Here is a 57,671-nt window from a genome sequence, read left to right as displayed (position 1 = left end):
TGCCCTTGTAATTCACATCTCCTGAACCTACGATGCTGGCTTTCAGGATTCCATCGCAATAAACATTGGCATCTCCTGAACCGGCTATGGAAACCGTTACATCACGTGATTTCAGATCAAAGGCATCTATATCCCCAGATCCGGCAATATTGCAGTCGAAATCATCGCTGCTTCCAGAGAGGATAATGTCACCGGAACCGGCTATATTTGCGTGAAGTTCGCTCACCTCAAGGTCCAGGCTGATATTCCCGGATCCGGCCAGGCTGGTTTCGAATTCAGAAGCCTTAAGGGTTATTTCAGATCTCACATCACCAGATCCCGCAAGATTCAATTCTTCGATCTCTTCAACAGGTACTCTGATCACGATCGAATTTCCGTTGCTGGGTCGCAGATTATAACCGTCTTCGGTCTTGATTTTAAGTTTACTTCCATTGGTTTCCACTATGATATACTCCATCAGGTTGGCCTCTGCTTCCACCTCAATTTTGCCCTCGGAGCCGGAGGTTAGAAGTACATCGAAAGACCCGGCAACATTTATCTCGTCGTAGTCTGAGGTTTCCCTGACTTCTTTGGTCATTTCGCCATTCCCCTTAACGGTGTCGTTTCCCCACCATTGAGCCTGGGTGAGAGTAGTGATTAACATGGCGGTTAAAAAAATTACTTTTTTCATGATAGTCGATTTTTAATTGATGATTATTATTGTTTGCTCATTTTAATGCTTCCGTAATCAGAACTGATTCTCATGGTATTTTTACCCTTGCTGCCGTAGTAGCCTTTATAATATTTCTCAGATGATTTTTCCCGTACAATATCGTAATCGAAATCGGTATCTCCGCTGATTCCGGCATATTCTGTGTTGATTTCAAAATCAAAATGGTAGCCACTGTTGTAGCCGATTCTGATGCCGGTGTAATCAGTGCTGATCTGAACATTTCCTGCGTCAGCGGCCAATTCATCGATGCGTATGGAGCCGTAGTCAGAGCTGATGTTCAGGTCGCCGTGAACCGTTCCTATCTTGGTGGACAGGTAATCGGCTCTTCCTTCAATATTGTTGACCTCTTCCACCTTCATGCTTCCGTAATCGCAGGCATAGTTAAGGGTGTTAACCTTTTTTAGGGTACTGTTGGTATAGTCGGCGGCAATAGTAAGTCTTTCGGCTTCCTCCACTTCATAAGTGCTGTAGTCTGCCCTGATCTCACCACCTTTGATGTATCCAAAGGCTGATTTTGAGGTATAATCAAAACTGATCTCGTTGTCGGAATGGTTGAGTTCACCGATGTCGATTCTGCCATAGTCACAGCTGATCACCGCTTTCCCGTCTAGTTTGTCAAGGTTGATGCTCCCGTAGTCATTGCTGAGGTCAACGCGGTTGGTACGGGGAAGTTTTACAATGTAATTCACTTCCATACTCACATTGTTGTTTCCACCCCATGACCAGTTCCAGCTGCTTTTTTCAAATTTGGTTTTGGCACTGACCATTCCGGGATTATTCTCAAAGCTTACGCTTATTTCGTCCAGTTTTTTCTGGGCTTTACTCTCATTATCTGAGTTTGTTTTGATATGTACCTCTATAACCACCCGGTTTTCGTTCCAGCTGGTAAGATACAGATTTCCGTAACTGTTTTCGATCTCCAGGAGGGCATCAGGATTTACCTGGAATTCCTTGTTGATCTTCTTTTCTTTGGTGTATCGTCCCTGCCATTTAGGGTTCGATGCCAGTGCCAATAGTGGCAGGCAGATCAAAGTCAGGGTGGTATTAAATAATATTCGCTTCATCATTGTCGGATTTAAATTCTTTAATTTCTTCTATTCGGTCTAATACGTCTTGTAAAAGGTTGATTCGGGTTTCAAAATTGGTGATCATCGCATGGAGAATCTGTTTGCGGTTGCCTTCTTCCCTGAGCTCTTCCACCAGCAATTCATAATCTGATTCCAGCTTTTCCATCTGAAGCATGGTGTCATCTATCAACTTGCGGGTTTCCGGAGTGGCCGCGGCTTCTACCTTCTGCATCTCTTCTTCAATTACCGATGCGAAATAGAACTCGGTCTTCTGAAACTCTTCGGGCATTTGATCGTTTTGCTGCTGGGTGAAAAACAACGATGCTGCCACTGTCACTATAAGGGTAATCGCTGCAGCAACCGAAAGCACTTTCCACCAGCTGCTACCTTGTGAAGACCCATCAGCTTCAGAGTTTCTCTGAGCTTCCAGGCGTGCTGCGAACCGGTCTTGATGTCCGGCCCTGGGTTCTTCCAGGTCAAACTGATTCTGAAGTGAATCGAATAATTTTTCTATGTTATCTTTTTCTTTCATAATACGGCCTCGGCCAGTTTTTTTCTTAAACTCTCTTTTGCTCGCGAAACAGTGGTTCTGCAATTGGCATAGCTCAGTTCCAGGATCTCACCCATCTCCTCGTAATCGTATCCTTCGATCAGGTGAAGGGTTAAAGCAATGCGGTAATTGTCCTTCAGCATTTTCATGGTTTGCAACACTTTTTGAGCCTGTATGTCGGTAAACTCATGATCAGGGTCACTACCTGCATTGTCTTCAACCCTGTACATTACTGTGTCCAGAGCGATTTCATTTTTTTTCAGCTTTTGCCTGTAATGATAAATGCTGTCATTAACCACGATGCGTTTCAGCCAGGCTCCGAATGTTACCTCACCCCTGAAGGTGTCGATCTTCGTAAAAGCTTTCAAGAACGATTCCTGCATGATATCTTCAGCTTCAAAACTGTCTTTTACGATCCTCACAGCGGTATTGTACATCGCCTTGTAATAGCGATTATATAATTCCATCTGGGCATTTCGGTCTCCATTGCGACAGCCCTCGACAAGCGTATCGATATGTATTACAGGTTGGCTCAAAAAGTATTTCTTTATTATAAAGATGAATCATTTTTCCATTTGTTACACTTCAGCTGAAAAAAATTAGAAAATACTTGTTGAATCTCTTATATTCCTGTGGTTTTAAAGTGCCGGAGCCGGTTGCAGCCTGTTCGAACATTCAAATTGGCACAGCTATTGTCTTAAGAAAAGCGATACCCTTTGCACGGTTGCGTGGATTCGCATTGTTTAAAGCAAAACCTTATGAAATACAGGGTGTCAGCGAAATTGTAGAGAAAAAGAAAAATCTGTCCGGGTGACAGAATGACCTAAATGAAATTATGAGCAATTCAAAATTTATAAATATTGACAGTTTGTCATTGCAGAATATCGATGATGATGCCGATCTGATCCCTTTAATGACTCCGGAAGATGAGGAGGAGATAAACAGGGAGGAGCTGCCTAAAAGCCTTCCTATTTTACCTCTTCGTAATACGGTATTGTTTCCGGGTGTGGTAATTCCTATTACGGCGGGAAGAGATAAGTCTATCAAACTGATACAGGATGCAGCCAATGACACCAAGGTGATCGGGGTGGTGGCTCAGAAAGATGAAACCGTTGAAGATCCGGGAAGTGATGACCTTCATAAGATCGGAACGGTTGCCAAGATCCTGCGGGTGTTGAAAATGCCCGATGGAAATACCACAGTGATCATACAGGGAAAGAAACGCTTTGAGATCGAAGAGCTGACCACTGAAGATCCATATTTTAAGGCTGATATCAAGGATTTTCCTGAGGTGAAGCCTGAAGCTGGGAATGAAGAATTCGAAACCATCATCGATTCGGTAAAGGAACTTGCCCTGCAAATCATTAAAGACAGCCCGAATATTCCTTCAGAGGCTTCCTTTGCGATCAAGAATATCGAGAGCTCCTCATTTCTTATCAACTTCATCTCGGCCAACATGAATCTGGAGGTTGATGAAAAGCAGGAGCTGCTGGAGATCAGTCACCTGAAAGAACGGGCCCTGGCCACCCTCAAACACATGAATGTCGAATTTCAGAAGCTGGCACTTAGAAATGATATTCAGTCGAAGGTGAAATCAGATCTTGATCAGCAACAACGCGAGTACTTCCTGCATCAGCAGATGAAAACCATACAGGAAGAACTGGGTGGGGTTTCCTCTGAGACCGAGATACAGGAAATGCGGCAGCAGGCCAAAGAGAAGAAATGGAGTAAAAAGGTCGGAGAGCATTTCGAGAAGGAGTTGATGAAACTTCAGAGAATGAATCCCCAGGTGGCCGAATACTCCATTCAGAGAAATTACCTGGAGCTATTCCTGGAATTACCCTGGAATGAATTCTCCAAAGACCAGTTCGACCTGAAACGAGCTGAAAAAATACTCGATAGGGATCATTACGGACTGGAGGATGTTAAGCGCCGGATTATCGAATACCTGGCGGTTCTCAAGCTCAGGAACGATATGAAGTCACCTATACTGTGTCTTTACGGACCTCCCGGGGTTGGTAAAACCTCACTCGGGAAATCGGTAGCTGAAGCCCTGGGTCGTGAATACGTGCGTATGTCATTGGGTGGTCTGCGTGATGAGGCCGAAATTCGCGGTCACCGTAAAACCTATATAGGAGCTATGCCCGGCCGTATCATACAGTCGATTAAAAAAGCGGGTACATCAAACCCTGTTTTCATACTCGATGAGATCGATAAACTTTCTTCGAGCCATAGTGGTGATCCTTCATCTGCAATGCTGGAGGTGCTGGACCCGGAACAGAACAGTGAATTCTATGACAATTTCCTGGAGATGGGGTATGATCTGTCGAAAGTGATGTTCATCGCGACGGCTAATAATTTGTCGAGCATTCAACCTGCTTTGAGAGACCGTATGGAGGTTATCAACGTGAATGGGTATACCATTGAAGAGAAGGTTGAGATCGCTAAACGACACTTGTTGCCAAAGCAACTGGAGGAGCACGGTTTGAAAAAATCAGACTTAAAGGTAGGTAAGAAGGAACTGGAAAAGATCGTAGAAGGATATACCCGGGAATCCGGGGTGCGAGGCCTGGAAAAACAGATCGCAAAAATGGTTCGCTTCGCAGCTAAGTCCATCGCGATGGAAGAAGAGTATAACGTTAAGGTTACCTCCGATGATATTGAAAAGGTCCTGGGACCCGCCCGCCTTGAAAGAGATAAATATGAAAATAACGACATTGCCGGGGTGGTTACCGGTCTTGCATGGACCAGAGTCGGAGGTGATATCTTATTTATAGAGTCTATTTTATCCAAAGGAAAAGGAAGTCTTAATATTACGGGGAATCTGGGGCAGGTAATGAAAGAATCGGCGACCATTGCCATGGAGTACATCAAGTCTAATGCTGAACAACTCGGAATAGATCCTGAGGTATTTGGTAACTATAACGTACACATCCACGTACCGGAAGGAGCGACACCCAAAGACGGACCGAGTGCCGGTATCACCATGCTTACATCACTGGTTTCTCTCTTTACACAAAAGAAGGTGAAAAAGAGTATTGCGATGACCGGAGAGATCACGCTGAGGGGTAAGGTGCTCCCGGTGGGAGGTATTAAAGAGAAGATCCTTGCGGCTAAAAGAGCGCATATTAAAGAGATCATACTATGTGAACAGAACAAAAGAGATGTGGAAGAGATCAAGGCTGATTATCTGAAAGGATTGAAGTTTCATTATGTCACAGAAATGAGTGAGGTGATAGATATCGCCCTCACAAATCAAAAAGTTAAGAACGCCAAGAAACTATAATCCCTGATGCAGAAGATCACTATTGCCATTGACGGTCATTCATCTACCGGAAAGAGCACCATAGCCAGACAACTGGCCAAAGCCCTCGATTATATTTACGTTGACAGTGGAGCCATGTATCGCGCTGTCACTTTGTATGCCTTGCGAAATGGGATGTTTGAGAATGATACCCTTCAGGGGGAGAAACTAATCGCCGCCCTGCCGGAAATCACCCTTCGGTTCGGAAAGAATGACAGCCAGGGTAAGGCAGATATGTATCTGAACGGAGAAAATGTTGAAAAGTCGATACGTACTCTTGAGGTGTCAGGTAAGGTTAGTATTGTTGCTGCCATTGCAGAAGTTCGTAAAAAGCTGGTAGAGCAACAGCGTGAAATGGGCCGTGATAAAGGCGTGGTCATGGATGGCCGGGACATAGGAACCGTGGTGTTTCCCGATGCCGATCTGAAATTATTCATAACAGCATCGGCCGAAACCCGGGCCCAAAGAAGGTATAAGGAATTAATCGACAGAGGTGATCAGGTTTCTTTTGATGAGGTACTGGAAAATGTCAGGAAGCGTGACCATCTGGATTCGACACGAAAAGAATCTCCTTTGATCCGCGCAGAAGATGCCATCGCTATCGATAATAGTCATATGACCATCGAAGAACAGTTTGCCGCCATTATGGATCGGGCGAGAGCCTGTATCTCAGAAAAACAGGAATCAGGCAGTTAATCAGTGTTTTATGATATTTTAATCCCGACCTGTTGGCTTTTGCCCATGGGTCGGGGTTTTTGTTTATAATTGTTTGTGAATCAATTTATATAATTGTATTTTTGCACTCCTTTTTTAACAAGATCCGGAAGGGAAAAAGGGAAAAAATAAAACTGTAAATGTTAACTCCTTCTGTGTTTAGGTTGCTAATCTTCCGGTTAAATGCAGAATACAAATTTTTATCAGCACATGGCTGAAACTAAAGAAAACGCTGCGAATACTGCCCAGGAGGCAAAATCGCAGGAAGCAAAGAACGAAGTTAAAGAAACCGTATCTCAGGAAGAATTTCTGGAGAACTTCGACTGGCAGAAATACGAAGAAGGTATTGAGCAGGTTGAAGACAAGAAACTGAAGGAATTCGAATCTCTTGTTGAAGAGAACTTTGTAGATACAGCCGATGAGGAAGTGGTTGAAGGTACTGTTGTTCACCTTACCGACAGGGAGGCGATCATCGACATCAACGCGAAATCTGAAGGGGTTATTTCTTTGAACGAGTTCCGCTACAATCCTAACCTGAAGGTAGGAGACAAAGTAGAAGTACTGATCGACGTTCGTGAAGATAAAACCGGGCAGTTGGTGCTTTCTCACCGTAAGGCAAGAACCATCAAGGCCTGGGATCGTGTGAACGCGGCTTATGATAAAGGAGAGATCGTAAACGGATTTGTGAAGTGCAGAACTAAAGGAGGTATGATCGTTGACGTATTCGGAATCGAGGCCTTCCTTCCAGGATCACAGATCGATGTGAAACCAATTCGCGATTACGATGCGTATGTAGGTAAGACAATGGAATTCAAAGTGGTTAAAATCAACCATGAATTCAAAAACGTTGTTGTTTCTCACAAAGCGCTTATCGAAGCCGATATCGAAGAGCAGAAGAAAGAGATCATCGGACAGCTTGAAAAAGGTCAGGTACTTGAAGGTACTGTTAAGAACATCACTTCTTACGGTGTGTTCATCGACCTTGGAGGTGTTGACGGTCTTGTTCACATTACCGACCTTTCATGGTCACGTATCAACCACCCGAACGAGGTTGTTGAGCTTGATCAGAAACTGAACGTGGTTATTCTTGACTTCGATGATAACAAGTCACGTATCCAGTTGGGTCTGAAGCAACTTCAGAAGCATCCATGGGAAGCTCTTGGAGATGAGGTGAAAGTAGGAGATAAAGTGAAAGGTAAAGTTGTTGTGATCGCTGATTACGGTGCATTTATCGAAGTAGCTGAAGGAGTGGAAGGACTGATTCACGTATCAGAAATGTCATGGTCTACTCACCTGAGATCTGCACAGGATTTCGTAAATGTAGGTGATGAGGTTGAAGCAGTAGTGCTTACCCTTGATCGTGAAGATCGTAAGATGTCACTTGGTATCAAGCAACTTACTCCTGATCCGTGGACTGATATCACAGAGAAATATCCTGTGGGATCACGTCACAAAGGAATCGTTAGAAACTTCACCAACTTCGGTGTATTCGTTGAACTGGAAGAAGGTATCGACGGACTCATCTATATCTCTGACCTTAGCTGGACCAAGAAGATCAAGCATCCTTCTGAGTTCGTAAACGTAGGAGATGAGCTGGAGGTTGAAGTACTTGAGCTGGATGTGGATGGACGCAAACTGAGTCTTGGTCACAAACAGACCCAGGAGAACCCTTGGGATAAGTATGAAGAAGAATACGGTGAAGGTACGGTTCACACCGCTGCCATCGACGAGATCGTTGACAAAGGTGCGACCATCAAATTTAATGATGATATCACTGCATTTGTTCCTTCACGTCACCTTGAGAAAGAAGACGGTAAGAAACTGAAAAAAGGTGAAGAAGCAGACTTCAAGATCATTGAGTTCAACAAAGAATTCAAGAGAGTAGTAGCTTCTCATACCGCTATCTTCAGAGAAGAGGAGGAGAAGAATGTTAAGGCTGCTGCTAAGCGCGGTAAACAAGCGGAGAAAACAACGCTTGGTGATGCTAACGCTGAACTGCAGGCCCTTAAAGATAAGATGGAAGGTAAAGGAGAGTAATCTCAGAGACCTTTCTTTAAGACAAAAGCCTCCGGAATTTCCGGAGGCTTTTTTTGTTTTTGGGTTTTGCGGTTATGCGGTTATACGGTCATGCGGTAATACAGGGATGAAGAATTCAGATCAAGGTCGTTCAGAGGTCCTGGAAGCTTTCGGGAGCGAAGAATCTGCCAAGGTGATTCGATGTAGCCATCTGAAAACTGACCACTATGCGTTATAAATAACAGGTCAACCTTATTTAGGGATGTGCATACATTATCACTCACCACTCACGACTCACGACTCACGACTCACGACTCACGACTCACGACTCACCATTCCCTGATTAAACCTGTTTACTGCAAGGCTTCCTTATAGGTTTGCAGGCATCTTTCCCGGGCTTCTTTATGGTCTACCATGGGTTCAGGGTAATCGTCACTATCTATTTCTTTGACCCATTCTTTAATATATTCCCGGTCTTTGTCAAATTTTTTGATCTGGGTGGTAGGATTGAAAATCCTGAAATAAGGAGCAGCGTCAACTCCACTGCCCGCAACCCATTGCCAGTTGCCAACATTGCTTGACATTTCGTAATCCAGCAATTTTTCTGCGAAATATGCTTCACCCCATCTCCAGTCTATAAGTAAGTGCTTGCAAAGGAAACTTCCCGTAAGCATACGAATGCGGTTGTGCATATATCCCGATTCGTTCAATTGTCGCATTCCGGCATCGACCAGAGGATATCCCGTTCGGCCTTCACACCATTTTTTGAACTCCTCTTCATTATTGCGCCACTCAATACGGTCATACTTCTCTTTGAAACTGGTATCGGTAGTGTGTGGGTAATGCCATAATATCTGCATAAAAAATTCCCGCCATATCAGTTCGTTAAGAAAAGTATCGTTCTCAGCAGCAAGGGCCTTTTTATAGATCTTCCTGAGCCCTACAGTGCCAAAACGCAGGTGAGGTCCCAGCCTGGAGGTGCCTTCCTGAGCGGGATAATTACGGGTGTCTTCATAACTATCTATGGTGGTAGGAGTCACATCGTAATCAGGTACCTTCAATTCAGATCTTGTAAATCCCATATCGGAAAGATCGAGATTGGGCAATCTGCTGTGTTGAATATAATTATCTGTGTATTGGCTGGTGTAGAAAACTTCCAGGTCGTAATCTTTGAAATTTTCCTTCCACTTTTTCATGTAAGGGGTATAGACCACATAGGGGTCACCATCGTCTTTTACTACCTCGCTTTTTTCAAAAATCACCTGGTCTTTAAAGGTGCGAAACTCGATATATTCCTCCTCCAGCAGCTCACTGATCTTATCATCTCTCTTTTCAGCGTAAGGCTCGTAATCGTGATTGGTATAAACGCTTTCCACTTCAAAATCTTCAATGATCTGTTGGAATATTTCCTCCGGATACCCATAATAGATTGCGATCGAACTGCCATGTTCTTCCTGCAGTTCCTTTCGCATTTTTTGAAGTTGATCAAAAATAAAGGTAACCCGTGCATCGTCTTCGGGTAATTTATCGAGTATATGCTTATCGAAAATAAAAACAGGGAGAACCGGCAGACTGCCTTTCAGCGCCTCCAGTAATCCCTTATTATCATCCAGTCGCAGATCTCTTCGAAACCAGAATACATTTACAGCTTCTCTGCTCAAAAGTCAGGGTTTTATCAGTTGATGTTTAAAGTAGACATTCCTCCGTCAACTCCGATGATCTGTCCGGTGATCCAATTGGATTTATCGCTTAAAAGAAAGGTGGCGACCTCTGCTATATCATCTGGAGTACCCACGCGCTTCATCGGATGCCTTTCTGCCATCTTCTCTTTTTTCTTTTCAGAGTTCAGCAGTTTTTCTGCCATGGGGGTATCGGTAAGCGAGGGGGCGATCACGTTAAAGCGAACCTTTGGTGCATATTCGGCAGCCATGGCTTTGGCGAAACCTTCAATAGCGCCCTTTGCAGCCGCTACACTACTGTGAAAGGGCATACCTGTATTTACGGCAACCGTGCTGAACAGTACCACCGAGGCTGAATCTGATAACTTCGGCATTACCTGTTTGAGCACCTTAACAGCGGTAAGAAAGTTGATCTGCAGATCGGCCTCATAGTCATCTATGCTGAGCATTTTAAATGGTTTGAGATTGATGCTTCCCGGACAAAACACGAATCCATCAATCTCGTCGGGAAGATCATCATCAGAGAGCTCATCGCTCGTGGCATCAAACTCGATATAATCGATATCATCTGTTTCAGGTTTGCTCCTGGAAGCAATAGTAACCTGGTGTTCTTCTTTTAGTCGTTGGGCTATGGCATGGCCTATACCATGCGAACCGCCAATCATCAGTATTTTTTTTGACATAATTTAAATAGCTTTCATGTTAATAATCTTCTGGTCACCCTTGTACGCTCCGAAGAGTTCAATCAATTTTTTCTCGCGGTATTCAAAGATTTGCTTCAGTTGTCTTCTGACGAACATCCAGTGCGCCAGCCTTCCTAAAGGGCCTAAGGGTAACTTGTAATCGACGATGTCTTCCATTTCGACACCTCCCGGAATGGCTTTAATAAAATGTTTATGATGCCAAAGGGCATAAGGACCGAAACGCTGCTCGTCAACAAAGTATTCTCCGGCTTGCACATGGGTGATCTCTGTCACCCATTTGGTCTTAAAACCGGGTAGAGGATTTACCTTGTACTGAATGATCTGCCCGGGATACATCTCTTTGTCAGCTCCCGATAGAATTTCAAAGCCCATGTGACCGGGAGTAATTTCCTTGAGATTGGCCGGATCAGATAGGAATTTCCAGGCTTTCTCCTTGTCGATCGGTAATTTTTGAACACTATGCAATTGATATAAGGTCATAACCAGTTCTTTAAATAAAGATATAAGTATTTTTGTCTAATGAATAATAATAAATGTTAAACAAAGTTAAGTGTTTTAGTTTTTATGGCCATGGTTTTAGCATCCTTTAAAGTGCATGGATTCAGGATTCAAAGAGCTTAGTGTTTTTATTTAAGGTTTTGTTAACATATGGCATTTAGCCTTCTGTGTAATTTAGTTAGACAAAAACATATAAAAGCAACTAAAGAATGAAACGATTTTTATTTACTGCAATGTCCATCTTCGCATTTGTTTCCCTGAGTGCGCAGATCCAAACGCCGGCTCCGAGTCCCTCGGCAAAACTTGAACAAAAAGTAGGTTTGACCGATGTCTCCGTGGTGTATTCGAGGCCTTCGATGAAGGGACGTACGGTTTTCGGAGAGCTTGTACCTTTCGATAAGGTATGGAGAACCGGTGCGAACCAAAACACTATAGTAACTTTCAGCGATAATGTTAAGATCGGTGGACAGGAGCTGGAAAAAGGCTCTTATGCTGTTTTCAGCAAACCCGGAAAGGAGAACTGGGAGGTTTATTTTTATACAGATACCAATAACTGGGGTATACCTCAGGAATGGGACCAGAGTAAAGTGGCTGCCTCAGCTACAGTCAAGGCCGAAGAGATGCCAATGCCGGTGGAGACTTTTACCATCACTATAGATGATGTGCATAATAACGGGGCAGAACTCGGTATGATCTGGGAAAACACATACGTAGCTGTGCCATTCGAGGTACCCACTAAAGAAAAGGCTATGGCCAGTATAGACAAAGTGATGAACGGACCTTCAGCCAACGATTATTTCGGAGCTGCGGTTTATTACCTTGAAGAAGGGCAAGATCTTGAAAAAGCACAGGAATGGATCGATATGGCGATAGCCAAAGCAGACGGAGAACCTTACTGGATGCTACGTCAGAAATCATTGATCCACGCCGCAAGAGGTGATAAAGAAGGTGCTGTTGCAGCTGCCAAAAAATCACTTGAAGCTGCTGAGGCTGCAGGAAATGCTGATTATGTAGCACTCAACAAGAAATCACTGGAAGAGTGGGGAGCTATGTAATGGTCTCTCCGCCTGATTTAAAAAGATAAAAAGCATAATATCTGCTGAAGGCCTATCCAGGCTGAATGACAGATTTACTATTAGAACCGGCTTATCTGCTCAACCACAGGAGTGTTTCTGTGAATCAGGCAGATAAGCTTTTTTAATTCTGAATAATTATAACGCAAGGCCGGATCTTTTGACCCTCGTCTCCCCACGGTAAGTGCATCTTGTTATGCTCCTGTCTTTATACGCTTACCTGTTCTGAAAGAGGTTTCCAAAAGCACAGCGATAACTATTACCAAAGCACAGCCTATAAAGTTGAGCCAAAGGTATCCGAGTTTCTCTTCTCCGGGTCCATGTATATGAATGGCATAGTAATAAGTCAGTACCACCATCAGCTGTGTGATGAGTGCTGCTATAAAAACAGCATTACCCCGCACAAATTTTATGAAAAAGGCGATCAAAAAGATTCCCAGCACATTTCCATAAAATATGGAGCCGATGATATTCACAAGCTGAATAAGATTATCGACCAGAGAACCGAAGTTGGCAAAGAGAATGGCGATGATTCCCCAGAGGAAGGTAAACCACTTCGATGCCTTCAGATAATGGGTTTCGTCACCTTCAGATTTCCGGTTTCGTTTATACAGGTCCATGGTGGTGATGGTTCCTAGGGCATTCAGTTCTGAAGCGGTTGATGACATAGCGGCAGAGAAAATAACAGCCAGCAATAAACCTATAAGACCGGTGGGAATATTGTTGAGAATAAAATGTATGAATACGTAATCCTTATCATTGGTCTCTATGCTTTCATCTGCCTTTTCGATAAGTGTTCTCGCTTCAGCCCGTAACATTCGGTCAGCCTGGTTCAATTCTCTGATCCGTTCTTTAGCCGCTACGGTGAGGTCATAATCTTTGACATCCAGTACAGCGGTGAAATGATCCTGAGCGATGCGTTTTTCTTCTTCCAGTTTCAGATGCTCAGACTTTAAGCGCTCATAGTCTGCGTTGAACTCAGATGAGGTGATGGCATCCTGGGCTGCTGGGTTGAAGTTGATAGGGGAGTGGTTGTACTGATAGAAAACGAACACCATCACCCCGACCAGGAGAATGAAAAACTGCATAGGTACTTTCAGAAGTCCGTTGAAGATCAGTCCTAACTGGCTTTCCCTGATCGATCTTCCGGACAGATATCGCTGTACCTGACTTTGATCGGTCCCGAAATAGGCAAGGGCAAGAAATAAGCCCCCGGTAATCCCGCTCCAGAAAGTATAACGGCTTTTAGTATCCAGGGAGAAATCCAGGATGTTGAGTTTGTCATTGGCTCCCGCTACCTTCAGTGCTTTCCCGAAATCAACGTCGTCGGGCAGGTAGCTCATCACCAGGTAGAAGGCGGTGAACATCCCTACCATGATTACAAACATCTGTTGTTTCTGAGTTACGCTCACCGCTTTCGTACCACCGGCCACTGTATAGATGATCACCAGTATACCGATGATCACATTGAGGGTTTTTAGTTCCCATCCCAGAACAGCCGATAGAATGATAGAAGGTGCGTAGATGGTTATACCTGCTGCCAGGCCACGCTGCATCAGGAAGAGAATGGCGGCCAGCGACCGTGTTTTCAGGTCAAATCTGTTTTCCAGAAACTCATAGGCGGTATATACCTTTAGTCTGTGATAGATAGGTATAAAGACCATACAAATGATGATCATTGCCAGTGGTAACCCGAAGTAGAACTGAACAAAGCCCATTCCGTCGTGAAAGGCCTGCCCGGGAGTGGATAAGAACGTTATGGCACTCGCCTGGGTTGCCATAACAGAAAGCCCGATGGTCCACCATTGGGCGTCTTTTCCTCCAAGGATATAATCGTTAACGTTTTTGCTTCCCCTCGTACGCCAGTACCCGAATCCGACAATAAAGGCCAGTGTTCCGGTAAGAACGATCCAATCAATAACTTCCATCTGCTATTGATTTGAGATCATAATGAGGTAAAAAGCCAGTATGTAAATGAAATTTGCAATAAGCACGATCGAATACGATCGCTTCCAGGTAATTTTTTCTAACATAGTTTAGCCTTTAGTTTGGTCGTTTTCGGGTTGTGTTTTTTGCGTTTCTTCTTTACCTACAGATAGCATGTTGGCAAAGAGTTTATAGGCTCCGGGAACACCTGCCGGAAGTTCCCTGAAAAAGCTGAGGCCGGTATAAATATAGTACCCTTTACCATAGGGTGCCACCAAAAGACTGCCCTTTTTCGGACTTTCGTTCTTGTCATGCATAGACAGGAGCGGAGTGAAAGCCTGATCCCATTCATCGGGGAAGTACAAACCTCTTTCCTGAACCCAACCCTTAAAGTCATCAGTCGTGATCTTATTCGGTGTATTCAACAGCGGATGGTCAGGATTGAGAAAGGTTACTTCGGCATCTTCATCGGTGACCCTGTCTCTTGAAACCTTAAGAGGGTAAGGTGCGATCTGCTCAAAGTCGAGTCCGCCGCGTCTGCTGGCGGTATTGTATTGAACGATCAGTGTACCGCCATTTTTGACATATTCAAGCAGATATGGCTGCTTGAACCTGATCTCGTTACTCACATTATAGGCCCTTATGCCTACAACTACGGCATCATATCCGCTAAGGCGGGAACTCGTTATGGCTTCCGGTTCTATAATACTTACATTATATCCTATCTGTTTCAGACTTTCAGGAACAGCATCACCTGCTCCGGGAATGTAGGCGATCTTTTCACCTCTTTTGGTTATATCCAGGCGGGCAACCTTCGCTCTGGAGGGTAGAAGCACCTGTTGGGTGGGGATATGGTCATAGGCGATGGTAACGAGTTCTTTTGAAATCCTGTTGCCATCGATATCGACATATGCGTTCATCAGACCTTCCTGTGTTTCACCCGGCTTGACTGAAAAGATAAAAGACTGCGTATTACCCTTTTCTTCAATGCTGAACGTACTGTTGGCCGGCTGACTTGTCCATCCCTCGGGAAGATCAAGACCTACACTGCCGTTGACCTTGCTGATTCCCGCTTTTACCGTAACCCTGACGGTTTTGGTTTTTCCGTCGTCGAAAAGAAAAACCTTGTCGCTCACTGAAACCGTTGCCTTTGGCAGAATTTCAAATGGCTGATAGAGTTCTCCTTTATCCGGGCGGGAATATTTATAGACTAATGGCTTGCTGATAACGAGTGATTTCCCGGATGATTCCAATATAAAGTCTATGATCACCGGATCCGGACTCTCAGGCATTCCGATTAGTCTTTGTGGTGCGCTGTACATTCCCAGAGTTCCTTCATTTTTCAACCAGTATGGGGTGCTGTATCTTATATCGGAAGGAAGGGTAAGCTTGAGCTCTTCGCGTAAAGGTGTATTGCTTTCCAGTGTTTTATCGATAGTGGTTTGTGCGAGGTCCTGGTTCACCTTTACCGCTTTTAAGGTGAAGCTGTTTCCATTTCGGTTGATTGCTTCAAGATTCAGCGTGATCTGTTCCCCGGGTACGGCAGAAGGATCATTTGCTGTTGCCTCCAGGAACAGTCCGCTACAGGCCTGTATAATCTTTGTGATCTCTTTTGTCTTAATTTCTCTCCAATGATCGTCTTCCAGACGGGTGATCAGCTCATAGGCCTTCATCAGTTCCGGAACATGAACCGCGGGATCTTTGAAATTAAACTCTTCTTCGATCTTACTGAGAATGCTGTTGATTTCCTCTCCGCCTTTCACCCTTGTCCAGCTGGTGTTTATTCCTTCGAATAACCGGTCTTCGGGCATATCACCCTTGAGCAGCTCGATATATTCCTTTTCAGATCCACGGCTGGAGACTCTGCCGAAGCCCTGGCTCAAATGCTGACTGCTGGCAATAGACGCCATTTCGTTATTGCTCATTCCTATGGTAGGGTAGTACGTTCCAATGTCGAAAGAGAGCATTTTGCTTTTGTCTGCCTTTTCAAAGTTTTCCTCACTTCCGTAGAACCACCATGAGGTGTTGAAAAACAACCTTTTGGGTTGCCAGGTGTCGACATAATTCAGTTGCGACGGGAATTTATTTTTGTTTCCTGCCAGGTCAAAAGCTTCATAGCTCAGCATGGCGGAAGAGGTATGGTGTCCGTGAGTCGAACCCGGAGTGCGATGATCAAATCGATTGATGATGACATCGGGTTTGAATTTCCTGATAGCCCAAACCACATCAGCGAGTACTGAATCCTTATTCCAGATCGAAAGCGTTTCTTCAGGGTGCTTGGAATACCCAAAATCATTAGCTCTTGTAAAGAACTGTTCCCCACCGTCAACGCGCCTTGCTTCAAGAAGTTCCTGTGTGCGAAGTACACCAAGAAGTTCCCGTAACTCGGGGCCTATCAGGTTTTGCCCACCGTCTCCTCTGGTAAGAGACAGATAAGCCGTACGCGCCTTGACTTCGTTCGAAAGGAAGGCGATAAGCCGGGTATTCTCATCATCAGGGTGGGCTGCCACATACAGGGCAGATCCAAGAAAGTTGAGTTTTTTGACCGCCTCATAAATTTCAGTCGAGGTAAAGGTGCGGGGTTGTTGGGCATAAGAGAACATGCTGAGCACCAGTCCCAAAAGAAAGGAAAACAGTGATCTTTTCATTTTAGCTGGATTAGGTATACCGATCAAATATAAAAATTAATCATCCCGTTAACCTTTTTTTAGAGATTCTTTAACGGAATTGGTTCGGAGATGAGAAAAACAGAATAGTCCCGGTTATTCGCTTTCGTCAGGGGAGGTGGTAGCCGGCTCTACCGATTTGGTAAGCACTACGACCCCTTTCTGTAAAAACAGGTTGTTTGGGTAGGTCACCAATTCGCCCTCTGGGGTACGAAGGTGAATATGAAAAGCCTTGATATCTTCTATCACCGATTCTGTCGGGAAGTCCTTATCCTGGATCCTGATCTTGTCACCTATCTTAAACGGGAAAGAGAAGAAGAGTATCACTCCTGCCGTTACATTACTGAGAATAGACCAGGAGGCAAAGAAGGCGACTCCCAGTACTGCAAGAACCGAAGACAGGATCAATCCCAGATCTTGAAAGTTCAGCCCCCAGATGTATCCTAAACTGAAAACACCCAGGAAAAAGATCATGACATTCACATATTTGATGATCAGGATGGTTCTGGCCCGGTCAAATTCACCGATTCGCCCCACCCGCCTGATAGCCTTGGCGGTTATGTAACGAATAAGTAGCAGCAGAACCAGGGTGAAAACGGTTCTTAAAATAGAGTCCTGATATTCGGTTAAGAATGCAATCATAAATTATAAGCCTAAACTGTCGCGCAAATATAAATCCTGGTTCCGGTTTTTATTCCAATAATCGATCTTTAATCGCTTTATTTTTTTTGCTCTTGTAACATAGGCAGTATCACCGTCGCTATAGGTTTCTTTACCTTCTTCCGTCCACTGGTTAATCTCGTAAGGGAAATCATTTTCGAAATCAATGATAAGCCGTCTCTCTAATTCCGGATAATCCAGGGTGTAGCGTTGAAAATCTTTCATTTTTTCCAGCCGGGCTTTTACCTGGTACGATTTTATTTTGTTGTGGGAGAGTCTCAGATACTCAAACCCAGGTATCATTTGAAGTTCACCGGTGGGCAGATTTTCAGGATTCAACCGTATCTGATTCCATATTCCGTCTTCCAACGGCATTTTTTTCAGTAGAAAATCCTTGTCAGATTCACCCTGGAAGTACGAGTGAAGCATCACCTCGTAATCGAGCCTGTTATTCAGCTGCATATATACCTGGCCGCACCACTCCTGTATGCTGCTGCTCACCTTCAGAGGGTAATTCTGTTTTTCGACCGGGCTGAAAACACTCGTCATTACCGAATACGGATAGATGCCCGTCTGGAACTTACGGGTTCGGTTCATTTTCAGAACATTAAGGGTTTTCTGTGAAGCCTCATTTGCTTTTACCTGCTCCTTCTTTAAGAAAGGTTCTGTTACGAAAATAAATACAGCGCGCCCTTCTCTTTTTTCGCCATATCGCATTTGTTCAAGATGGTAAGAAGTGATCTCAGCTTCTCCCTGGTACCAGTAAGAGCCAAAATTTTCAGGCAGCTCCCGGTTTGCTTTGACGGGTTTGGCAAAGATTCCTTTACCGGAAAAATACATATAGCCCAAAATGAGCAGGGCTAATGCGATGAAAGAGAGGAAAATATAACGCAAGGATTTCATGGCTGGGTGTTTCACTAAAAATATAAAATTTTTAGATGGAAGCCATTATTTTGAGGTTCTGATACACTTCGAACGTAGGAAGCCCGACCACATTGAAATAAGACCCCTGTATCTCACTGATACCTATCAGACCGATCCATTCCTGGATGCCGTAAGCTCCTGCCTTATCAAACGGTTCGAAGTTTTCGATGTAGTGGTTTATTTCATCTTCTGTTAATTCCCTGAATTTTACCCGGGTGGTATGATTCACGGTCTTTTCGAGTTTTTTACTGGTAAAGCAAACGCTGGTTATTACTTCGTGCTCTTTCCCTGAAAGCGAACGAAGCATCTCGTAAGCCTCTTTTTTACCAGAAGGTTTACCAAGGGCCTTTTCTTCATGCCAAACAATGGTGTCTGAAGTGATAAGAATGTCATTGTCTTTGAGCTCCTCCTTGAAAGGGAGGGCTTTCAACTGAGCGAGGTAATCGGAGATTTCATATTTGTATAAACGTTCCGGATAAACCTCGTCTACGGGCTTCAGTCGTACCTCAAAGTTCAACCCGAGGTCTTTAAAGAACTGTTGTCTTCGGGGAGAGCCCGAGGCAAGTATTATATTGAATTTTTCCAACTCACTGTTGATCATACCTACTTGTATAAAGTTTTTGGAGTTTTAATCGTACCGGGCGTTCAGGTTACTCATCCATTTCCCCTGTACCTTGAGCACCTGTTCGATAACATCTCGCACACATCCTTTCCCACCCTGTTTGTGAGATACATAGAGTGAGATGTCTTTTATCTCGGTCACGGCATCATTCGGACAGCACGGAAGGCCGATCATTTTCATGGCCGCAAAATCAGGAATGTCGTCACCCATATACAGCGCATTTTCAGCCTTGATACCATTACGTTCAAAATAGGCATTCAACTCTTTTACCTTGTCACCGATACCCAGGTGTATATCTGTTACGCCCAACCCCTGCAGGCGGCTTCTCACCCCCTCATTGCTTCCTCCTGAGATGATACATACGTTATAACCCTGCTGAACCGCGGTTTTAAGTGCATATCCGTCTTTCAGGCTCATGTTACGCAAAAGTTGACCGTCTGATGTGATCACGATGGTTCCGTCGGTAAGAACACCATCTACATCAAAAATAAAGGTGGTGATATGTTCGAGATATTCTTTATAGCTTTTTTCCATGGCTGTTTTGTATAGAACGGGTCAGGATCTCGTAGATATCCTTTTTGATTCCTGATCCCAGTTTTTGCAGATGCGAATTTATGGTTTTTTGATCATTTCTGAGTGCCGGACCCGTTTGCGCCGCTTCTGGAGAAAGTCTTTCTAGTTTTTCAAAAGTTTCATTTAAAAGCGGCTGAAAGATCTCAAAAGGGATGCGCTGCTCCTGGCAAATTTCCTTTCCGAGGGTTACCATGTGATTGCTGAAGTTATTGATGAAAACAGCTGAAAGGTGTAAAGAGCTACGTTGTTCTGAATCGATTTGGTAAACCGCTGAACTGATGCTTGCGGCCAGTTTTTTAAGCAAAATCAGATCTTCTTCAGTGTTGGCTTCCAGGCAGAGCGGCATTTGTCGATAGTCTATTTCTTTTTCGGCACTGAAACTTTGAAGCGGATAGAATACTCCCCGCCTTCTAACCGGTAACAATTCTGAAATTGAGGTGTTTCCAGAGGTGTGGGCGAGCAGGCCCCCTGTGTCTTTTATTTTCTTCGCGACCTTGGCTATAGCATCGTCATTAACAGACAGAATAGTAATGTCTGACTCTTCGATGCGACCGAAATCATCAGATAGAAATTCTCTGAAAGCATCTCGCTTTTTTTCGGTGATCTTCCTGGTGATTACCCAATTTATGCGTACACCCTTAGCTTCGTAAAAAGCTTTGAATAGATGCCTGGCAACATTGCCTGTTCCAATAATACTTATGTCGATCATAGCCTGCTAACCTCAGTAATTAATTCCCGGTTTCTTTAATAATAGATCAAATATAACAAAGCTGCATTACCCGGATACTTATCACAGTAACAGCCAAAGAAGGACTGAATTGCAAAGAGGGTAAAGCAGATGTTAATTCCTGCAAATTTGCCATTTAAATGTACTATTTTTGCAAACTGAAAAAGAAAAGCATTAGCCCGAAATGTTAGACAAAATAAAAAAGATACTTTTCTCTACGCGATTAATGGCCATGTTATTTGTGGTTTTTGCCGTTGCCATGGCGATGGGAACTTTTATAGAAAGCTGGTACAGCACAGAAACCGCCAAGATATGGATATATAACGCCTGGTGGTTTGAAGTGATCATGGTGTTCTTCGTGATCAACTTTATCGGAAACATTAAGCGCTACCGGCTCTTTAGTAAAGAGCAGTGGCCGGTACTGCTGCTGCATTTGTCATTTATACTTATTATTCTGGGAGCCTTTGTGACCCGGTATATCAGTTTCGAGGGGGTAATGCCCATACGTGAGGGAGAGTCTGTCGATTACATACTTACAGAAAAGGAATATCTGACCGTTTTTGTAGACGGTGACGTCGAGGGACAAACCAGACGGCGTGGGTTGCAGGATGAGATCATGATCACTCCTGAGGCCCGGGATGCCTCGCTTCCCTGGAAGTCTGATTTCAACGGACAGCCATTTACCATAAGTTATGCAGGTTTTATAGATGGTGCCGAAGAAGGTCTGATACCTGATGAAGCCGGTGACCCATATCTGAAGATCGTCGAAGCCGGAGGAGGAAACAGACATGATCACTATCTGAAGGCAGGAGAAGTTTCGAGTATTCACAATATTCTTTTCGCTTTTAATGCGCCTACTGAAGGCGCCATCAATATCGTGGTTAATGACTCTGTGCAAACCATAAGATCCCCTTTTGAGGGTAGCTATATGCGAATGGCAGATCAGCTGGAGGGAACAGTGATCCAGGACAGCGTACAACCTTTGATGTTCCGTTCGCTGTATAATGTCGCCGGGATGCAATTCGTATTTCCTGAGCCTGTTGTCAGAGGCCGATACGGAATCATCGAATCAGAAAATAAAACTCAGAATCAGCAGGACGCCATAGTGTTGAATGTTTCCACCGAGGGAGAAACCAAACAGGTAACCCTGATGGGAGGTAAAGGTTTTATCAATGACCCTAAGGAAATTAAAGTGGGTAACCTGGACTTTTATCTCACCTACGGCTCGATAAGGCATGAATTACCCTTTGCGGTCAGGTTGAACGATTTTATAGCTGAGAAATATCCCGGCACCGAAAAGGGATATTCTTCATTTATGAGTAAGGTAACCGTGGAAGATGAAAGACCCTTTGATTATGATATCTATATGAACCATGTACTTGATCATGAGGGCTACCGCTTCTTTCAGGCCAGTTTTGACCCTGATGAGAAGGGTACTGTACTATCGGTTAATCATGATTTCTGGGGTACCTGGATCACCTATGTTGGGTACTTTTTACTTTATATCGGATTGATGGGAATCATGTTTTTCGGAAAAACACGTTTTAAAGATCTTGCCGGGATGCTGAAAAAAGTCAAAACAAAAAAGGCAAAGGTGCTCACTTCCCTGATGCTGTTGACAACTGTTTCGGGTTTTGCCCAGGACACTCATGAGCACAGTGCTGATGATGGGCACATTCACGTGACAGCTCCTTCCCAGTCGCAGATAGATTCGATATTGCAGGCTACCAAAATAGATGAGGAGCATGCTGAAAAATTTGGTTCGCTGGTTATACAGGATGAATCAGGGCGCATGAAGCCTGTCAATACATTCGCTTCTGAGTTACTTCGCAAAATGAGTAAGAGCGAAGAATTTAAAGGAATGAACCCGAACCAGGTAATGTTGTCGATGATGCAGAACCCTGCAGCCTGGTACAATGTGGATTTTATTTACATCACCAAAAAGAACGACAGTATTCGAAAGATAATCGAGGTACCTGAAGATCAGAAGTTGGTAAAAGCCGTCGATTTCTTTGATGAAAACACCAATTATCGACTATCACCCTATTTGGAGGATGCTTATGCCACCAATACCCCAAATCAGTTCCAGAAGGGGTTCAGAGAATTCGATCTTAAGATGGGGCTGTTGAATCAGGCCCTGGGGGGAGAGATTCTCAGAATCTATCCTTTACCAGGTAGTGAGAACAACAAATGGATCTCTGCGGCCGAATTTGCCAGGGGAGATTTCCAGGTAAAAGACTCGCTGTATGCGAATTTTATAAAGAATTCAATTCCGTTCTATCTGATGGCACTAAGAGAGGCCAGGGCAACGGGAGATTATTCGCAGGCCGATAAAATACTGGAAGCGTTCAAACAAAATCAGAAAAATTACGGTGCTGAGGTATTGCCTTCTGATAACAAGGTGAAGGCAGAGATACTTTACAACAAGCTAAATATTTTTGAAAGCCTTTTGATTTGGTTCATGGTTTTCGGTATCGTGATGTTCACCTTCATCATCCTGCAGATCTTCTATGATAAAAGGTGGATCAAGGTGGCTATTAAAGCTTGTGGGATCGCCATCGGACTGCTGTTTCTTGCACAGACCTTTGGTCTTGGTTTTCGCTGGTATATCAGTGGTCACGCCCCCTGGAGTGATGCTTATGAGAGCGTGCTTTACGTGGCATGGAGTACCATGGCGCTTGGATTGGCCTTTGGTCGTAAAAGTGATCTGACCATCGCTTCAACCGCCTTTGTGACAGCTATCATTCTCTTCGGAGCTCATATGAATTGGCTTGATCCTGCTATCGCAAACCTACAACCTGTACTTGACAGCTATTGGCTGATGATACACGTAGCCGTTATCGTGGGTAGTTATGGTCCGTTTACCCTGGGAATGATACTGGGAGTGGTAGCCTTGTTCCTCATTATATTCACCAATAAGAAGAATAAGTCCAAAATGGAACTTAACATACAGGAGATCACTATTATCAACGAACTGGCTCTTACAGTAGGACTGGTGATGCTCACCATTGGAAATTTTCTCGGAGGTCAGTGGGCTAACGAGAGCTGGGGTAGGTACTGGGGTTGGGACCCTAAGGAGACCTGGGCACTGATCAGTATTATGGTGTATGCCTTTGTGATCCACATGAGGCTGGTTCCCGGCCTGAGAGGTCGATGGGCCTTTAACTTTGCCAGTATTGTGGCCTTTGCGAGCATTATGATGACCTATTTTGGGGTGAATTTCTATCTTACCGGGCTGCATTCATATGCAAGCGGTGATAAGGTTATCACGCCTACTTTCGTATGGTATTCGGTAGCTTTTGTAGGTGTATTGGGCATTATTAGTTACTGGCGATACAAAGCCGTTTACAAGAAAACAAAATAGCTCTTCAATAAGAGATACAAAAAAGCCACTTCGATTAGAAGTGGCTTTTTTATTATCGGGTGTTCAAATGTTTTTTTCAGGTAATCAAAGCTTGAACCAGTCTTTTATAAATTCTTCTTCCAGTTTGATACTTTGTTTATAGCGAAATTCATTCGCTGCTTCGTCATATTCGTAGTCTTCAGACCATTCGCTGTGATTTTCGGCTACCGCCTGTATAGCATCACAAATATAGTCGATCTCTTTATCGGTCATGGTCGGATGTACCGACATACGAACCCATCCCGGCCTTTCTCTCAGGCAACCCTGAAGGATTTTCTTTTCGATCTCCTTCGAAGTTAACTGGTCAACATTCAGGAGGAAATGTCCATAGGTGCCGGCGCAGGAGCACCCGCCTCTGGTCTGTACGCCAAAGCGGTCATTCAGGAGTTTTACCACGAGGTTGTAATGAGCTCCCTCGATAAAGAAAGAGAAAATACCCAGACGATCTTTGTGTTCCCCTGCGAGGATCTTCAGATTCGAAATCTTTTCAAGCCGTTCAAATATTGTTTCATTCATCTGGTGTTCTCTTTCAAGAATCCTGGAAACACCCATCTTTTCTTTCAATTCAATGGCTAATGCCACTTTCATGGCTTGAAGGAATCCGGGCGTTCCTCCGTCTTCGCGAGATTCTATATCATCGATGTAATCGTGGTCTCCCCAGGGGTTCGTATAAGCTACCGTGCCGCCTCCCGGGTTATCGGGTACCATGTTCCGGTACAGTTTTTTATTGAAAACCAGGACACCTGAAGAACCGGGGCCACCGAGAAACTTGTGTGGTGAAAAGAAAATGGCGTCCAGGTAACTTTCCTCGTCTTCAGGATGCATGTCTATATCGACATAGGGCCCTGAACAGGCAAAATCAACAAAACAAAGTCCGCCGTAACGGTGTATCATCCCGGCAATTTCGTGATAGTTGGTTCTGATACCCGTAACGTTACTGCAGGCAGTTACAGAAGCGATCTTGATAGGACGTTCCTTGTGGGTTTCCAGCAGTTTTTCAAAACTTTCCATACAGATCAGTCCGTTCTCATTGCAAGGAATCACTTCAACCCTGGCAATGGTTTCCAGCCATGAAGTCTGGTTTGAGTGGTGCTCCATATGCGAAACGAAAACTACAGGGCGAAGCTCTTCTGGAACCTGAGTGTGGTCTTTCAGATTTTCTACGATCTTCAGCCCCAGGATTCGCTGAAATTTGTTTACCGCCCCTGTCATTCCCGTACCCACGGTGATAAGAACATCGTTTTCTTTGGCGTTGACGTGACGTTTTATGATGTGTCTTGCCTTGTGATAGGCTAAGGTCATCGAACTTCCGGTAAAGGTTGTTTCCGTATGGGTATTGGCAACAAACGGACCGATCTGGTTCAGGAATTTCTCTTCGATATCCCTGTAAAGCCTTCCGCTGGCGGTCCAGTCGGCATAAACCAGCGGCTTGGGCCCGAAAGGAGTCTCTACGGTCTTATCTACCCCCAGAATGTTTTTTCTGAAAGTGCTGAAATAGGTTTCCAGGTCATTATCGTAAGCGGTTTCGTTTTTCATCGGTTCCCGGTTAATAGTTTTTAATACCTTTTTGTAACCAGTCGTAATATGCTTCAACATCAGGATTGTAGGCTGAGGGTTCAATTAATTTATTCTCGTTTTCATCGATAAGCACATAGAAGGGCTGGGCATTCGCCTTGTATCGCAATTGCTGGAATTCGCTCCATTTTTGCCCGATGTTACGGAATTTTTCTCCTGTGATTTCTGAAATGTTTTCAGGCGTATCAGGCAGGTCGCGTTTGTCATCAACATATAACGATATCAGAACCACCTCATTCTTTAGAACATCGAGAACTTTCGGGTCAGACCAGACCTTGTCTTCCATCTTTCTGCAGTTCACACAGGCATGGCCTGTAAAATCGATAAGAATCGGTTTATTCACCTCCCGTGCATATGCCAGACCTTTTTCGTATTCTGTAAAAGCCACTATGTCGTGCGGCCCGAGGTGAGCTCCTTCAGGGATGCTTTCTGTTCCTTCCAGGCCACTTCCTCCGGTTCGGGTATATCCCACTCCGTAGGGCGCCTCACTGTAATTCAGGGGAGGAGGGAAGCCACTGATCATTTTAAGCGGGGCACCCCATAAGCCCGGAATCAGGTAAATGACAAAACTGAGAACCAGTAATCCCACACTTAAACGACCCACTGAAATGTATTCTGCAGGGGAATCATGAGGGAGGCGTATCTTCCCGAAGAGATAGAGTGCAAGGGCACCGAATATAGCGATCCATATAGCCAGGAATACTTCTCTTTCCAGCCAGTGCAACTGCAGAACAAGGTCTGCGTTGGAAAGGAATTTAAAGGCGAGTGCCAGTTCAAGAAAACCGAGGGTTACCTTTACGGTGTTGAGCCAGCCCCCTGATTTCGGCAGGGAATTCATCCATCCCGGAAATGCTGCGAACAGGGCAAAAGGCAGGGCCAGAGCAAGGGAGAACCCGAACATTCCCACTATAGGGGCGAGTCCGCCTTTTGAGGCTGCTTCTACCAGTAACGTTCCTACGATAGGACCTGTACAGGAGAAAGAGACGATAGCCAGGGCAAGCGCCATAAAGAGTATACCGATAATGCCTCCGCGGGTAGACTGCTTATCGACTGTACTGGCCCAGGAATTCGGTAATGTGATCTCAAAGGCTCCCAGAAAGGATACCGCAAAGATGACCAGTAAGAGGAAAAACAGGATGTTGAAAGTTACATTGGTCGATAAGGCGTTCAGCGCATCAGCTCCGAAAATAGCTGTTACCAGAGACCCCAGTAAAACATAGATCAGAATGATGGCTATCCCATAAAACAAAGCGTTGCGAATGCCTGCAGCCTTGTTCTTGCTCTGTTTGGTGAAGAAGCTAACCGTTAGCGGGATCATAGGAAAAACACAGGGAGTAAGCAAGGCTGCAAAACCGGAAAGAAAGGCAATGAAAAATATACCCCACAAGCTGCGACGGGTGGAACCGGCGATTTCTCCCTCGTCAAAATCTGTTATTTTTTCAGAGTCTGTGGTATCTGTTTCGTCAGGAGTTATCTCCTCTGAGACCTCTGTAACATCACCTGCCCTGAAACTCAAATCGACATAAGAAGGGGGTAGGCACCTGGCATCATCACAAACCATGAATTCCACCTCTCCTTCGATCAGTGCCCCATCAGATAGCAGCTTTATCCGCTGTCTGAACTCTGCATGGTCTTCAAAGAACTTGATCATCATTTCGAAGACGGGATCATTGATGGTTTTACCTTCGTCTTCTGTGACATCGCCTATCAACTCATAATTGTCAGTTGGTTCGAAGGTGAAACTGGTGGGAATCGGACCGTTTTCAGGGACATCCTGAGCATAGAGGTGCCAGCCTTTATCTATTTCGGCTTCTATGACCAGGTCGTATTCTGTTTCAGAGATCTTTTCAACGCGGGTATTCCAGTCTACGGGATCGAGTATTTGCCCGTGTATGAAACCGGTGATTAAAAAGCTCAGGGTAAGTAATAATCCTTTCATAATGTTCGACAGTAGTAAGTGTTTACAAAACTACAGGGTTGGCTCAGATACTACAACCTCTGCGCTGTTTTTTGGAAATATTTAAGAAGAGGAATCCCAATTCATTAATTTTCTGAGGTTTTTTCTTCGGGGCGAACGACAGTTCCTGATTTTTCATAGGTCATTTGTCAGCTCCTCCTTCCGGAAGTTTCTAACCTGATCAAGGGCAGCCTCAGGTGATCGTACCGGTAATTTACATACTCTTGAACGACAAACATAAATTAGGGTCTCTCCGGGTACTTTTTTATTTTTTAACAGCGGTAAATTCTCATCTTCACCGCCCATAAATATGGCTGTTGGGAGATAGTTAGCCTGCAAGTCATGGTTCAGTTTCAGTGCGTTTTCACCCATAATGGCAATCTCGAATGGTTGGTAGGCCATAAGACCCATTGATACAGCCCAACTGGGATAAGCGGTGCTGTTTCTTTCAATGCGATCCTGCATCACAGCGATCATTCGCTCACTTTTCTTTATCATTTCCGGGTCCTGGAGAAGATTTCCAAGTCTGAACAAGACCTGAGACATGATTCCGTTCGAAGACGGGGTTACCCCGTCTTCCAGTTCCACATTCCGGGTGATAAGATCAGAGCCTGAATCTCCGGTATAGTAGAAGATACCACTTTCATCATTATAGAAATGGGCGATAGCGTAATCTGTTACTGTTTTTGCGCTTTCGAGCCATTGAATCTCAAAGTCTGTTTCATAAAGATCGATCAATGCCTTTGCCAGGAAGGCATAATCATCAAGCATAGCCGGGGTGTTCGACTGCCCGTCAATTCTATTTCGTTTAAGAGCACCTTCTTCAGACATCTGTGATTCTAAAATAAACCCGGCTGTTTCCCTTGCTGTGTTCAGATAAGATTCATCACCCAGAGCTTTGTATGCTTCCAAAAATCCGCTGATAGCCAGTGCATTCCATGAAGTGAGAATTTTGTTGTCTGTACTGGGTCTTATACGTGTTTGTCGTTCTATGAGCAGGGTATTGCGAGCCTGCTGAAGCAGTTTTAGCTCTGATTCATCCATTGCGCCTGAAAACTGACCCTGTGACGGAGCTATGTACAACACGTTTTTCCCGGATTCCCAGTTCCCGGCTTCCGAGGTTTGATAATAGGCAGATATAAGATCATACTCAGCATCGCTTAGTAAATTTCTCAGATCTTCATCTTTCCAGACATAATAGCGACCTTCCTCTCCTTCACTGTCAGCATTCAGTGAGCTGAAGAAGCCCCCCTCAGGAGATCTCAACCGCCGGTTCATAAACGCCGCGGTCTCCTTAACCACCCTTGCATACTCAGGATTTTCAGTAATCTTGAACCCTTTCGAATAAAGACTCAGCAATTGCGCATTGTCATACAGCATTTTTTCGAAGTGGGGAACCTTCCATTCGGGGTCAGTGGCATAACGGGCGAACCCGCCACCCAGATGGTCATATATTCCCCCGGCAGACATATGGTTCAGAGTGGTGGTGACTAGTTCCATAGGTTCTTCTTCTCCGGTAAGAAAGGCGTACTGCATGAGGAATTCCCAGGCAGCAGGCATGGGGAACTTCTGGGTTTGATTGAAACCGCCTCTTTCAGCATCTGTATATTCTTTCCATATAGGAAAAAGGTTTTGGTAGTCTTTTTTGCTCATTTCGCTCTCGGTGGCTTCCACTTCGATCAGTTCACGGCTCTTTATACCCCTGGTAAGTTTTTCGGCCTGTTCTCTTACAGTCGATTCTTTATTTGTCCAGGTTTCATGAACTTTTTCAAGTACCTGCAACCACTGTTCCTTTGGGAAATATGTTCCGGCGAAAAAAGGTTCCCCACCGGGCAGTGCAAAAACATTCAGGGGCCATCCGCCTCTTCCGTTCAGCAGCATGGCTGCGTTCATATAGATCATGTCGATATCCGGCCTTTCCTCGCGGTCGACCTTTACCGGAACGAACTGAGTATTGATTTTTTGGGCTACAATGCTGTCCATGAACGACTCTTCCTCCATCACGTGACACCAGTGACATGAGGCATAACCTATACTGATAAGCAAGGGTTTATTCTCTTTTTTTGCCTTTGCAAGAGCTTCCTCTCCCCATTCCATCCAGTGAACGGGATTATCTGCATGCTCCCTGAGGTAGGGGCTGCTCGCATCAGCCAGTCGGTTGTCTGCTGAATTGTCTTTTTCTTCTGTTCCGCAGGCAACAAGCATTATTAGAATAACTAAGTATGCGGGGCTGTAATATCTCAGTTTCATAGTGAAATTACTTGGTGTTGCAATATAATTCTATTATTTGTTGTATCGGGAATGCTGCAGTTTCATTATTAACGAATTCATATCGTTCAGTGGTGGGGAAGAAGCACTTTAATTCCTATTTTTATCCAAATAATTGTGAAAAATGAAAACAAACATTTTGCTACTGGCAGTCGCTTTCCTGGCCTTTGGTTGTAAAGACCAGAAGAAGACCGGTGAATTGTCTGCACTTGAACCCGTTGAAAAAACTCAAGAAATGAAAAGCCTTCATGAATTTAAAGTAATCGACCTGTATGGAGAACCCTTTGATTTTGCCTCTCTCAAAGGCAAAAAAGTACTGGTGGTAAACACGGCCAGTGAATGCGGTTTGACACCTCAGTATAAAGGACTGCAAGAGCTATACGAAACCTTTAAGGATCGTGATTTCGTAATCGTCGGGTTTCCGGCCAATAACTTTGGTGGACAGGAACCGGGTTCTGATGAAGAGATCGCAGAATTTTGTGAAGCGAATTATGGCGTGAGTTTTCCGATGATGTCTAAGATCTCTGTCAAGGGAGAAGACATGCATCCGGTCTATCGCTTTCTGACCTCGAAGGAGCAGAATGGATATATGGATACCGAGGTGAGCTGGAATTTTCAGAAATACCTGGTAGATGCAGATGGTCATGTGGTAGCAATGAAGAGTCCGCAGACACTTCCTGCAGATGAATCTATCATTAACTGGATAACAGGAGAAAATGAGTAAAAAGGGCATACATACCATTTGCACCCATGTGGGGGAGTTAAAAGATGAACAATTCAAGGGAGCTGTATCTCCGTTATACATGTCGACCTCCTACGCCTATGAAGGGGTAGAGGTGAAGCGTTACCCCCGTTATTTTAATACGCCTAACCAGGAGGCGCTTTCTCAAAAGCTGGCTGCACTGGAGCATACTGAAAGAGCGTTGATATTCGGTAGCGGTATGGCAGCGGTAAGCACGACGCTTATGGCATTGCTGCACAAGGGAGACCACGTGGTGTTACAGCATTCGCTCTATGGAGGAACCTATAACCTGGTGGTTGAGGAGTTCGATAAATACGGTATCGAGTATAGTTTTACAAAGGGATTGGCAAGGGAGGATTTTGAGAGTGAAATAAGAGAAAACACCCGTGTGATTTATGTCGAAACGCCTTCTAACCCGTTGCTGAAGATCACAGATCTTTCGATGGTGGCTGAACTTGCCTCAGAAAAGATACTGATAAGTGTTATAGACAATACTTTTGCCAGTCCGGTGAATCAAAACCCGGCTGATCTGGGTATCGATATCATTATACACAGCGCCACCAAATACCTGGGAGGCCATAGCGATATACTGGCCGGAGCTGTTTGTGGTTCAGAAGAGCATATCGATCGTATCTTCCAGCTGGCCAAGAATTTCGGGGGAAGTCTCAGTGATTATACGGTGTGGTTACTGGAGCGCAGTATAAAAACACTGGGTATTCGTGTGAAAGCCCAGAACAGGAACGCCAGAAAGTTAGCCAAGTTCCTTCATAAACATGAGCAGGTGAAGCAGGTGTATTACCCGGGATTAAAGTCACACCCTGATCACGAACTTGCCAAAGCCCAGATGCACGGTTTCGGGGGAATGATGTCTTTTGAGCTGGAGGAAGGAATGGATACCGCTCTTTTTCTGAAGCGTCTGAAACTGATTAAACCTTCCATGAGCCTGGCAGGAGTTGAAAGCACCATACTGTCTCCTGCAAAAACCTCGCATGCCTTGCTTTCTGAAGAAGAAAGGAAACGACAGGGAATAAGCGATAGGTTGCTGCGGTTTTCGGTGGGTATCGAGAACCGTAAAGATCTGATGGCAGACATAGAACAGGCGCTTATTGCCTGTGCTGCGGGAAGCCTAAAGGAATGCTGAAAAACCGTACCTTTGAAGACTAAAAACATAAGATGAAGTTAGATATACTGGCTTTTGGCAGCCATCCGGATGATGTAGAACTCGGTTGTGGTGCTACCCTGGCAAAAGAGATCAGCAGGGGAAAAAAAGTAGGGATCATTGACCTTACACGCGGAGAGCTCGGTACCCGGGGTACTCCTGAAATTCGTGATGAGGAAGCTCGGAAAGCAGCGGATATTCTGGGTGTTACGGTCAGGGAAAACCTGGAGTTTGCAGACGGTTTTTTTGTTAACGACAAACTGCATCAGCTGGAGGTGATTAAAATGATACGCAAATATCGTCCCGATATGGTATTGTGTAATGCGGTTGAAGATCGTCATATCGATCATGGAAAGGGCAGTAAGCTGGTAAGTGACGCCTGTTTTCTCAGCGGCCTGGTAAAGATAGATACCCGGTTCGAAGGGGAGGAGGACTGGCAGCAGCCATGGAGGCCGCGGGTGGTATACCACTATATTCAATGGAAGAATCTTGAACCTGATTTTGTGGTCGATGTAACCGGTTTTGTCGAAAAGAAGGTGGAATCGGTTAAGGCTTATGCTTCCCAGTTCTATGATCCGGACAGTAAGGAGCCGCAAACCCCGATCAGCAGCAGAAATTTCTTCGACAGCCTTATCTACCGATCCAGGGATCTTGGAAGGCTGATAGGTGTTGAAAACGGTGAAGGCTTTACCGTGGAAAGGTATGTAGGGGTTGAGAATCTGGATTGTATGAAATAACATCCTTCAGGGATAAATTTTTTTGAGAAATATTTGGTGATAAATTGTAAAATAAATTACATTTGCACTCGCTTTGACAGCGATATCAGTTAGAAATACACGGTGGTTGTAGCTCAGCTGGTTAGAGCGCTGGATTGTGGTTCCAGAGGTCGCCGGTTCGAACCCGGTCTTCCACCCAATAAAGCCTTCAGGTAAAACCTGGAGGCTTTTTTTGTGCGTAGCCCCGAAAGCTTGCTTTCAGGGGGCTGTAAGCACAAAAAAAGACCCGGCGCCGTATGGCGCTGAAGGCTTTATTAGCAGGTTAACCACTCCCGGCTCAGCGACCGACAGGGAGCTAACAGAGTCGGGTGGCAATCATGCATTTCTAAGTGACGGGCACAAAAAAAGACCCGGCGCCGTATGGCGCTGAAGGCTTTATTGACAGGTTTTGCCAGCGCGCCGGCTGGCCCTTTCGCTAAAAACAGCCACCGGCTGTTTTCTTTACGCTCAGTCCTGGCTCAGCGACCGACAGGGAGCTAACAGAGTCGGTGGGGAATCTTACATTTCTAAGTGATGGGCACAAAAAAAGACCCGGCGCCGTATGGCGCTGAAGGCTTTATTGGATATGGCACCCATCCAAACTAAACGCTGCGGGATGACCTTCTGACCTTCTGACTTCTTGACCGTCTGACTACCTGACTACAAATTTGGCAGATCCTTCACTACGGTGACCTTCGTCACCTTAGCTTTGGATGACCCAGAGGTTCGAAATGAGAGTGAATAGTTAATCTATTAAGTATACCAAAATTAAATTTTGGTTTTTTACCATCTCACCATCTCACCATCTCACCATCTCACCATCTCACATGACTTATTGTTATGGAGGTATGGAGGTATGGTGTTATGGGGGTGTGATGGTACTATTTGAACTCTTGTCCTTTTAATTATCTAACCCTCTGACTTATTGACTTCCTCTAAAAAATTGCTTCACCCCATTTGGATGGGGTTCGCAAAGACGTTTTTTTGACTACCTGACTACCTGACTACCTGACTACCTGACTACCTGACTACCTGACTACCTGACTACCTGACTACCTGACTACCTGACTACCTGACTACCTGACTACCTGACTACCTGACTACCTGACTACAAATAAAAACCCCCGAATATTATCGGGGGTCACTGAAGTTTAAAAAATTCGTGTTCTATTTCGAAACAGCTTTATCCACTACCGGTCTTTCAGGTCGGTTGGCAACCTCCCAGGCCGTATGAAAGATCAGACGGGCACGGTTCGTAAGCAGATCGTAATTGATCTTATCGGGGGTGTCGCTCGGGCGGTGGTAATCATCATGGGTGCCGTTGAAATAGAAAATGATGGGAATATTGTGCTTGGCGAAATTGTAATGATCACTGCGGTAATAAAACCGGTTCGGATCATCTTCAGCATTGTATTTGTAGTCAAGGGTAATATTGGCAAAGCGCTCGTTCACCTCTTCAGATAGTTCATGCAGGTCAGAGCTGAGCTTATCAGAGCCGATCAGGTAAACATAGTTACGGTCGCCATCCCTTTTAGGATCAATCCGGCCGATCATGTCAACGTTCAGGTTGGCTACGGTTTGTTCCAGTGGATATACCGGGTTATCGGTATAATACTCAGAGCCAAAAAGTCCTTTTTCCTCACCGGTAACATGTAAAAAGACAACGGTTCTTTCAGGGCCGTGACCGGCATCTTTAGCTTCTTTGAATGCTTCAGCTATTTCCAGTAAGGCTACGGTTCCGCTCCCGTCGTCGTCGGCTCCGTTATGAATTTCTCCCTCTGAATTTATTCCGACATGATCGAGGTGTGCCGATAAGATCACATACTCTTCGGGTTTGCTGCTTCCTTCAATTACTGCGACGACATTGTTGCCGAACAATTCCTGGTTCGTATTCTTCAGGTCAAATGATAAAGTTTTGCCGGTATCCCCTTTAGGTTTTTCAGCCTCTACAGCAAGTTTCTCTGTGGCCTTTTCAGTTGACATGAAAACAAGGGCGACTTTATCTGTGTCTTTTTTCAGCTGCATGCTGCCACCGTGATCTGCCTGCTGGTAATATTTATAACGTCCGGAAGCCCTGTTAAAGTAAGCATCGTCGACATAGATCATGCCGGCTGCGCCCTTTTCTGACGCGATCTCTATACGGTCAGAAAGGGTTTCACGCCAGTTTGACCAGTCTGAAGGGGTATTGTTGCCGGTCAGTAAATAAGTGCCATCTTCCTTACGGGGTTCACCTCCGTAAACGATTACCACTTTTCCTGACACATCCATATCGGCATAATCTGAGTATTCTGAACTTTCGATCCCGTAACCGGCATGAACCAGTTCATATTCGCTTTTGGGAACGGCCGAAAACATGATGAAATCCTCACCCTGCTCCAGGGTTTCTCCTTCAATGGTTAGCGTTCCTTCAGGAACTGAATTCATCACCAGCGGCACTTTTTGGAAATATGCGTTTTCTCCTGCACCCGGATTGATGCTTTGATCTTTATAAAAGTCTCTCAGGTAATCAGTAGCGATACGCTCTCCTTCCGTGGCCGTTTCTCTTCCACGGAATTCATCTGAGGCATAGGTGAATAAATGCTCCTTTAATTCTTCCTCTGTGATAGAGTTGGCGTAGGAGACCCTGTAAGCCTCTTTTCCTTCTGTACCTGCAGTGCTCTTACTGCTGCTTTGCTGGGCGCTGTTACAGCCGATTGTGAGCAAGGCTGCAGCATAGATGACAATTTTCATACGTAGTATTTTGATGTTGAAGTTGGTCAAATATAGGGTATGGAAGAGTATTTTATATATAAAGTTTTCTAAAATGCTGAGATAAATTATCGATCGGAACCGCTAAATGAGGGGGTGACAGCAGGTGTTCGCAATTATTCTTACTTTTACCTGTGATATAACCAAGTAACCTTAAATATGAAAAAAACCATTCTGGCTCTGAGTGGCATCGCCTTGATGGCCTGCAACACAGAGGAACCCACCAATGGAGTGATCGTTTCCGGAAACGTCACCCATACCGAAGCCCCGTATCTCCTGGTATATGATCTTTCGCGATCCTTAGCAGATTCACCAGCTGATACCATTGCCTTACAAGATGACGGCAGCTTTTCTGATACCCTGAAAATGTCGGGAAAAAAAGTAAATCTTATAGCCGGAAGAAAGCGTATTCCCCTGTATTTCTCTGACGGCGCCAACCTGGACATTACAGTTGATATGAATGACTTTGAAAAGACCCTTCGAATTACCGGTAAGGGAGCTGCAATCAATAATTACCTGCAGCAAAAGTCAGAAATACAGAAGGAAATAATTGGTGATACCAACCACTATATGTTAAGCGAGGATGAATTCCTCAAAAGAATCACAGCTGTAAAGGAAGCCCAGAAAGAGAAGCTGAACGCAATCGTGGAATTGGATTCCGATTTTAAGAAGAAGGAAGAAAAGAACCTTGCCTACGAATATCTCGGTGAGATACAAAAATACCCTCAATACCATCCATACTACACGAAGAAAGATGAATTTGAAGTGTCAGAAGGCTTTTTACGGGGCCTTGACACTCTGGATATGGAAGACCAGTCAGCCTTTGAATTTTCACCTGCCTATAAGTCTTTATTAGAGTCTTCTTATCGGGATCTGGCGATAAAGAAAACCGCAAAAGACAGTACGATCGCTCAGGATATTGCATTTCTGGAGGAGGTATCGGCTAACAGGAATGAGAAAATCAAAAATGCCTTATTGTATGATGCAGCCCGCATTTACATGAGCTTTAGTGGAGACCCTGAGCGCTATTATCAGACTTACGACAAGTATGCCACTGATGAGACTTATAAAAAGCATGTCAGGGCAGATCACGAGGCGCTCTTACGTGTTTCTGAGGGAAGGCCTTCACCGAAATTTGTAGCATACGAGAACCATGCAGGCGGAACCACTTCCTTAGATGACCTTAAAGGAAAGTATGTCTATATAGACGTCTGGGCTACCTGGTGCGGGCCTTGTTTACGAGAAATTCCTTCATTGAAGGAACTGGAAGCTGATTATCATGATAAACCCATTCAATTCGTCAGTGTCTCGATAGATACCGAAGATGCATATGAGAAATGGAAAACAATGGTGAAGGAAAGAGAACTTGGAGGGATTCAGCTGCTGGCCGACAATGCGTGGGAATCTGAATGGGTGGAAGATTACCTGATAAAAGGTATTCCCAGGTTCATTCTTATCGACCCCCAGGGAAATATTGTAAATTATAATGCCCCACGACCTTCAAGCGAAGAGATCAGAAAGGTTTTTGAAGAACTGGATATCTGAAATGATACCACCCTTTTGGGAAATATGGCCTGTTCCTTTTAGGGGGACAGGCTTTTCACTTGTTAAGTCTGCTTCGGCAGGAATCGGTGCAGATCCACTCCGGTTCCCCGTAATAAGCCTTGCTGTCGGTCACTTTCCAAATAGAATCGATGGCCAGGGTGTCAGATTTCAATTTCAGCACATAGATATCGTCACGATCATCAATTTTGGAATGATAGGCAATTTTATCTCCCGAATCAGACCACCTTATCTCCTCCTCACTATAAGGGGTGTCGGTTAGCCTTTCGGTGCGTTGGTTCTTGAAGTCGATAACATAAATGTCATTTATGCCTCTTTCATTTTCCATGGTTACCCCCAGCAATTTCCCGTCGGGTCTCCAACTCATGTATTTTTCTCTTTTGTTATTTTTGGTCACCCTTCTAACCTGTTTGGTTTGCATGTCGAAAAGGTAAACTTCGTTTGTACCCGTACGATCTGAAATAAAAGCAAGGTTTTTTGAATCGGGAGACCAAACGGGACGCCCGTTATAGCCCTCATCATGCGTTACCTGCAGGCTGTCACCCAGCCGGTAGAGAGGAGCAATCAGGATATTTGAAGTATCCTTGTTCTTCTGCCGTACGTAGGCGATCCATCTACCTTCATCAGAAATTCGAATTTCGGGGAGACTCAGCTTCGGGAAATTTACGATAGTGTCACCTTTCAGACTCATGGCCATAGTGCGGAAAACGCCGGTGGTATCCATACTATTATAGACAACGATGTTCTTTGCCGGCACGTATTGCGGAAACCACTCCCAGCCAGTCGCACTGGTGATGCGGCTCTCTTTCTGACCATGCAAGGTATTTCGGTAGATGTCGAAACTCCCTGACTTATCTGAGATGTATACCAGGTCTTCAACAATCAGCTCGGCGGGATCAGTACCGTTCACCCTGGCTTCTTTATGCTTTTTACAGCCTCCGAGGGAAAAAAGAAAAACCAGAAAAATAAGGAGGATATTAAAGGTTTTGATCATCATGCCGGTGTACTATACTCCTAAGTTACCAAAAATATCGGTTTTCAGGCTTTCTCCTCAGGTTTGCCTGCATGTGCTTTCATCAGTGCCGCCACCCTTTCTTCGGTTTCCTGATGCCGCTTGACCTTCTGAAGCCTGCGGGGTGGGGCTGCCCTCAATTCACAATCACTGATACTGCAGCTTTCACAGGTAATTCCCACCTTTATTTCAGGTTTTGCGGTATCATTCAGAATTTTGAACTGCTTTAACACCCTGTCGGTAAGCAGGATGCCCAGACTGATGCTTCTGTAGTGATCTGATCTGAAGGGGTCAGGGGTAGCCGATGACAGCACCAGGTAACGGCTGCCGTTTTCGTATACCGATATCTGCGAGTCAAAATGGTGATCTTTCGGCTGGTTTTCGATTTGATGGAGAGTTTTGATTGAGATCCATCTGCGGCAATAATGCTCATTATATTCGTTAGCCTGTGGTTCCTGCTGGTGTGTAATATGCAATTCCTTGTTCAGGTAGTAACGGGCATCTCCCTTTTTATGCGTAAAGCGCAGAAAGAAAAGGTTCCTGAATCGAAAATCATTAGGAAGAATATTGGTGAGTCGTTGGTAAACCGTTTCAGGAGAGGCGTTAAAACCGTTAAGTAATTCCAGGAAGTTCGTATCGCTCCACGTATCCTGATGAAGCAGGTTTTCCAGTTTTTGACTCAATTGATCCCGGGGTACAACCAGGGCTCCTGAGAAGTAAGAGGCACGAAAATTATGCAGTACTTCGTCAAAGCTGTTGTAAGTGATCCAGCTGAAGGTATACGGACGTACGCTGAGCTTTAAAAAGTTGTAGGCGATCTCCTTGCCGAAAATAAAGAGTTTCTGTGTTTCATCGATTTCGGTTGACAACAGAAGGCGTTTGCTGGATGGCACAAAGATTGAACGCAGATTATCCAGCATGGGATCATTCGCGATACCTTGTTCCATAATGGTGTAACCGTATTCTTCCTGCAATATGGCAGCCAGTTCTTCAGACTTTATCGGCTTTGACAGGTCTACCTGATAGGCTTCTGCAAAACGTACGGCCGCTTCTTCCAACTCTGGGAAGAAGTTGTTTTCAGCTTCCTGGTATGACCGCAGGGCGGCCAGGTAAAAGCCCTCGATCCCCACATTATAATGTTGCGCAATCTCAATTATGGTGCTGATAAAGGCGTTGACCTTGGTAGGTGCATTTGAAATGATACTGATCAGGTCATTTTCGGCTATTCCGAAGAGTTCAAGAGGTATTTCCTTTAATATACCTGATTCCAGAATTTCTCCAACCGGAGCCAGGTTCTTATCCAGTTTTAAGGATACAAGCTCGTCGTACGAGACCCCAAGTGAACGTGAAAGGATGAGGATCTTATCTTGTTTGGGGTATTTCTTACCGTTCTCGATCTCGTTCAGATATGACTTTGAGAGCCCTGATAGCTTTGACAGGCCATATAATGAAAGGTTTTTATCTGTTCGCAGCTGCTTCAGTTTTAGTCCGAATATCAACCGTATGTACTCTTCTTCTATTTGCATACACCAAAGATAAACTCTTTAGCGAATATCCAAAATTAACGAACTTTATCGATTTAGCGAACGTTCGCTTGTTTTATTGAAATTTTGTTTCTATTCTTGTACAGACAAAATGCAACCACATGTTTAAAACACTGACAACCAAAAACCAAGAGCTCGAAATTGCCGCACCTGAAGACAACTGTCAAGATCTGCTCACCCAGGAGACACAGGCATTTCTGGTAGCTTTACACCGCCGATTTAATCCGAAAAGGCTTTCATTACTGCATAGGCGTGAAACCGATCAACTGTTGTTTGACGAGGGGAAACGTCCTGAATTTCCTCCTGAAACCGCCGATATACGTTCTTCCCAATGGAGGGTTGGGAACATTCCGGCTGATCTGCTTGACCGCAGGGTTGAGATCACCGGACCCACCGACCGGAAGATGATGATCAATGCCCTGAATTCCGGCGCGAGCTGCTATATGGCAGATCTTGAAGACAGTACTGCGCCTTCATGGGAAAATATTGTCTCGGGCCAGCGGAACCTGATCGATGCTGTAAAACGGGAGATCAGCTTTGAAAATCCCGATAACGGTAAAAAGTACCGGCTTAATGATAACACCGCAACCCTGATCGTCAGACCAAGAGGCTGGCATCTGAATGAAAGGCATATATTTATCGATGGGGAAATGGCCTCTGCCTCCCTGACCGATTTTGGATTGTATGTATTTCATAATGCGAAGGAGTTGGTAAAACGAGAGACAGGTCCTTATTTCTACCTGCCCAAACTGGAGCATTACCTGGAGGCAAGACTATGGAACGATGTTTTCGACTTTACCGAAGATTATCTGGAGCTCCCCACGGGAACCATTAAAGCCACGGTACTTATCGAAACCATTACCGCCTCGTTTCAGCTTGACGAGATCATTTATGAGCTGAAGGATCACATAGTCGGTTTAAACTGTGGCCGGTGGGATTATATTTTCTCATACATCAAAAAATTAAGGAACCAGATCGGGATCGTACCTGACCGGTCTTTGATCACTATGGAAACCCCTTTTATGAGAAACTATTCCAAAAGGGTTATTCAGGTCTGTCATAACCGGGGTATACATGCAATCGGCGGAATGGCTGCACAAATACCTGTAAAAGGTGATGAAAATGCCAACAGGGAAGCCCTGGCCAAGGTTGAAAAAGACAAGTTGCGTGAGGTTACAGACGGGCACGACGGAACCTGGGTAGCCCATCCGGCTTTGGTGCCGGTTGCCCGGAAAATATTTGATAAGCATATGCCCGATGCCAATCAGATCGAAAAACCGGTCGAATTCGGTACGATCAGCGCAGCAGATTTGCTTGAAGAGCCCGACGGGCCTGTCACTGAGGCCGGGGTTCGCCTGAACATAAATGTAGGACTGCTTTACCTGGTTTGCTGGCTGAACGGAAACGGAGCAGCAGCCCTTTATAATCTGATGGAAGATGCGGCGACTGCCGAGATCTGCCGTGCCCAGTTATGGCAGTGGTATCATCGGTCGGCAAGGCTGGATTCGGGGAAGCATTTTGACGATGCCTGCTATCAATTGCTATTTGATAAGGAACTCGCCAGGGTTCGGCACTATATGGCAAAACACGGAATTGCCGCTGATCATCTTGAAAAGGCGATCGAGATCTTTCATGAACTGGTGCTATGCAACAGTTTTAAAGACTTTCTCACTTTAAAGGCTTACAGGTACCTGGCATAAATCCAATATTAATTTGACACCTTTTTTAATCGATCCGTCTCGGGCGGACAGGAATACTTTATTCAATTTTTAACCGAAATTTTTAAATGATGAAAACCCAAAAAGAAGTAAAGGCATTGGCCGAACAATGGAAAAACGATCCTCGCTGGAAAGGCATTCAACGGCCCTATACGGCAGAAGACGTATTGAAACTCAGAGGAAGTGTAACCGTTGAACATTCCCTGGCCCGCAGAGGTGCAGAAACCCTCTGGAGAAAACTGAATGAAAAGCCCTTTGTGGCCGGTCTGGGTGCACTTTCAGGCAACCAGGCCGTTCAGGAGGTTGAGGCCGGACTCGAAGCCATATACCTGAGCGGCTGGCAGGTTGCGGCAGATGCCAACCTTGCCGGCCAAATGTACCCTGACCAGTCCCTTTATCCTGCCAATAGCGTACCCATGGTAGTGAAGCGAATCAATAATGCCCTGATGAGGGCCGATCAGATACAACACCTGGAAGGTCGTGAAAACATTAAGGATTACCTGGTGCCCATCGTTGCCGATGCTGAAGCGGGTTTCGGTGGGAACCTAAATGCCTTTGAACTGATGAAAGGCATGATAGAAAGCGGTGCAGCCGGAGTGCACTTTGAAGATCAGCTTTCTTCAGCCAAGAAATGTGGTCACCTCGGTGGTAAGGTACTCGTACCCACATCAGAAGCTATCGCTAAACTGGTGGCCGCCAGACTGGCTGCTGATGTCATGAATGTACCAACGCTGATCATTGCCCGTACAGATGCAGACGCAGCTTCTTTGCTGACCTCAGATATCGATGAGCGGGATCGTAAGTTCTTAACCGGCGAACGCTCAGATGAGGGTTTCTTCTATGTAAGGAACGGAATACTGCAGGGAATCGACAGAGGGCTGTCATATGCGCCTTACGCAGACCTCCTATGGATGGAAACCTCCACCCCGGACCTGGCACAGGCCAAAGCCTTTGCCGAAGCCATACATGAACAGTATCCGGGTAAATTACTGGCATACAACTGTTCCCCTTCATTTAATTGGGCAGCTAAACTTTCTGTGGCTGAAATGGAGACCTTCAGGGAAGAGCTCGCAGCCATGGGTTACAAATTTCAGTTTATTACCCTGGCCGGCTTTCATGCGCTGAACACCAGTATGTTCGAGCTTTCGCGAGCCTATAAAGATCGTGGAATGGCCGGGTATTCTGAATTACAGGAAAGGGAGTTTGCACTTCAGAAAGATGGATTCAGAGCGGTTAAACATCAGAGTTTCGTGGGAACTACCTATTTTGATGCTGTACAATCGGTCATCACCTGTGGCAGGTCTGCCACCGTGGCCATGAAGGGATCTACCGAAGTAGCTCAATTCTGATTATATAATTATTCCTAACCGGAAGCGACATGAGACAGTTGTGGCTTCCGGTTTTAATATTTAAGCTTTTTCAGTATTGACTGCCGGGAGTTATTCACTGATAGCTGGATCTCATCAGGTCTCGAATTATGACCCGACGGATCAAAATTTTGTCTCTCTTCAATGACCTTCCGGATGGTCAGTTCAGCGGTGATCAGTTTTTGATCATTCCTTAGTCGAGGCATGAGCCATTCACCATCGGGGGAGGCGATTAACGAGCCCCCTTCGGCAAGGATTTCGGGAAGGGCCTTCATCATTTTCTCCTAATGAGGGGTGTTTTTTATCCAGGCATACAGGGGCCATGTGTGCCATGCCTATTTTTATCGCCTAATGCTTAATGTTGTTAATTACCGAACGAGAATTTCACCAATGGTCATTGATAATCCTAAATCAAAATAATCGAAAACCGTACCCTGCAGATCACTTATAACCACTCCCGAGCTGTTTTCGCTTCCGTTGCTGAAGGTACAGCTGTAAATAACCAGGTCATTGCTCAGATCGACCGTATAAGGTAAGCTGAGCTCGACAAGCATCTTGCCGGCAGGGAGCATGCCCTTCAGGTCATTTGATATCCTGTTGCTGAGATCGTTCTCACTTGGATAATTCATTTCAAGTGTATTAATATCGAGAATCACCGGGGAATAGGGAAACCGGTTAGGTTGCGGATTCACACTGCGCAACAGTATCTGGTCGTTGTAAATGGCAGTCCTGAAGAAACCTTGTGGCATATCCAGATTTACTGAGTTGAGCGATTTTCTGCTTATCAATTCTCCTGATTGAGTTGATCTCACTTCCAGCTCATTACCGGAAAGAAAGAAATAGATACGGTCCTGATCCAGGGTGGCCTTGAAGCTTTCCTGAACTCCCAGGTTGATATTCCAGACCCCCTCGAGGGTAGTCAGATCGATTTTTGTGATCACGGTATTTCCGGTTTCATCAAGATACCCGATATACAGGTTTTCTCCTTCGGTGATGGCGCTGTATTCGAAAAATGCCGTATTGCCAACAGTCAGCCGCACACATTCAGATTCCTGCTTATCGCGTAAATAAACCGCGATTTCTCTGAGATTTTCGGTGATGGGAGTTCCTGTTACCGCTATCAATTTTTCAGCCGATGAAAGAGGGTAAAGCAAAATGTCTTCCGGGTTGAAAGAGCAGAAGCTTTCGTAATAAGTCCCTTCAGGAGCATCATAAAAAATGTCCCAGCTTCTGAAGTTTTCTGGGATTCTGCTGTAGAACGAGATCCTTTCTGCATACAGATCGTACCTGAGAAACGAAGCGGGAACGCCATTGATCGCGCTGTGATCGGTTAGGGTAAATGGATTTCCGTTTTCGGTTAGGTCTGCTTGTACCACTGACCCCTGAAGGTAGCCTATCAGGGTGAGTTCAGGAGATACTCGTGAGTCTGGTGAATCATTCAGATCGTCGTTATTACAAGAGAAAAACAGTAAAACGGCCAAAGGCAGAAAGATAAAATGGCTGAAGAGTGAAAGATGCGATTTCAAAGCTTAATTTTTTATGGAAGATACATATTATTTGATTTCAAGGGGTTAAGCGTACGGTTTGAGTTTTTTTAGTTTGTTTTTCCGGTCGTTTCAGGGAGATATAGAAAGAGAAGACAGCAATCGGGTCGCACTTCGACGCTGCTCAGTGTGACCCTGCTGTCAGCCTTTGTCAACGGTGAAGTGTTAATGTGTTGTCACCCTGCCCCGAAGTATCGGGGTTGTCGAAGGGGTGCTGTTTTTGGAAACATATCCAAAGGTGATATGATGTGATACAAATTGGATAGCGGGTCGCACTTCGACCCTGCTCAGTGTGACCCTGCTGTCAGGCTTTGCCAATAGTTAAGTAATAATGCGTTGTCACCCTGAGCTTGTCGAAGGGAGCTTGTCGAAGGGTGCTGTTTAGGAAACATTTCCTAAGGTGATATGATGTGATACAAATTGGTTAGCGGGTCGCACTTCGACCCTGCTCAGTGTGACCCTGCTGTCAGGCTTTGCCAATAGTTAAGTAATAATGCGTTGTCACCCTGCCCCGAAGTATCGGGGTTGTCGAAGGGGTATCACGGCTGAGTTGAAATTGATTTTTTTATCCGTTCGATAAAGACTTTTAGACTGAAACCATCATGATATAGAATAATTTCTATAGATTTATATTGATTAATATTCACAGCTTTCTGTTAAGCACAATAAATGCAAGTTGAGATTCTATTATGTATACATCCTCGAATGTTCTGACGGATCCTTTTATACGGGATTTACATCTGATGTAGATAAAAGAGTAATGCAACATAATGATGGGAAAGTATACACTTCATATACATATTCAAGGCGCCCCGTTAAGCTGGTTTGGGTCCAGGAATTTTCAGATCCGAAGCAGGCAATAAGCTTTGAGAAGCAGGTGAAAGGTTGGCGTCGAAAGAAAAAGGAAGCATTGATTAATGGAGATTTCAATTTGCTCAAAGAATTATCAAAGCCTTACAATAAAAATAATAAATAGCGCGTCGCACTTCGACGCTGCTCAGTGTGACCCTGCGATCATGCTAGTGTGAGAAGTGTAATTGTAACCGGATGTCACCCTGTCCCGAAGTATCGGGGTTGTCGAAAGGGTGCTGTTTTAGGAAACATATCCTAAGGTGATATGATGTGATACAAATTGGATAGCAGCTCGCACTTCGACGCAGCTCAGTGTGACCCTGCGATCATACTAGTGTGAGAAGTGTAATTGTAACCGGATGTCACCCTGTCCCGAAGTATCGGGGTTGTCGAAGGGAGCTTGTCGAAGGGAGCTTGTCGAAGGGAGCCTGCCGTAGAAAGCTTCATTCATAGTCATTAAATATGATATTTAATAGGTTAGGTATAAATAGCAATCGGGTCGCACTTCGACGCAGCTCAGTGTGACCCTGCTGTCAGCCTTTGTCAACGGTGAAGTGATAATGTGTTGTCACCCTGCCCCGAAGTATCGGGGTTGTCGAAGGGGTGCTGTTTTTGGAAACATATCCTAAGGTGATATGATGTGATACAAATTGGATAGCGGGTCGCACTTCGACGCTGCTCAGTGTGACCCTGCGATCATGCTAGTGTGAGAAGTGTAATTGTAACCGGATGTCACCCTGAGCTTGTCGAAGGGAGCTTGTCGAAGGGAGCTTGTCGAAGGGAGCCTGTAGATTGGATCAACCTCTAATCACCAACTCAGGGTTCCCGCTAATCAGGCGTACATGGCAGCAGTCGGCTCCGACAGTATAGTCTTCGGAAACGATCATCTCACCATCTTTAAACCCTTCGAACTTAACTACCTGTTCAGAATTTCGTAACTGTTCTGAAAAAGAATCGTCGATCAGCAGGTATTCTCCTGTTTCCCGCATATTTTGAATAGCTGTTTGTTCAGGTTCAAGACCCAGATCTGAGCCGTTATCTTTTCGTACAACCCTGTAACTGTCAAGGGCCACGGCACCTCCTTCCGCATTACGAATTTTGATATGAATCATTCTGAATTCCAGGGTGCAAACCACTTCTCCGCAGTTAACCTGATCCTGTTCACTCTCAGATTGACAGCTAATAAAAAAAAGCGGTAGTAAGCATATTGTAAGAAGTATGTGATTATTAAAAAGACGTATGGTTTTCATGAAACTGAAGATACGAAAAGTCAGGTGAGTAACCTCAGTTCTGCGCACTGCTAAGCATAGGTGATTCTGTATAGATAAGTCGCAAGGCGGTATCCAGTTCGGGATCAACCTCCGACAATAAGTCATCTATGCCCGGCTCAACAAAGATATCCGGATACATTCCTCCAAGTCCTTCCGTCTGTCTTTGAGAGGGAGGAAAGAAAGTAGCGTATTTGGGAACACCGATATGGATGCCTGAATGCGGTAATACGATCATTTCACGGGCTCCTGCGGCAAATCCTTCATACCTGGACCCTGTTTCCTGACCTATGATAACGGCATGGCAGTATTCTCTGAGATAGCGGGCCATCGACGCAGCAGCCGAATAGGTGAGCCCATTGACAAGCACATAGATTTTTCCTTCCCAGCTCAATGGTTCCTTTGGAGGAAAGGGGTAGGAGATCTGCTTCCCCTCTTTGGGAACCGTGGTTTTGAAGTAAGGCATGGAAGTGTGGCTTTTTACAAAGGAGAGTATCTCAAAGGCAAATTCATGCAGGCCTCCCATATTCCCCCGGAGATCGATGATCAGATTATTCAGCTGTTGAGACCGAAGTTTTCTGAAAAGATCTTCGTAGAAGGTCCTTGCGTGTAAATTTTGTTTTTCTATGCTATACCGGTCGAAGGTTTTCAGTCTCAATAAGGCATGATTTTTATGTAAAATCAGTTCATACACCTCATTTTTATTGATAGTGGATTCTGAAGAGACCATATTTTTGTCCTTCCTGTAGTTCCTTATCATCTCTGATCGTTTCAATGCCGGAATCACTTTTTCTTCCTGATCGTCAAACAGCAGCCTAAATGTATCCGGTGTAGCTATGAACAAATAATACATCCACTGAAAACCTCTTGATATCTCTTCCCTGATGAAAGATGAATTTTTACCGTCTGCCGGGATATGATCACTGAGCAGGTTGATGATCTCGGTGATATTCTGACCGTTAATTGCCAGGATCTCCCGGCCCTTTTCAAGACTTTGATCACCGCTGTAATTATGCCAGAGATACATTCGATGTCCCAGTAAACGTATGGTAAATGGGAAATACCGGTACCGGTTATTCAAAAAGCCCTTGTGTACAGCATCATGCCAATTTCCTATTGTATAATGTCCTTCACCGGCAAGGGCTGCCACCCGTGATGCTTTTGCATACAAACCGATCGTATCACAGGGAGACGTGATTTTTTGAATCAAATACCGGGATTCCTGTTCGAATGTGGGAGTAAAGACTTGTAAACCCGGTTGAAGCCTAATGATCTCTTCCCTTAGAAAAGAGAGTTCTTCAGTAACCTGCTGTCGGGTAAAATCCTGTGCGTTAAGAAAGGTAAGTGATGTGGCCAGGAGCAGGCCGGAAAACACTTTTTTCATTACTTCATATGGCTAATGGTTGATTTACTCCATAGTCATAAGTAGCAACGATTTGAAAGATAATAAGTCAGGTACCTGTAAATATAATCATAATAATTTGATAATCAAGGTGTTTTAGCCTGTTCGACCATGGTTTTTAATTCGTTTTCACCCATTACCTTACCTCCTTTAATAACGATAGAAAGTGTTTCCAGGTTTGCGATATCTTCCAGCGGGTTGGCATCTAAAAGAATGAGATCGGCAACTTTCCCTTTTTCCACGGAACCGTAAAACTCCTGTAATTCGAAAAAGGCCGGACCGTTGATCACCGAGGTGGCCAATACCTGATAGGGCAGAAGACCACATTCACCTAACATTTTCATTTCCTCAATCAGCGAAGAACCCGGGTAGACATATGAATTGAAAGGTCCGCAGTCAGATCCGGAGAGAATCTCAACACCTGATTCAAACATGGGAAGGATCATTTTTTTAAACCCTTCTTCAAGCAGTATTTCTCTTGAATTGTTGCCGGCTTCTTTTGCCCGTAGAGCACTTTCCAGGCGCCTGCTATACGTTTGTTGAATACCTTCACCTATATAGTCGAGCAAAAGATCCTGACTGTGATCTGTATCTGCCAGTTCGGAAAGTACTTTACCGATATAGAGGGTAGGGGTGACATACACCTCATTTTCAGCCAGAAGCCTAAAAATTTCCCGGGCTGATTCCTCCTCATAATGCCTTACCAGCGAAGTAAGGTAATCGGCCTTATAACTGGCGTTTTCGGCTCTCTTCAGAGAATCGGCAGCGGCTTTCAGAACATAGTAAAGATGTTCACTTCCCTTCAACCCTGTTTCGATGGCTTTTCTCAGGTCGGCATTCAGAGGCATATGCCCCGTTGTCTTATAACCTCTTTCAAGAGCTGCGTCTATGGTGGCATAATACATCTCCGGGGTCAGGCTGCCGTCATAGGTTTTGATAAAATTGACTTCCATTGATTCCAGTGAATCCAGGGCTCTTTCAAGTGAGGCTTCATCTGTAACCTTCAGCGATCCCGGCCAGGCAGGTTGGGCGCCGTCGATCTTATATCCCGGCGTAAAGATATTGGGGCCATCGAGTTTTCCGGCAGCAATGGCATTCCTCCATGAAATCACCTGTGGAGCAAGATCACCCCCGGCATCACGCACGGTCGTAACCCCGTGATACAGGAAAAGAGGCAGTAGCGCCTTGTTTTCACCGGCCAGACTATCACCGCCCCTGAAATGAACGTGGTTATCCCATAACCCGGGCATTACATATCTGCCTTCACCGTCAAGCATGCGCTGGTCATTGGCCAGTACCAGAGAATCCATCATAGCCGTTCTTTGGATGCGGTTATCTGTAATGGCTACATACTGATTGGGTAATATGCGGTCTTCTTCGATATCGACCACATGAACCCCTGTGATAACCAGATCATATTTTTCAGGTTCTGAACTACAGCTCGACAGGGCGAAGAGGGCTAAAGAAATAAGCAGTGCCGGGAGATGTTGCATAAACACGATTTTAATTTGGAAATAAAAAAAGCCTCTTTTCTAAGGAGGCTCTGATAAAATCAATATTGATTCTTATTCTTGTTTTTGTTCTTGTTTTTTTGCTGGCCCGGGGCGTATTCCTTGGCCGACTGTGCTCCTGTGGCTTTTTTAACCTGTCCCGGAGGCGCATGTCCCGGTCCTTTGCCAAAGATGGCTACTGAAGAGCGGCATCCCGTAAGCATAAAGGCTCCCAAAATGAGAATCAGACAAAAATTTTTCATGGTGTTTAGATTTGGATTAGAATACTAAATTATCAGAACGAAGTGAAAAAACCTACTCTTAGTAGGTATTTGTCATATCGCTGTCTACAACGATGATGAAATCAGCTTTTCCCAGATGTTCATCTTCCAAAGAAGAAAGTTCTTCCTGAACAACGGTTGAGATAGTGCTGAACTTCAGATCGGGGTTTTCTCTATTGAGATACCAGAGAATACCTTCGTAAAAGTCAGAATGGTAGGCGCCGTTATAATGAATGAATACCTTGTCGCTTTCGATATTTTCAAGGATGAAATGCGCCATAGTGGCATCTTTTATCGCCTGGGCCATCACCAGCTTTTCGCTTCCATGGTCACCCATCATCTTCAGTATGTTCTGATATGTTGGTAGATCGGGGTCGAAGGCTATGGGTAAGGGTGCGATCCATGATTTTTCTTCCTCAGGCAGAGAGTCAAGGGTTTTAAATCCGTAACGATAAACCCTGTTGGCGTAGCGGCGCGGTACATTGGTGGCGATAAATTTGCGATCGTTTTCTTTGGCAAGGTCCAGAAGAGGAGCATAATCTGTTTTATGGTTAGGCCAAAGGCGGGCCAGGGTATCCAGGCCTTTCTGGTCGATCTCTTTTTTCAGATATTTATCTATCGCTTCCTGGTTGTCGGCTTCGAACATTTCTGCTCCCTGAACGATGTTTCTGCGCGAGGCGAGATCTTTGGTCACTTCCACCTGCAGCCAGTGAGCGATGGCGTTATTATGCAATTCCCCGAAAAGAATAACTTGCTGATCCTCCAGTCTGTGAAGCATTTTACGGTAGGAGACCTTTTTACCTTTGGCATTGAAAATTTCGTAGGGCTCCGGTTGGGCATGGGTTAAACTCACAGCACATATAAGGAGCAGGACAAGTATTATTCTCATTTGAAATGGTTTTAAAAACTAAAGTAAATAAAATCATTACTGATTTTCTGTCAGTCGCCCTGAAATTCGTAAATTATAGGGAATAAAATGTCTAAAGCTATGTGGTTCATTCAGACTCCGGGAGAAATACCCACTCCACACAATAACGATCCCATCGATCTCACTTCGACAAGTGACATCCTGATCTATATTGTGATACCCGTTCTGTTACTGATTCTTTACATCTTATGGCGTCGTGGCCGCAGAAACAGCTAAGTACGACATACATTTAAACAAATAAACCGATGGCATTCTCAGACCTCATCTGTTCGTTCATTTTACAGACTACCTCTGAAACCACAGACTCAGTCACCGGCGGTGAGGGAGATCTTACCACCGATCAGTATCTGCTTTTCTGGATACTGGTACCATTGGCTCTGATCTTTCTGTATGTTCTTTGGAGGCAGTTATGGAAAAGACGGCGACGCAAATAAAAAAGCCGCCCTTTAATTGTATTTTGAGGGCGGCCAGGTAAATAAATATAGAGATTGAGCTAGTTCAGGTTTTTGCTGTACGACGGCTTATCGTAATATTTTTCTTTTAGACGGAAGGCAACCCTGACCAGTAAGATAAGTGCAGGTACCTCAACCAGTGGACCTATAACTCCGGCAAAAGCCTGTCCGCTGTTAAGGCCGAATACGGCTATGGCAACCGCTATAGCCAGCTCGAAGTTGTTTCCGGCTGCCGTAAAGGCAATAGCTGCATTTTTATCGTATGAAGCGCCTCTGGCCTTGCTGATAAAGAAGCCGATAAAAAACATGATCAGGAAATAGAGCAACAGTGGGATGGCGATCTTGATTACATCTAGCGGGATGGTCACGATAAGTTCTCCCTTTAATGAGAACATCAAAACAATAGTGAGCAAAAGGGCTACCAGGGTTACTGGCCCTATGGCAGGTAAAAACTGCTCTTCGTACCATGACTTGCCTTTTGCAGGCACCAGTATCAGCCTGCTCAGCAATCCCATAACAAAAGGAATCCCAAGGTATATGGCAACGCTTTCTGCTATGGTTGCGATCGAAATATCTACGATGGCACCTTCAAACCCGAAAAGAGGGGGTAGTTTGGTTATAAAGATCCAGGCATAGAAGCTGTAAGCAAACACCTGGAAGATACTGTTCAGGGCTACAAGACCGGCTCCGTATTCAGGACTTCCCTCAGCCAGGTCGTTCCAAACCAGCACCATGGCAATACAACGGGCCAGTCCGATAAGTATCAGCCCGACCATATATTCCGGTTCGTCCCGTAAAAACAAAATCGCCAGAACGAACATCAGAAGCGGGCCGATCACCCAGTTCAGCAGAAGGGAAATGGAAAGAATTTTTGTGTTTTTAAACACTTTGGGGAGCAACTTATAATCTACTTTGGCCAGGGGTGGATACATCATCAGGATGAGTCCCAGCGCAATAGGCCAGTTGGTAGTTCCCGTGCTCATCGATTGTATGCGATCTGCAATACCCGGAAAGAAATATCCCATCCCGACACCGACCGCCATGGCCAGGAATATCCACAGGGTCAGGTTGCGGTTTAAAAAGCTCATTTTTTTCATGATACGGTAAGTTTTGAAAAGATATATTTTAATTCTGTGGCAATTTGTTTGCTTCTCTCTTCGTATTTCTCCAATTGCTGGGGTGTGCCGTCGAATGCCTTCGGATCTTCGTATTCAAGGGCCAGTCTCGCAGAAGCTCCCGGAACAAAGGGACATGATTCATTAGCAGAAGAGCAGGTCATAATAGCGGCAAAGCCCTTTTCAGGGTTGTATGGATGGTCAAGTGTTTTTGAAAACCCGATCACCGGCTTGATGCCCGGGCCGGATTTGATGCTGTAAACCGGATTCTTCCCTTCACTCAGTTTGACAATGGTTAACCCCTGCTTTTTAAGAGTTTCTGCAACCACAGGGAAAAGGGCAGTACTTTCTGTTCCGGCAGAATAGCAATAGACTCTTTCCGTTTCAAAATAATGGGCCATGGTTTGTGCCCAGACCTGTGAAAGATGACTTCTTCTCGAATTGTGGGTGCAGACAAAAGTAAGGTTCAGGCCCTTGTCTTTGTTAAGGAGGCTCTGGAGTGAGCCGATGATCTCATCTAATATATCCTTTCTGTCAGAAGATATGTTTTCCGTATCGAGTTGTTCGATATATGCCTGTACAGCAGGGTAGAGGTTATTCATTGTTCAGGGTTTATCTTTACAGGGAGAATTAACAACAGCCGCTTCCGGGAACACAGCTATTCTCTGATTTTTGCAGATCGCTGAGTCTGAGTTTCGGTTTTTCCTGGGGAATGCCACAGGCATCTTTTGCCAGGCAATCGGTGAGGGTCGAAGTAAGAAGAAACGAAGTGCCATCGAAAGCAAGCGCATATTTCCCAATGGTTTCACCCTGGTATTCGACCTCTATTTCCAGATCTTCCAGACCGAGCCTCTTCTCGCAAAGCTCAATGATCGCGAGCAGTTTTTCGGGATGCAGTCTGTGGTTGTAGTCGTCTGCTTCCCAAAGTTGGAAATTGATTTTATCTTCTTTCCTCTCGGTCCCTCCGCAATCGATGAAATGTTTGCTAACGCGGCCCACTTCGGTTACATGAAAGTGCTCGGGTACCAGTTGTCCTGAAGGCAATTTAAAACTGATGGTCTCCAGGGTATTAAGATGTTTTTTTATTTCTGAAAGTTTCATATGATCGTTTTATCGCAATGTTACAATGTATAGTTTCAAATTTTTTAACAGCAATTCTCAATCGGGTTGTCGCGGTCAAGGAAATTGAAAAGCATTTTTCGCATGGATCGCCAGTTATCTGTATCGATACAATAGCAAACGCTCGTGCCTTCCACGGTTCCTTTTATAAAACCCAGTCGTTTTAATTCTTTTAAATGCTGGGAGATGGTAGGTTGTGCCAGACCGATCTCCTCAACCAGGTCTCCACAAACGCAGGAGTTGATCTTAAAGAGATGTTGCAGAATAGCTATCCGTGCAGGATGAGCCAGTGCTTTGGCGATCTGTGAGAGACGGTTCTGCTCTTCGGTAAATATTTCGGTTTTGGTAACTCCCATTTTGGGTTCATTTATTTATTGCAATATTACGATAAAGGTAAATACGGATATAATTTTTTTACATATTTCTTTTAAATAACTTATCTAAGATCTTATGTGTCATCTTCCGGTCTTTCTGATACTAAGGTTGAATGTCCAGGTAAGGAGCCATGTTACCAGGATGAATGACAAGTCAATGGCGATCAGGGTTTGGATGAAAATCTGATATTGTTTAATGAGTACTATATTCATGAGTATAAATATGAGTCCCATTACAGACCAATTGAAAATCTTCCATGCTCCGAGGGCAGACCGTTGATTCCTGGCATATTTGCGTTTGATACTGATCCATAAACCGGAATAAACCAATGAAGTGATTCCAAGACCGAAAATGAACCAGATGATTTTAGTTATTAAGCCACCCCAATATCCGAAATGTAAAGGGTCTGCGATATCATTAAGCCACATAAGGTTACTGATTGAATCTGCCTTTTGTATTTCCACTTTTTCATAGGAATAGGGATCAAGGTAAACCCGGTTGGCACGTGATCTTACCAAAGGCACATCGGTTTTTCCGGTAATATAGATAGGGACTTGTTCATTCTGGGGAGGAACGATGTCGGTAACTCTAAGTCCGGGTATGGCCTGCTGCGCTATCTCTGTGGCCTTATCATAGTCGATTTCAAATGTAAGATTTTCGGGCTTGGAAGAGGATGATGCTCTGGATTCGATTTTCGGAAACGCCGGATTGACCTCTTTAGAAAGGCCGCCGGCATTGGATCTTTCCAGAAAATACCAGATACCGGTCAGGGAGAAGATAATGGTAAAGGGGATGGACCATAAACCTGCGAGTCGGTGCAGTGACCTTAAAAGAACAAGTGTGTTTTTACCGCGCTTTAGATCAAACAGTTTTTTCCACCACTTTTTGTAAAATATCAGAGCGGTTATTAACGAGAAGAATAATAGAAAGCCGAATAGCAGCACGGTGAAATGACCTATCTGAAAAGGTATGAAAAGGAAATAATGAAAATCCCGGAAAAATCGCTGTATCGTCAGTCGCGAAGACCCCTGAACCTCGCCGGTGTATCGATTTGTAAAGACATATTCCCGAATGCCGTTAGTACGTACATACACGATGTCACAGAGATAGGCTTCCTCAGGCCTCATCCAGTATTCAATTTTACCTTCCGGATAGGCTTCTCTGAGATTGGCCAATATAGCGTTTCGCCCCACCAGTTCAGGTTGAGGCGTGGCTCTGATCTCTGAATTGAAAACCCAGTCTAATTCATGGCTAAGGGTAGCTATAGTACCTGTCAGGCATACTGTAAAGAACAGTATGCCCAACTTGATACCTATCCAGCCGTGCAGCCGGAATGCCTGTTTTTTGAATCTTCTTATCATTAGAATGAATAGCCAACACTTAGCAGGTAATTTCGTGGGGCTCCCGGGAACAACCTTACATAATCATAGCCACCCACCCAGTGAGTCTGATCCAGCAGGTTATTAACCAGCAGTGAAATATTGAACTTGTCTACCCTGTAAGAAAGTCCTGCATCGACCAGCATATAGCCCGGTAATTGCAATTCTTCTGCAAAGGTATTCCTTTCGGTCACAAAGTTGGTTCCTCCTGTAATGGCGAGTCCGTCAAGGGCACCTCCCTGAATCGTGTACTTTCCAAAAAGACCACCCTGGTGCTGAGGTGCATTTTCTTTGATACGGCCCACTTCCTCCTCATTATCGCTTTCTGTAATCTCTGCGACATTATAGGCGTAATTTGCAGTGAGGGTGAAGTTTGGCAGGATCCTACCATTGATATCTACTTCGGCTCCTTTAGAACGTTCTGCGCCGCGTTGCCTGAGTAATTCAGGGTTGAGCGGGTCATTGGCGTTCACCAGGATATTTTTATTATCTATTTGATAAACGGCGAGATTTGCAGCCAACAGTCCGTTGAAGAATTCACCTTTCGCACCGAATTCCACCATTTGACCGGAAAGAGGATCGAAGGGTCCGCCGTTATTCGGATTGTTCTGTGCGGCCACTCCCTGAGGCTGAAAGCTTTCTGTATACGTTCCGTAAAGGTTCAGGGCCGGATTTAAGGTATACACCACGCCTACACGCGGGAGAAATTTCTGCTGTTGTGTTTTCAGTTCATCGGGCTGATCTGCTTTATTTACATCGGTATAGAATTCCTGTCTTCCCCCGATAAGAAACTGCCAGTCATTCCACCTGATCTGGTCCTGAATATAGACCCCATAAGAATAATACCTGGTAGGGGTAAAGCTGCCCTGGTCGAATTCATAGTCGCTTAATTGAGCTACTGTGTATTGGGGATTTTGCAGATTGAAGTGGGGTACATTGGGAACCGGGATCCCGTTTTCATCTTTCAGCAAAATATCCGGATTGGAAGTGTTTGTGGTAACGCCACCGTCGACCGTACGATATCCGCGGGCTCTGGCCTGTCCGCCACCTGCCGGTTGTCTTTGCTCGATATAGTCAACCCCGGCAACTACCTTATGTTCCAGCCCGCCTGTGTTGGCTTTATATACGAAATAAGTCGACAGGTTATCGGCCAGAAGTTCTCTTTGGCGATTGATCACCTGCATTCCCATCAAAGTGGGTATGGGATCTCCGTTGCCGTCTATGGCAAACTGATTAGAGGTTCTGTGTTCCAGCAGGTCTTCATCGAAGAGATACCGCATGTACGAGGCGTTGAATGAAAGTTGGTCGTTAAAAGTATGGTTGAGTGAAATAGTGGCATAGTTGACATCTGTTCTTTGATAGTCATTGGTCTGCGCAATGGCAAATGAAATGGGCGTTGAATTGAGATCGGTACCGGCAGTGGCACCGAATATGGGCTGACCCCTGTCCAGCTTTCCGTCGAAATTGGTAAGCACCAGGTCGAAGTTGATCCGGGTCTTATCGGTAGGAAGAAAGGAAATGGAAGGAGCGATCATCCAGGATTTGAATTCCTGAAGTGTTCTGAAACTGTCGCTGTTCTCATAGGCCAGATTCAGTCGGTATAACAAGGTTTCGTTCTCGTTTACCGCCCCGGTGAAATCCATGGTGGTACGAAGGGTGTTAAAGCTTCCCAGGGTGAAGTTAATAGCCTTTCGGTCTTCTGCCAGGGGCTTTTTAGTTACCCGGTTCATGATTCCGCCGGGTATGGAATTCCCGAACATAGCTGAGGCAGGTCCTTTGATCACCTCTACACGTTCAATATTTGCCAGGATGGGCTGCGGACCGAAAAGACCAACTACTCTGAGTCCGTTGATGAGGGTTTCTCCTGAACGAAATCCTCTGAAGGTAAAATCATCGTAATAGGAGAATAAATTGGCACCACTGATGTTTTTCATGATATCGTTCACGCGGTATGCCTGTTGATCGGCCATTACCTCTTTGGTCACATAGCTGATGGCCTGAGGGGTATCTTTGATAGGAGTTGCGGTTTTCGTCGCTGCGAATGATACCTCATTCTTGTAGGTGGTGTTGCGACGACCGGTAATCTCAACTTCCTGTAATTGAGTGCTGTCTTCGATCAACACGAAATCGAGGTTGTTCCGGCTACGTTGCAGACTGATCTGTCTTTCCTGGGTTTTAAACCCGATATAGCTGACCACGACCTGATGTTGCCCGGAAGAAACATTTTCAAATTCATAATAGCCGTTTGAATCTGTAGTAGTTCCCTGTTGGTCAAGCAAAACAGTGGCTCCGGGAAGAGCGGCTCCCGATTCATCGGTTACTTTTCCCTTGACCAGGTGCTGTCCGTAAGTGATAAATGCTGTGAAGAATAAGAGTAAGCTGAGAAGGTTAGTTCTGTATTTCATCTTGTTTTTTTGAGGCAAATATATTGGCTATTCTTATTTAGACCAAATATAAATAAAATGAAATGTAAGTGAATTTTGTATCCGGGGATAAAATGATTGACTTTCAGGGAAATGCGTATTTGTGATTTTTAAAACTTTCCGGGGATTTGAATATAAGTTGAGGTAAGATGATACTTGGAGTAACATTTCAACTGTTCAATACAGGCTTTAATCCCGGTCGTTTTTATTTCTTCTGAACAGCATGCCAAGAGGCAGATAGAGAAAAATGAAAAGGTACCAACCGGTTACCAGTCCGATCACCGTTACCAGCAGTCCGGCCAGAAGTATGGCGATATTGATCTGTTTATTAGTCCACTTCATATGTATCTATAATATAGGAAGCCTTCGTTTCAAGGCAAAAAAAGTGTAAATTCATGGAAACCAAAAGCTAAAACTTATGAAACGACTGGTCGCCATCATTTTGATCTTACTGGGAGCCGCCATGCTTTATATCGGGTATACCAGAAATATTTTACCTCCGGCATTGACCGGAATCGGTTTTTTTGCCATCAGCATATTGCTCTTCCGGAAGGAGATGTAGCAGGGAAATAGGTACGTAGGTACATCGGTACATCGGTAAATAGGGAAGGGGGAATGGTAAATGTTAAATGGTGAATGGTGAATTGTGAATTGTGAATTGTGAATGATGAATGATGAATTAGGAATGGTGAGACTGTTCAAAAAAGTGTGTCATAGGTATTAATTAAAACAATAACTTATGTACACGATGTCAAACAAGAAAACAACCCCAAAAAGTGAGTTGGAGCAACTCTTCGAGGATGCTTTGAATCAGCTC

At 44.8% G+C, this 57,671-nt stretch carries 50 protein-coding genes and 1 tRNA gene (1 of these 51 running past the window's edge); 17 read left to right on the top strand and 34 right to left on the bottom strand.

Annotated features, from left to right (window positions below; all coding sequences use genetic code 11):
• The 4 genes in view from K7R10_RS09030 to K7R10_RS09015 are tightly spaced (at most 26 nt apart) and all read right to left on the bottom strand, a layout consistent with a single transcriptional unit that may run on beyond the window.
• On the bottom strand, positions 1-670 hold the 5' portion of the coding sequence (locus K7R10_RS09030; protein ID WP_224484378.1) for a head GIN domain-containing protein. Its footprint begins 59 nt before the window's first position; only the first 670 of its 729 coding nucleotides appear in the window; it begins with the start codon at positions 668-670; its stop codon lies beyond the left edge, outside the window.
• A gap of 26 nt (positions 671-696) precedes the next feature.
• Positions 697-1,776 (bottom strand): DUF4097 family beta strand repeat-containing protein, encoded by a 1,080-nt coding sequence (locus K7R10_RS09025; RefSeq protein WP_224484377.1) that lies wholly within the window; start codon positions 1,774-1,776, stop codon positions 697-699.
• Complete coding sequence (locus K7R10_RS09020; RefSeq protein ID WP_224484376.1) at positions 1,757-2,311, bottom strand: hypothetical protein; 555 nt, start codon at positions 2,309-2,311, stop codon at positions 1,757-1,759. Before K7R10_RS09020 ends, K7R10_RS09025 begins: the two co-directional genes overlap by 20 nt.
• Positions 2,308-2,865: an RNA polymerase sigma factor gene (locus K7R10_RS09015; RefSeq protein WP_224484375.1), complete on the bottom strand. Its 558-nt coding sequence runs from the start codon at positions 2,863-2,865 to the stop codon at positions 2,308-2,310. Before K7R10_RS09015 ends, K7R10_RS09020 begins: the two co-directional genes overlap by 4 nt.
• Positions 2,866-2,939: 74 nt before the next feature.
• Between K7R10_RS09015 and K7R10_RS09010 the strand changes: the two genes are divergently transcribed.
• The 4 genes from K7R10_RS09010 to rpsA all read left to right on the top strand — a co-directional run bounded on the left by K7R10_RS09010 (position 2,940) and on the right by rpsA (position 8,384).
• Entirely contained in the window at positions 2,940-3,143 is a 204-nt protein-coding gene (locus K7R10_RS09010) for a hypothetical protein (RefSeq protein ID WP_224484374.1), read from the top strand.
• A gap of 21 nt (positions 3,144-3,164) precedes the next feature.
• Positions 3,165-5,615 carry an endopeptidase La gene (lon, locus tag K7R10_RS09005; protein ID WP_224484373.1) on the top strand — a complete coding sequence of 817 codons (2,451 nt, stop codon included), beginning with the start codon at positions 3,165-3,167 and terminating at the stop codon, positions 5,613-5,615.
• Between the two features lie 6 nt (positions 5,616-5,621).
• Entirely contained in the window at positions 5,622-6,329 is a 708-nt protein-coding gene (cmk, locus tag K7R10_RS09000) for a (d)CMP kinase (RefSeq protein WP_224484372.1), read from the top strand.
• A 228-nt stretch (positions 6,330-6,557) separates the two neighbouring features.
• On the top strand, positions 6,558-8,384 hold the full coding sequence (gene rpsA / locus K7R10_RS08995; protein ID WP_224484371.1) for a 30S ribosomal protein S1: 1,827 nt from the start codon (positions 6,558-6,560) through the stop codon (positions 8,382-8,384).
• A gap of 332 nt (positions 8,385-8,716) precedes the next feature.
• On the opposite strand, the gene K7R10_RS08990 is transcribed toward rpsA, so the two are convergent.
• The 3 genes from K7R10_RS08990 to K7R10_RS08980 are packed head-to-tail and all read right to left on the bottom strand — an operon-like array spanning position 8,717 to position 11,226.
• The gene (locus K7R10_RS08990; RefSeq protein WP_224484370.1) at positions 8,717-10,024 is read right to left on the bottom strand and encodes a cryptochrome/photolyase family protein; all 1,308 of its coding nucleotides are present in this window, start codon (positions 10,022-10,024) and stop codon (positions 8,717-8,719) included.
• Positions 10,025-10,038: 14 nt separating this feature from the next.
• Positions 10,039-10,725, bottom strand: coding sequence for an SDR family NAD(P)-dependent oxidoreductase (locus K7R10_RS08985; protein ID WP_224484369.1), 687 nt, complete (start codon positions 10,723-10,725; stop codon positions 10,039-10,041).
• A gap of 3 nt (positions 10,726-10,728) precedes the next feature.
• On the bottom strand, positions 10,729-11,226 hold the full coding sequence (locus tag K7R10_RS08980; protein WP_224484368.1) for an SRPBCC family protein: 498 nt from the start codon (positions 11,224-11,226) through the stop codon (positions 10,729-10,731).
• Positions 11,227-11,453: 227 nt separating this feature from the next.
• On the opposite strand from K7R10_RS08980, the gene K7R10_RS08975 reads away from it, so the two are divergent.
• A complete protein-coding gene (locus K7R10_RS08975) occupies positions 11,454-12,299 on the top strand; it encodes a DUF2911 domain-containing protein (protein WP_224484367.1) in 846 nt (281 codons plus the stop codon).
• Positions 12,300-12,511: 212 nt separating this feature from the next.
• On the opposite strand, the gene K7R10_RS08970 is transcribed toward K7R10_RS08975, so the two are convergent.
• The 7 genes from K7R10_RS08970 to K7R10_RS08940 all read right to left on the bottom strand — a co-directional run bounded on the left by K7R10_RS08970 (position 12,512) and on the right by K7R10_RS08940 (position 20,397).
• Complete coding sequence (locus K7R10_RS08970; protein WP_224484366.1) at positions 12,512-14,245, bottom strand: sodium:solute symporter family protein; 1,734 nt, start codon at positions 14,243-14,245, stop codon at positions 12,512-12,514.
• A gap of 108 nt (positions 14,246-14,353) precedes the next feature.
• Positions 14,354-16,891, bottom strand: a complete 2,538-nt coding sequence (locus tag K7R10_RS08965; protein ID WP_224484365.1) for a PIG-L family deacetylase — start codon at positions 16,889-16,891, stop codon at positions 14,354-14,356.
• A 114-nt stretch (positions 16,892-17,005) separates the two neighbouring features.
• Entirely contained in the window at positions 17,006-17,551 is a 546-nt protein-coding gene (locus K7R10_RS08960; protein ID WP_224484364.1) for a mechanosensitive ion channel domain-containing protein, read from the bottom strand.
• A gap of 3 nt (positions 17,552-17,554) precedes the next feature.
• On the bottom strand, positions 17,555-18,472 hold the full coding sequence (locus K7R10_RS08955) for a septum formation inhibitor Maf (protein ID WP_224484363.1): 918 nt from the start codon (positions 18,470-18,472) through the stop codon (positions 17,555-17,557).
• 31 nt (positions 18,473-18,503) lie between these two features.
• Positions 18,504-19,094: a Maf-like protein gene (locus tag K7R10_RS08950; RefSeq protein WP_224484362.1), complete on the bottom strand. Its 591-nt coding sequence runs from the start codon at positions 19,092-19,094 to the stop codon at positions 18,504-18,506.
• Between the two features lie 27 nt (positions 19,095-19,121).
• Entirely contained in the window at positions 19,122-19,649 is a 528-nt protein-coding gene (locus K7R10_RS08945) for a KdsC family phosphatase (protein ID WP_224484361.1), read from the bottom strand.
• On the bottom strand, positions 19,633-20,397 hold the full coding sequence (locus tag K7R10_RS08940; RefSeq protein WP_224484360.1) for a Rossmann-like and DUF2520 domain-containing protein: 765 nt from the start codon (positions 20,395-20,397) through the stop codon (positions 19,633-19,635). Before K7R10_RS08940 ends, K7R10_RS08945 begins: the two co-directional genes overlap by 17 nt.
• Positions 20,398-20,599: 202 nt before the next feature.
• Between K7R10_RS08940 and K7R10_RS08935 the strand changes: the two genes are divergently transcribed.
• Positions 20,600-23,779, top strand: a complete 3,180-nt coding sequence (locus tag K7R10_RS08935; RefSeq protein WP_224484359.1) for a cytochrome c biogenesis protein CcsA — start codon at positions 20,600-20,602, stop codon at positions 23,777-23,779.
• Between the two features lie 84 nt (positions 23,780-23,863).
• Here K7R10_RS08935 and K7R10_RS08930 read toward each other — a convergent pair whose 3' ends face one another.
• From K7R10_RS08930 to K7R10_RS08920, 3 genes are all read right to left on the bottom strand, one after another.
• Complete coding sequence (locus K7R10_RS08930) at positions 23,864-25,354, bottom strand: aminotransferase class V-fold PLP-dependent enzyme (protein WP_224484358.1); 1,491 nt, start codon at positions 25,352-25,354, stop codon at positions 23,864-23,866.
• 10 nt (positions 25,355-25,364) lie between these two features.
• Positions 25,365-27,332, bottom strand: a complete 1,968-nt coding sequence (locus tag K7R10_RS08925; protein ID WP_224484357.1) for a protein-disulfide reductase DsbD family protein — start codon at positions 27,330-27,332, stop codon at positions 25,365-25,367.
• 153 nt (positions 27,333-27,485) lie between these two features.
• Positions 27,486-29,555, bottom strand: coding sequence for a thioredoxin domain-containing protein (locus K7R10_RS08920; RefSeq protein WP_224484356.1), 2,070 nt, complete (start codon positions 29,553-29,555; stop codon positions 27,486-27,488).
• A 187-nt stretch (positions 29,556-29,742) separates the two neighbouring features.
• Between K7R10_RS08920 and K7R10_RS08915 the strand changes: the two genes are divergently transcribed.
• The 4 genes from K7R10_RS08915 to K7R10_RS08900 all read left to right on the top strand — a co-directional run bounded on the left by K7R10_RS08915 (position 29,743) and on the right by K7R10_RS08900 (position 32,433).
• Complete coding sequence (locus K7R10_RS08915) at positions 29,743-30,342, top strand: glutathione peroxidase (RefSeq protein WP_224484355.1); 600 nt, start codon at positions 29,743-29,745, stop codon at positions 30,340-30,342.
• Entirely contained in the window at positions 30,335-31,501 is a 1,167-nt protein-coding gene (locus tag K7R10_RS08910; protein ID WP_224484354.1) for a trans-sulfuration enzyme family protein, read from the top strand. Before K7R10_RS08915 ends, K7R10_RS08910 begins: the two co-directional genes overlap by 8 nt.
• A 32-nt stretch (positions 31,502-31,533) precedes the next feature.
• Positions 31,534-32,256, top strand: coding sequence for a bacillithiol biosynthesis deacetylase BshB1 (gene bshB1 / locus K7R10_RS08905; protein ID WP_224484353.1), 723 nt, complete (start codon positions 31,534-31,536; stop codon positions 32,254-32,256).
• Positions 32,257-32,357: 101 nt separating this feature from the next.
• Positions 32,358-32,433, top strand: a tRNA-His gene (locus K7R10_RS08900).
• 1,008 nt (positions 32,434-33,441) lie between these two features.
• Here K7R10_RS08900 and K7R10_RS08895 read toward each other — a convergent pair.
• Positions 33,442-35,004 (bottom strand): M28 family peptidase, encoded by a 1,563-nt coding sequence (locus K7R10_RS08895; RefSeq protein WP_224484352.1) that lies wholly within the window; start codon positions 35,002-35,004, stop codon positions 33,442-33,444.
• 177 nt (positions 35,005-35,181) lie between these two features.
• On the opposite strand from K7R10_RS08895, the gene K7R10_RS08890 reads away from it, so the two are divergent.
• A complete protein-coding gene (locus K7R10_RS08890; protein ID WP_224484351.1) occupies positions 35,182-36,567 on the top strand; it encodes a TlpA family protein disulfide reductase in 1,386 nt (461 codons plus the stop codon).
• Positions 36,568-36,622: 55 nt separating this feature from the next.
• Here K7R10_RS08890 and K7R10_RS08885 read toward each other — a convergent pair whose 3' ends face one another.
• The gene (locus tag K7R10_RS08885) at positions 36,623-37,582 is read right to left on the bottom strand and encodes a TolB family protein (RefSeq protein ID WP_224484350.1); all 960 of its coding nucleotides are present in this window, start codon (positions 37,580-37,582) and stop codon (positions 36,623-36,625) included.
• Positions 37,583-37,623: 41 nt separating this feature from the next.
• A complete protein-coding gene (locus tag K7R10_RS08880) occupies positions 37,624-39,123 on the bottom strand; it encodes a helix-turn-helix domain-containing protein (protein WP_224484349.1) in 1,500 nt (499 codons plus the stop codon).
• Between the two features lie 119 nt (positions 39,124-39,242).
• On the opposite strand from K7R10_RS08880, the gene aceB reads away from it, so the two are divergent.
• On the top strand, positions 39,243-40,841 hold the full coding sequence (gene aceB / locus K7R10_RS08875) for a malate synthase A (RefSeq protein ID WP_224484348.1): 1,599 nt from the start codon (positions 39,243-39,245) through the stop codon (positions 40,839-40,841).
• A gap of 89 nt (positions 40,842-40,930) precedes the next feature.
• Positions 40,931-42,208 (top strand): isocitrate lyase, encoded by a 1,278-nt coding sequence (gene aceA / locus K7R10_RS08870; RefSeq protein ID WP_441295794.1) that lies wholly within the window; start codon positions 40,931-40,933, stop codon positions 42,206-42,208.
• A 53-nt stretch (positions 42,209-42,261) separates the two neighbouring features.
• On the opposite strand, the gene K7R10_RS08865 is transcribed toward aceA, so the two are convergent.
• Both K7R10_RS08865 and K7R10_RS08860 read right to left on the bottom strand, forming a co-directional pair.
• Entirely contained in the window at positions 42,262-42,504 is a 243-nt protein-coding gene (locus K7R10_RS08865) for a carbon-nitrogen hydrolase family protein (protein ID WP_224484346.1), read from the bottom strand.
• 90 nt (positions 42,505-42,594) lie between these two features.
• Complete coding sequence (locus K7R10_RS08860) at positions 42,595-43,752, bottom strand: hypothetical protein (RefSeq protein WP_224484345.1); 1,158 nt, start codon at positions 43,750-43,752, stop codon at positions 42,595-42,597.
• A 694-nt stretch (positions 43,753-44,446) separates the two neighbouring features.
• Between K7R10_RS08860 and K7R10_RS08855 the strand changes: the two genes are divergently transcribed.
• Positions 44,447-44,746, top strand: coding sequence for a GIY-YIG nuclease family protein (locus K7R10_RS08855; RefSeq protein ID WP_224484344.1), 300 nt, complete (start codon positions 44,447-44,449; stop codon positions 44,744-44,746).
• Between the two features lie 673 nt (positions 44,747-45,419).
• On the opposite strand, the gene K7R10_RS08850 is transcribed toward K7R10_RS08855, so the two are convergent.
• The 5 genes from K7R10_RS08850 to K7R10_RS08830 all read right to left on the bottom strand — a co-directional run bounded on the left by K7R10_RS08850 (position 45,420) and on the right by K7R10_RS08830 (position 49,952).
• Positions 45,420-45,734, bottom strand: a complete 315-nt coding sequence (locus tag K7R10_RS08850) for a hypothetical protein (RefSeq protein WP_224484343.1) — start codon at positions 45,732-45,734, stop codon at positions 45,420-45,422.
• 172 nt (positions 45,735-45,906) lie between these two features.
• A complete protein-coding gene (locus tag K7R10_RS08845) occupies positions 45,907-47,274 on the bottom strand; it encodes a S41 family peptidase (RefSeq protein WP_224484342.1) in 1,368 nt (455 codons plus the stop codon).
• 104 nt (positions 47,275-47,378) lie between these two features.
• On the bottom strand, positions 47,379-48,785 hold the full coding sequence (locus K7R10_RS08840; RefSeq protein ID WP_224484341.1) for an amidohydrolase family protein: 1,407 nt from the start codon (positions 48,783-48,785) through the stop codon (positions 47,379-47,381).
• A gap of 59 nt (positions 48,786-48,844) precedes the next feature.
• On the bottom strand, positions 48,845-49,045 hold the full coding sequence (locus K7R10_RS08835; RefSeq protein ID WP_224484340.1) for a hypothetical protein: 201 nt from the start codon (positions 49,043-49,045) through the stop codon (positions 48,845-48,847).
• Positions 49,046-49,103: 58 nt separating this feature from the next.
• Positions 49,104-49,952, bottom strand: coding sequence for a ChaN family lipoprotein (locus K7R10_RS08830; RefSeq protein WP_224484339.1), 849 nt, complete (start codon positions 49,950-49,952; stop codon positions 49,104-49,106).
• A gap of 87 nt (positions 49,953-50,039) precedes the next feature.
• On the opposite strand from K7R10_RS08830, the gene K7R10_RS08825 reads away from it, so the two are divergent.
• Together K7R10_RS08825 and K7R10_RS08820 are read left to right on the top strand one after the other, a co-directional pair.
• Complete coding sequence (locus tag K7R10_RS08825; protein WP_224484338.1) at positions 50,040-50,207, top strand: adenylosuccinate synthetase; 168 nt, start codon at positions 50,040-50,042, stop codon at positions 50,205-50,207.
• 29 nt (positions 50,208-50,236) lie between these two features.
• Positions 50,237-50,425, top strand: coding sequence for a hypothetical protein (locus K7R10_RS08820; protein ID WP_224484337.1), 189 nt, complete (start codon positions 50,237-50,239; stop codon positions 50,423-50,425).
• A 59-nt stretch (positions 50,426-50,484) separates the two neighbouring features.
• Here the strand turns inward: K7R10_RS08820 and arsB are convergent, their stop codons facing one another.
• The 7 genes from arsB to K7R10_RS08785 form a co-directional block, all read right to left on the bottom strand.
• A complete protein-coding gene (gene arsB, locus K7R10_RS08815; RefSeq protein WP_224484336.1) occupies positions 50,485-51,540 on the bottom strand; it encodes an ACR3 family arsenite efflux transporter in 1,056 nt (351 codons plus the stop codon).
• A complete protein-coding gene (locus tag K7R10_RS08810) occupies positions 51,537-52,160 on the bottom strand; it encodes a low molecular weight phosphatase family protein (RefSeq protein ID WP_224484335.1) in 624 nt (207 codons plus the stop codon). The genes arsB and K7R10_RS08810 overlap by 4 nt, the downstream gene beginning before the upstream one ends.
• Positions 52,161-52,188: 28 nt before the next feature.
• The gene (locus tag K7R10_RS08805) at positions 52,189-52,659 is read right to left on the bottom strand and encodes a DUF6428 family protein (protein ID WP_224484334.1); all 471 of its coding nucleotides are present in this window, start codon (positions 52,657-52,659) and stop codon (positions 52,189-52,191) included.
• A gap of 44 nt (positions 52,660-52,703) precedes the next feature.
• On the bottom strand, positions 52,704-53,033 hold the full coding sequence (locus tag K7R10_RS08800; protein WP_224484333.1) for an ArsR/SmtB family transcription factor: 330 nt from the start codon (positions 53,031-53,033) through the stop codon (positions 52,704-52,706).
• A 99-nt stretch (positions 53,034-53,132) separates the two neighbouring features.
• Positions 53,133-54,413, bottom strand: a complete 1,281-nt coding sequence (locus K7R10_RS08795; RefSeq protein ID WP_224484332.1) for a PepSY-associated TM helix domain-containing protein — start codon at positions 54,411-54,413, stop codon at positions 53,133-53,135.
• The gene (locus K7R10_RS08790; protein WP_224484331.1) at positions 54,413-56,836 is read right to left on the bottom strand and encodes a TonB-dependent receptor; all 2,424 of its coding nucleotides are present in this window, start codon (positions 56,834-56,836) and stop codon (positions 54,413-54,415) included. Before K7R10_RS08790 ends, K7R10_RS08795 begins: the two co-directional genes overlap by 1 nt.
• A 207-nt stretch (positions 56,837-57,043) precedes the next feature.
• A complete protein-coding gene (locus K7R10_RS08785; protein ID WP_224484330.1) occupies positions 57,044-57,196 on the bottom strand; it encodes a hypothetical protein in 153 nt (50 codons plus the stop codon).
• 76 nt (positions 57,197-57,272) lie between these two features.
• Here K7R10_RS08785 and K7R10_RS08780 point away from each other — a divergent pair, with 76 nt between their 5' ends.
• On the top strand, positions 57,273-57,416 hold the full coding sequence (locus K7R10_RS08780) for a hypothetical protein (protein WP_224484329.1): 144 nt from the start codon (positions 57,273-57,275) through the stop codon (positions 57,414-57,416).
• Positions 57,417-57,671 lie beyond the last annotated feature (255 nt).

This window comes from Robertkochia aurantiaca, assembly GCF_020166495.1.
Taxonomy (GTDB): Bacteria; Bacteroidota; Bacteroidia; order Flavobacteriales; family Flavobacteriaceae; genus Robertkochia; species Robertkochia aurantiaca.
This window is presented reverse-complemented; position numbering and strand designations above follow the sequence as displayed.

Excerpts from the sequence above, each read along its gene's own strand:
- K7R10_RS09025 (WP_224484377.1), bottom strand. The coding sequence starts at position 1,776 with ATGAAGCGAATATTATTTAATACCACCCTGACTTTGATCTGCCTGCCA.
- K7R10_RS09020 (WP_224484376.1), bottom strand. The coding sequence starts at position 2,311 with ATGAAAGAAAAAGATAACATAGAAAAATTATTCGATTCACTTCAGAAT.
- lon (WP_224484373.1), top strand. The coding sequence starts at position 3,165 with ATGAGCAATTCAAAATTTATAAATATTGACAGTTTGTCATTGCAGAAT.
- cmk (WP_224484372.1), top strand. The coding sequence starts at position 5,622 with ATGCAGAAGATCACTATTGCCATTGACGGTCATTCATCTACCGGAAAG.
- rpsA (WP_224484371.1), top strand. The coding sequence starts at position 6,558 with ATGGCTGAAACTAAAGAAAACGCTGCGAATACTGCCCAGGAGGCAAAA.
- K7R10_RS08985 (WP_224484369.1), bottom strand. The coding sequence starts at position 10,725 with ATGTCAAAAAAAATACTGATGATTGGCGGTTCGCATGGTATAGGCCAT.
- K7R10_RS08980 (WP_224484368.1), bottom strand. The coding sequence starts at position 11,226 with ATGACCTTATATCAATTGCATAGTGTTCAAAAATTACCGATCGACAAG.
- K7R10_RS08975 (WP_224484367.1), top strand. The coding sequence starts at position 11,454 with ATGAAACGATTTTTATTTACTGCAATGTCCATCTTCGCATTTGTTTCC.
- K7R10_RS08970 (WP_224484366.1), bottom strand. The coding sequence starts at position 14,245 with ATGGAAGTTATTGATTGGATCGTTCTTACCGGAACACTGGCCTTTATT.
- K7R10_RS08965 (WP_224484365.1), bottom strand. The coding sequence starts at position 16,891 with ATGAAAAGATCACTGTTTTCCTTTCTTTTGGGACTGGTGCTCAGCATG.
- K7R10_RS08960 (WP_224484364.1), bottom strand. The coding sequence starts at position 17,551 with ATGATTGCATTCTTAACCGAATATCAGGACTCTATTTTAAGAACCGTT.
- K7R10_RS08955 (WP_224484363.1), bottom strand. The coding sequence starts at position 18,472 with ATGAAATCCTTGCGTTATATTTTCCTCTCTTTCATCGCATTAGCCCTG.
- K7R10_RS08950 (WP_224484362.1), bottom strand. The coding sequence starts at position 19,094 with ATGATCAACAGTGAGTTGGAAAAATTCAATATAATACTTGCCTCGGGC.
- K7R10_RS08945 (WP_224484361.1), bottom strand. The coding sequence starts at position 19,649 with ATGGAAAAAAGCTATAAAGAATATCTCGAACATATCACCACCTTTATT.
- K7R10_RS08940 (WP_224484360.1), bottom strand. The coding sequence starts at position 20,397 with ATGATCGACATAAGTATTATTGGAACAGGCAATGTTGCCAGGCATCTA.
- K7R10_RS08935 (WP_224484359.1), top strand. The coding sequence starts at position 20,600 with ATGTTAGACAAAATAAAAAAGATACTTTTCTCTACGCGATTAATGGCC.
- K7R10_RS08930 (WP_224484358.1), bottom strand. The coding sequence starts at position 25,354 with ATGAAAAACGAAACCGCTTACGATAATGACCTGGAAACCTATTTCAGC.
- K7R10_RS08925 (WP_224484357.1), bottom strand. The coding sequence starts at position 27,332 with ATGAAAGGATTATTACTTACCCTGAGCTTTTTAATCACCGGTTTCATA.
- K7R10_RS08920 (WP_224484356.1), bottom strand. The coding sequence starts at position 29,555 with ATGCTTGTTGCCTGCGGAACAGAAGAAAAAGACAATTCAGCAGACAAC.
- K7R10_RS08915 (WP_224484355.1), top strand. The coding sequence starts at position 29,743 with ATGAAAACAAACATTTTGCTACTGGCAGTCGCTTTCCTGGCCTTTGGT.
- K7R10_RS08910 (WP_224484354.1), top strand. The coding sequence starts at position 30,335 with ATGAGTAAAAAGGGCATACATACCATTTGCACCCATGTGGGGGAGTTA.
- bshB1 (WP_224484353.1), top strand. The coding sequence starts at position 31,534 with ATGAAGTTAGATATACTGGCTTTTGGCAGCCATCCGGATGATGTAGAA.
- K7R10_RS08895 (WP_224484352.1), bottom strand. The coding sequence starts at position 35,004 with ATGAAAATTGTCATCTATGCTGCAGCCTTGCTCACAATCGGCTGTAAC.
- K7R10_RS08890 (WP_224484351.1), top strand. The coding sequence starts at position 35,182 with ATGAAAAAAACCATTCTGGCTCTGAGTGGCATCGCCTTGATGGCCTGC.
- K7R10_RS08885 (WP_224484350.1), bottom strand. The coding sequence starts at position 37,582 with ATGATGATCAAAACCTTTAATATCCTCCTTATTTTTCTGGTTTTTCTT.
- K7R10_RS08880 (WP_224484349.1), bottom strand. The coding sequence starts at position 39,123 with ATGCAAATAGAAGAAGAGTACATACGGTTGATATTCGGACTAAAACTG.
- aceB (WP_224484348.1), top strand. The coding sequence starts at position 39,243 with ATGTTTAAAACACTGACAACCAAAAACCAAGAGCTCGAAATTGCCGCA.
- aceA (WP_441295794.1), top strand. The coding sequence starts at position 40,931 with ATGAAAACCCAAAAAGAAGTAAAGGCATTGGCCGAACAATGGAAAAAC.
- K7R10_RS08865 (WP_224484346.1), bottom strand. The coding sequence starts at position 42,504 with ATGATGAAGGCCCTTCCCGAAATCCTTGCCGAAGGGGGCTCGTTAATC.
- K7R10_RS08850 (WP_224484343.1), bottom strand. The coding sequence starts at position 45,734 with ATGATTCATATCAAAATTCGTAATGCGGAAGGAGGTGCCGTGGCCCTT.
- K7R10_RS08845 (WP_224484342.1), bottom strand. The coding sequence starts at position 47,274 with ATGAAAAAAGTGTTTTCCGGCCTGCTCCTGGCCACATCACTTACCTTT.
- K7R10_RS08840 (WP_224484341.1), bottom strand. The coding sequence starts at position 48,785 with ATGCAACATCTCCCGGCACTGCTTATTTCTTTAGCCCTCTTCGCCCTG.
- K7R10_RS08835 (WP_224484340.1), bottom strand. The coding sequence starts at position 49,045 with ATGAAAAATTTTTGTCTGATTCTCATTTTGGGAGCCTTTATGCTTACG.
- K7R10_RS08830 (WP_224484339.1), bottom strand. The coding sequence starts at position 49,952 with ATGAGAATAATACTTGTCCTGCTCCTTATATGTGCTGTGAGTTTAACC.
- K7R10_RS08825 (WP_224484338.1), top strand. The coding sequence starts at position 50,040 with ATGTCTAAAGCTATGTGGTTCATTCAGACTCCGGGAGAAATACCCACT.
- K7R10_RS08820 (WP_224484337.1), top strand. The coding sequence starts at position 50,237 with ATGGCATTCTCAGACCTCATCTGTTCGTTCATTTTACAGACTACCTCT.
- arsB (WP_224484336.1), bottom strand. The coding sequence starts at position 51,540 with ATGAAAAAAATGAGCTTTTTAAACCGCAACCTGACCCTGTGGATATTC.
- K7R10_RS08810 (WP_224484335.1), bottom strand. The coding sequence starts at position 52,160 with ATGAATAACCTCTACCCTGCTGTACAGGCATATATCGAACAACTCGAT.
- K7R10_RS08805 (WP_224484334.1), bottom strand. The coding sequence starts at position 52,659 with ATGAAACTTTCAGAAATAAAAAAACATCTTAATACCCTGGAGACCATC.
- K7R10_RS08800 (WP_224484333.1), bottom strand. The coding sequence starts at position 53,033 with ATGGGAGTTACCAAAACCGAAATATTTACCGAAGAGCAGAACCGTCTC.
- K7R10_RS08795 (WP_224484332.1), bottom strand. The coding sequence starts at position 54,413 with ATGATAAGAAGATTCAAAAAACAGGCATTCCGGCTGCACGGCTGGATA.
- K7R10_RS08790 (WP_224484331.1), bottom strand. The coding sequence starts at position 56,836 with ATGAAATACAGAACTAACCTTCTCAGCTTACTCTTATTCTTCACAGCA.
- K7R10_RS08785 (WP_224484330.1), bottom strand. The coding sequence starts at position 57,196 with ATGAAGTGGACTAATAAACAGATCAATATCGCCATACTTCTGGCCGGA.
- K7R10_RS08780 (WP_224484329.1), top strand. The coding sequence starts at position 57,273 with ATGAAACGACTGGTCGCCATCATTTTGATCTTACTGGGAGCCGCCATG.